Here is a 57,671-nt window from a genome sequence, read left to right as displayed (position 1 = left end):
ATCGTGCCCCACAACTGCGCGAGGACCACATGGTCGTACGCGCCGATCCACGCCCACAGCTCGACCCGCTCGCCCGGATGCGAACCGGTCTTCTTGCGCACCGGCGCGACCAGGAACTCGTAGAGCTCGTCGCGGATCGTGGTGCGGTCCTTCCACAGCGAACTGGCCGGGGGCGGCAGCTTGTCGAGGACGTTGCGCCGCACCCAATCTATGGCCCGGGACGGATCGAACTCGGTCGACACTGCGTAGTACTCGCGGCCGTGCTCGTCGACGACCGCGATCGAGACCAGGTCGATGGTGCGACCATCCTCGATGAACTCGCAATCGTAGAAGTATCGGTACGCCACGCATCGGCCTTTCGTATGATCACGGGCGGTCTTTTCGGTCCTTCTTGGCCCGCACCCGAATGTCGCCGGTATCGAGTCGACGCTACGCCATACGATCATGCAGCCGGAATCTGACCTAGCCATCCACGCCCGAGACCTGCGATACCGGACAATCAACGTGAAAGCACGTAGACTTGATCGTACACTCGGTCGAGCGACAAGTGCGCCGTCTGGACACACGGCCCAACGGAGCGTGAAGTTTCCGACACCGGGCTCTGTACAACGACGGAAAAGACAGCGATCATCGGAGGGAACCCGCGGACCCGGGACCCACCGAAGGGGGAGAACTATGGGTGTCAGCCCATCTGAAGACCCGCTTGCAGGCGTCGCCATGTTCGCCGGCCTCGACCCGCAGGCACGGCGACAGATCGCGGGGGTGGCCGTACAGCGCCACTACCGGCGCGGGCACCTGCTGTTCTTCGAGGGCGAGCCCGGCGAGTCGCTCATCATGATCCGGTCCGGGGCGGTGAGCGTCTTCCGCACCGCCGCGACCGGCGAGCGGGCCATGCTCCACGTCGCCCGCGCGCCCGAAGTGCTCGGCGAGGTCTCGCTGCTGGACGGCTCGCCCCGTTCGGCCAGCGCGGAGGCGCTCGAGGACACCTCGGCGCTGGCGCTGGCGCGGTCCTCGTTCCTGGAGCTGGTGCACGGCAACCCGAAGATGCTCGACGCGGTGCTGCGGTCGATGGGCATGATCGTGCGGCGCCTGACCGAGCAGTCCTCGGACCACGTGTTCCTGGACCTGCCGGGGCGGGTGGCGAAGACGCTGGTGCGCTTGGCGGAGCAGCACTCCTCGCCGATGACGACGATCGAGTTGAACCAGACGCAGCTCGCGGAGATGGCCGGCGGTTCGCGCCAGAGCGTGAACCAGGCGATCGGGATCTTCGCGAACCGGGGCTGGCTGCGGACCGAGGGCCGCAAGATCGTGGTGGTGGACCTGCCGGCGCTGCGGCGGAGGGCAGGCTTCGGCGGAGCCGAATAAGAAGCATGGCGGCGGAGCCGAGAACTTGACGGAAGCGCAGCGGCGGAGCCGAATGCCCAGTCGAGGTTCAGCGGCGGAGCCGAGAACCGGACCGAAAGGCAGCGGCGGAGCCGGACCGAAGCGGCAGTGCCTCATCGGAAGCGCATCGCCGGCGCCGAATAGTAATAAGGTGCGGCCGGTCTAGGCCTCCTGGCCGCGTTCCTTGAGCTTCGCGGCGTACTCGTCGACGTAGTCCTGGCCGGAGAGTTCGCGGAGGGCGTCCATGACCTCGTCGGTCACGGCCCGCTCGATGAACCGGTCCCCCACCAGCTCGCGGTAGCGGCTGAAGTCCAGCGACGGGCCGATCTTGATCTTCACGCGGCCGCGGCGCGGGATCCGCTTCCCGATCGGCTGGAGCTCACGGGTGTTGAGCATCGCGACGGGCACGACCGGCGCCCCCGTCTGGAGGGCGAGGCGGGCCACCCCGGTCTTGCCGCGGTACAGGCGCCCGTCCGGCGAGCGCGTCCCCTCCGGGTAGATCCCGAACAGGCGCCCCTCGGAGAGCACGCGCTTCCCGGTGTCGAGCGAGGCGTTGGCGGCCTCGCCGCCGGCCCGGTCGACCGGGATCACGCCGACGGCGCCCATGAACATGCGGACGAACCAGCCTTTGAGGCCGGTGCCGGTGAAGTACTCCTCTTTCGCGATGAACGTGACCCGCCGTTTGACCACCAGCGGCAGGAAGAACGAGTCGATGACGGCGAGGTGGTTCGAGGCGAGGATCGCCGGCCCCCCTTCGGGCACGTGTTCGAGCCCTTCGACCTGCGGGCGCCACACCGCCCACAGCAGCGAGCCCAATGTCGCCTTCAACACCCAGTAGATCACGGGTCCAAGCGTATCGGCACCAGTCAATCTCCGATATCGGGAACACCGCCGGGCCCCGCGCGGTTGCGCTCAGAGAGGTCGCGCGGCCCGCGCGACCGGGTACGGAACCCCTTCCCGCGCGGTGGCAGCGACCGGCGCACCCGTGCGAGAATGGGCAGGCAGCGCGAAAGGGGACCGGCAATGGCGAATCCCACGCCCCGTCAGTCAGCGACCCGGGAGGCGACGTGACGACCGATTCCGAGGAGTTCACGTTCGACCTCGGCTCCGAGGCGAAGGCGACGATGCTCCTGTGCCACGGGTTCACCTCTGACCCGGCGAGCATGCGCCCGTGGGGCGAGTACCTCAGAGACTCCGGCTTCAACGTGATCGCGCCGCTGCTGACCGGCCACGGGGACACCTGGCAGGTGCTCGCGAAGTCGACCTGGCAGCAGTGGTACGCGCGCCTGGACGCCGCGTTGGACGAGGCGCTCGCTCTGGGGCGGCCGGTGTTCGCCGGCGGCCTGTCGATGGGCGGTTCGCTGTCGCTGCGGCTCGCGGAGCTGCGCGGGGGCGACCTGGCGGGCCTGGTGCTGGTCAATCCGGCGATCTTCGACGACAAGCCGCACGGGTTCCTGGCCCCAGCGCTGCAGTACGTGATGCCGAGCGTGGCCGCGATCGGCTCCGACTTGAACAAGCCCGACGTGCGCGAGAAGACGACCAGCCGCACCCCGGTGGCGGCGTACGCGTCGCTGCGGCGGCTGTGGAAGGTGACGCGCCCGGAGCTGGCGCGCGTGACCGTGCCGCTGCGGATCTTCACGAGCGCTGAGGACCACGTGGTGAACCCGCGCAACAGCGCGGTGATCCGGGCGGGCGTGCGGTCGAAGGACGTCGAGTCGACGGTGCTGCAACGCAGCTACCACGTCGCGACGCTCGACTACGACGCCGAACTGATCTTCAGCGAGAGCGCCGCGTTCATGGACCGGCAGCTGGTGCGAACCCGAGGCGTCCATGACTGACCGCGGCGACGAACCCGAGAGCGGCGAGCGCGAGGACGGCGAGCTGCGTCCTGAGGACGTGGACCGGCGCTTCGAAGAACTCGTCAAGGCCTTCGGCGAGACCGAGTCGAAGCAGCCGACCGGCTACGAGGTGGAGGCCGAGAAGCCCGAGCCCGAGCCGGCCCCCGCACCGGAGCCGGACGAGGAGCCGACGCTGCTGGAGCTGTGGGACGCCGAGCTCCCAGAAGACGAAGAGGACCGGTACGAGCCGCCCGAGCCGCCGCCGCTGCCGTGGCCGAGCCTCCCGGCGATCGGCGGCCTGCTGCTCATCATCGGCGGGATCGCGATGGTGGTGAACCCGGGCCTCGCGCCGCTGGGCACGAACCCGGGGCGCCTGGTCGGCATCGTCGGGTTCCTCATCGGCGTGTGGCTGCTCATCAACCGGCTGCGGCCGGACCGGGACGCCGACGACACCGACGACGGTGCCGTGGTCTGAACCCGGCGCGGCCGGCCAAGCGCCGTGCCTAAGGCTTCGCTTCGCGAAGGGCCCGTTCAGTTCTTGGGGGCGAGCCAGGAGAGGATCGCGTCGAGCAGGCCGTCGGCCGCGGCGCCCTTGAACACGTCGTCGGGCCCGCCCGCGAAGGTCAGCGGGGCCACGCCGTAGGCGGCGGTGACCGACTGGACCTCCTTCGACTGCGACTCGGACTCGCTCACCACGAGCAGGACCGGCGGGCCGCCGACGGGCTTGGGCGGCTGCTTGGGGAACTGGCGCGGCGACACGAGCACGAGCCCCGCGGCCGGGTAGCGCCCGGCGGCCAGCGCCGCCCAGGCCGCGCCCTCGCGGTGTCCGATGAGGACGGCCTGGCGGGGGACGGTGACGGCCGCCTGGACCACGTCGTGCGCGCGGGCGTCGAGGCCGCCCTCCGCGGCGGGCGTGCCGCCCTGGCCGCGGACGCTCACGGCCCCGGCGTACCGGCCGGTGCTGGCGATCCGCTTGAGCCACGAGGCGTTGAAGGCCGCCGCGCCGGCGGGGTCGCCGGTGCAGCACAGGACCGGGCTGGCCTCCGGGTCGTCCTTGATGTCGGAGTCGAACAGGTCGGCGGGCTCGAGGTAGGCGATCTCGCGGGCGACGGGGGCCGGCTCGGGGGTGCGGGCGCGCCGGGCCCAGGCGGTGAGGCTCATTTGGCGGGCTCCTGTTCGAGGGTGTCGATGATGCGGCCGAGGCTGGCGAGGTACTCCTCGGCGTCGACGGCGAGCTGGTGGCGCGGGGAGGTCCCGTCCGGTTCGGCCGCGGACTGGGCGGACTCGGAGACGACCTGGGTCTTGAAGTTCACGGCGCGTTCGGGATCGCCGCGGCGCACCTCCAGCCAGTGGGCGATGGCGTGGGTCTGCCAGTGGACGATCGGCAGGACGCCGACGCCGGGTTCGACGAGCCCGACGACGGCGAGGGTCTCCTGCTTCGGGGAGAACATGCGGGCGAGGAGCCGAGGGAAGGGCGAGCCGTCCTCGACGCCGAGGAGCCTCGGGGAGACGCAGGTGATCTTGGGGCGGTAGCCGGTGGCGAAGACGACGAGGTCGGGGCGCATCTCGGTGCCGTCGGCGAAGGCCACGTCGAGCCCGTCGAAGCGGGCGACCTCGCCGCGGCGCCGGATCGAGCCGTCGCCGACGTGTTCGAGGTAGCGGCCGTTGCGCACCGGCTCCTCGACGGCGGGCCCGTGGTCGGGCACGTCGATGCCCATGCGGGCGGCGAGGCGGCGGGGGCCCTTGACGAGGCGGTCGGTGAGGAAGCGGCGCAGGAACTTCGGGCGCGCTCCGATGCGGGCCAGCGCGAAGTCGGCCGGTTCGCCGCCGAGGTACTTCGGCAGGTGCCAGGAGCCGCGGCGGACGGAGTGGACGCAGCCGGCGGCGTTCACGGCGGCCTCGCAGGCGATGTCGACCCCGGAGTTGCCGCCGCCGACGACCAGGACGTTCTTGCCGCGCAGGCGGGAGGCGTCCTTGAGCTGGGAGGAGTGGAGCACGGTGCCGCGGTACTGGTCCTGGCCCGGGTAGGACGGCAGGTTCGGCTCCCAGTGGTGGCCGGTGGCGATGACGACCGCGGCGTAGCGCAGGCGGCGGGCGGCGTTGCCGGCGGCGGGTTTGACGACGACCTCGAAGCGGGAGCCCTCGACCGGTTCGATGTGGGAGATCTCCGAGCCGTACCAGATGTGCTCCGACAGCCCGAAGTGCTTGGCGTAGGAGGTCAGGTAGGTGAGCATCTGGGCGGCGGAGGGGTAGTCCGGCCAGTCGTCGGGCATCGGGAAGTCGGGGATCTCGGTCTGGGAGCGGGAGGTGACCAGGTGCGTGTTGGGGTACAGGGGGCTGTGCTGGTTCTGCGGGTTCCACAGACCGCCGAGAACGGTGTCCCGCTCGTAGCAGTCGACTTCGAAGCCGTTCTCGCGGAGGTTCTTCACCGCGATGAGGCCGGAGGCTCCGGCGCCGATCACGCAGACGGCCTCGCCGCGGTCGTAAGCGGCTTGGGAGGAGTACTCCTGCAAGGGACGGTCTCCTTCTGTGGGCATTCGGTCTTGTGCCGGACGGCGCCTCCGCGGCGGGCGGGCGCGGCGCGCGCGATGGCGGGCCGGCCCTGGGGCGCCGAAGGACTGCAAGCAGATTACCGTGAGCGGGGCTCGTACTTTCGGGGGAGGTAGGCTGCGCGCGTGCTCTTCGAGCTGTGGAAACATCCCCGACCCGACGCCGCGGTCTTCCGCCGGGAGGGGCAGGTGGTGGTGGCCTCGCACCGTCTCGCCAGGCAGGTGCTGGCCGACCGGGAGCGGTTCTCGGCCGCGAACGCGCTCGACGCGGTCACCCCGATCCCGCCGGCGGCGCTGCGGGTCCTGGCGGGGCACCGGTTCCGGCTCCCGGCGACATTGGCCAACAACGACACCGAGACGCACGAGTGGATCAGGGCGGGGTTCGGCGAGGCGTTCGCGCCCGAGCGGGTCGAGGCGCTGCGGCCGTGGCTGACGGGCCTGGTCCGCCGGGCGGTCGCGCAGGTGGCGCGGCGGCTGCGTGAAGGGGAGCCGGTGGATCTGGACGCGGCGGTGTCCTCCGAGATCCCGCTGGCGGCGCTGGCGCGGCTCCTGGACCTGGAGGTCGCGGCGGCGGCGCAGGTCAAGCACTTCAGCAGGGCCGCACTGGAACTGTTCTGGGGCGAGCCGACGGCCGAGCGGCAGATGGAGCTGGCGCGGATCGTGGGCCCGTTCCACGCGACGCTGCGCGAACGGTCCCGCGAGGCGACCGGGATCAGGCGGGAGCTGCTGGAGGCGCACGGCGAGGACGCGGCCACCGCGGCCCTGTTCTTCCTGCTGGTGGCGGGCCAGGAGACCACCTCGCAGTTCCTGACGCTGCTACTGCACCGCCTCATGACGGAACCGGAACTGCTCGGCGCGGAGCCGACCGCGCTGGTGGAGGAGGGCCTGCGGCTGTTCCCGTCGATCACGTCATGGCGGCGGGTGGCGCTGCGGGACACCGAACTCGACGGCCTGCCGGTGAAGGAAGGCGAGTCGATCCTGGTGTGGCTCGCCGCGGCGGGCGTCGACGAGGGCGTGGCGGCGTGCCCGGCGAAGATGGTCCCGGGCCAGCGCGGTTCGCGCAGGCACCTGGCGTTCGGGGCCGGTGCCCACCGGTGCCTGGGAAGCCAGTTGTCAAGGCTGGAGGCCGAAGTGGTGGTGACCGAGCTGAAGCCGCTGCTCCCCCGCTGCGAAGTGGTCGCCGCCCCGGTGAGCGACCCGAACCTGTCCTTCCGGATGCCGAGCCCCTTGGTGATCCGACGCCGCGGATAGGCCCGCAGAAACGCGTTGCTCTGCGACGCGGGCGTTTGCGAGGCTGACCGGATGAGCGAACTCCTGGACTTTCGACAGCGGGCCTGCGCCTACGTGCTCCGGCACCGCCCCGGGCGAACGGCACCGGAGGTGCTGGTGATCGTGCATCCGGAGGCGCCGGAGGCCGGCGTGCAGGTCCCCGGCGGCGGGGCGCTGGCGCACGAGACGGCGGGCGAGGCGGCGATCCGAGAGGCGGTCGAGGAGACAGGTGTCGCCGACCCGCGTTTCGGCGAGGTGCTGGGATCGACGCTCATGCGGGCCACTCTTGGGGCCGTGGGCTTTCAGGTGACGACCTACAGCTGGCTGCACACCGTTGAGGAGCGCAAGGTCTGGGAGCACTCGGTGGTCAGCGGCGACGGGGACGACGGGCTGCGTCTGCGCTGCGAGTTCCGCCCGGTCGCGGAGGCCGCGATCGATTGGGGCATGGACCGGTTCCTGCCTTCGGCGGTGCGGCGATTCGAGGCGATGCGGGCACCGGGGGTAGGGGCGCCCGCATCGCGGTGATTCAGCCGTTATCAGGCCAATTCACAGCCAATGTAACCGAGCGCGGCCAACTCGGGCCGTCGCGTGCATCGCGCGGCCCGGTCGGTGTCCGAACCGCACCGGCCGATCACACGCGACTACATGGGGCCCAGGCGGGTCGGGAGGTCGAACCACTCGGCCGCCGCGAGGCGGAAGGCCTCCGGGTCGAGCGCAGCGGCGTTGTCCGGAATCCAGCCCAGGCGCGGCCCGGGCAGGTCCTTGAGGTTCTCGTACTCGGCGAGGCCGGGATTGACCGGCCAGGCGCCGATCACCACGGCCGCTTCGATGCCGCGGCGGGCCAGCGCTTCGAGCGTCAACGCCGTGTGGTTGAGGGTGCCGAGCCCGGCCCGGGCGACCACGACCGCCGGGCAGCCGAGCTCGACCGCGAGGTCGCGGGCGGTCCAACCGGACTCGCCCAGTTGGACCAGCAGGCCTCCGGCGCCTTCGAGGAGCACGACTTCCGCCCTGGAGTCCAGGACGGCGTCGGCGACGTCGGCGAGCCCGAGCAGCGGCAGGCCGCTGCGCCGCGCAGCGGCGAAGGGCGCCAGCGGATCGGGGTAGGCGGCGAGCGCGCGGGCCGGGGCGCCCGAGAGGCGGGTGACCTCGGCGGCGTCGTCATCGTCGCCGGTCTGGGCGATCTTGACGACTTCGACGCTGCGGCCCTGGCGCATGAGCCAGACCGCGAGCGCGGCGGTCGTGACGGTCTTGCCGACCCCGGTGTCGGTGCCGGTCACCAGGACCGGGCCTTCGAAGGTGATCACCGGCGGGACTCGCTTTCTTCAGAGGACGGGAGGACTGGCCGCAAGCGGCGGGCGGGCCTCGGCGACGACGGCCAGGGCCCGGTCGAAATCGGCGGTCGGGACGCCGGTGTTCACGGTGATGCGCAGCCGGGAGCGGTGGTCGGGGGTGGACGGCGGCCGGAAGCAGCCGACGGCCACGCCGCGTTCGGCGCAGCGCGCAGCCCAGCCGGTCGCGGCGCGGGCGTCGCCTGCGGCCGGTGCGAGCACGCCCGCGGCGGGCGCGGGAGCGCCGAGGGACGCTGCGGCGCGGGCGGCCCTGCGTGCCAGTTCGGTTCGGGCGGCGTCGGATTCGCGGGCGATGGCGAGCGCGGCGCTCGCCCCGGCGATCACGGCCGGAGGTGGGGCGGTGTCGTAGACGAAGGTGCGGCCGGTGTCGTGGAGGTGGCGGCGCAGCGTCGCGGGCCCGGCGACGATCCCGCCGGCCGCGCCGAGTGCCTTGGAGAGGGTCGCGGTGACGACGATGCCAGGGTCGCCGGCGAGCCCGGCGGCCGTGACGCCGCCGGCGCCGCGGGGGCCGATCGTGCCGATCGCGTGGGCCTCGTCCACGAGGAGCAGTGCGCCGTGGGCGCTGGTGAGCGCGTGGATCTCGCGCAGCGGCGCGGCGTCGCCGAGGACGGAGTAGACCGATTCGATCGCGACGATCGAGGGCCGGAGGGCGAGCAGTTGCCGCTGGAGGTCGTCGAGGTCGTTGTGCGCGAACGTGTCCGAGCGGCCTCCGGTGAGGCGCGCGGCGTCGTGGAGGGAGGCGTGGGCGTGGGCGTCGAGGAGGACCGGTCCGGTGAGGGCCGCTACCGCGCCGAGGTTCGCGAGGTAGCCCGAGGAGTACAGGACCGCGGTCTCGCTGCCGGTGTGGCGGGCGAACTCGGTCTCGAAGGCCTCGTGCAGGTCGGTGGTGCCGCGGACGAGCCGGGAGCCGCCAGCGCCGAGCCCGTGCTCGGCGAGCGCCGCCGAGGCGGCGCTCAGGACCGCAGGGTGGCGCGAGAGCCCGAGGTAGTCGTTGCCCGCCAGGTCGATGGCGGTGTCGCGGGGGCGGGCGGTGCGGGTGAGCCCGGCCTTGGCGCGGAGGTCGGCCTTGCGGCCCAACCGGTCCCAGACGGCCGCAATGCCGGGGGCCGAAGGAGGCACCGGGAGAACGGGCGGCGTCGCATCGGCCCGCTCGGACACCGAACGCGGGCCGCCGCCTTCATGAACGGCCGGCGCGGGTTGCGCGACCGCGGCCTCGTGGGCACGGCCGAGGTCGCGAGCGCGATCGGACCGTTCACTCGCCGAACCCGGGCCGCCGCCAGCGAGAGCGGAGGGCGCGACCACGGCCTCACGGCCTTGGACATCGCCAAGGTCAGAACCGCGATCGGACCGTTCACTCGCCGAACGCGAATCGCCGCCGACAGCAGCGGGCGCGGGTTCGTCTCCCGCCTCAGGCTCGCCTCCTGCCACGCCGTCGCCACCATGAGCACGCTCGGCCGCCGTCATGCCGCCGCCTCCGCTTCCGGCCCCCGCGCCACCGGCATCGCGGGCCTCACCGTTCCGTCACCTCGTCGATCGCCGCTTCCAGCGCGTTCACCAGCAGGTCGGTCTCGTCCTCCCCCAGGATCAGCGGCGGCATCAGGATCACCGTGTGGCCCAGCGGGCGGAGCCACACCCCTCGTTCCCTTGCGGCCCTGCACACCTCGAAGCCGGTCCGCTCCCCCATCGCCGCCATCTCCACCCCGATCATCGTGCCCAGGCGGCGGACCTCCACCACGCCTTCCTTCTCCCCGACCGGTTCGAGCAGCTTCCCGAGGCGCTCACCGAGCCGCGCGGCCTGGCCGATCACGTCCTGCTCCGCCATCACCCGCAGGTTCGCCAGCGCCGCCGCGCAGCACAGCGGGTTCGCTGTGTACGTGTGCCCGTGGAAGAACGTGCGCGGCGTGCGGTCGCCCGGGCGGGTCAGGAAGGCCTCGTAGACGTGCTCGGCCGCGAGCACCGCCGACAGCGGGAGGTACCCGCCGGTGATGCCCTTGCCGCAGGTCAGCAGATCGGGCACGACCCCGGCGTGGTCGGCGGCCCACATGCTGCCGGTGCGGCCGAAGCCGGTCGCGACCTCGTCGAAGACGAGCAGCGCGCCATGGGCGTCGGCGAGTTCGCGGGCCAGCCGCAGATAGCTCGCGTCGTAGTCGAGCATTCCGGCCGCGCCCTGGATCATCGGCTCCACGATGATCGCGCAGACCTGGTCGCCCGATTCGCTCATGGCCGCCCGGAGTTCGTCCGCGGCGAACGCGAGGCGCTCGCCGGGGCCTCGGTCGCGGCTGCCGGGCGTGGCCACGCCGATGGTGTCGAGCAGGAGCGGCTTGTAGGCCTGGTGGAAGAGGTCGTGGCCGCCGACGGCGACCGCGCCGAGGGTGTCGCCGTGGTAGGCCTGGTCGAGCCGGACGAACTTCGGCCGGGCATGGCCGGTCTGGGTCGAGTACTGGTAGGCGATCTTGAGGGCGGCCTCGACCGCGGAGGAGCCGTCGCCGGCGTAGAAGGCCTTGGTGAGCGCGGGACCGTCGCCTGTGGGGGCGAGGGCGACGAGGGTCTCGGAGAGTTCGATGCCGGGGGTGTGGGTGGTGCCGAGGAAGGTGGAGTGGTCGAGGCGGGCGAGCTGGGCGGTGATGGCGGCGTTGATGTCGGGGTGGCCGTGCCCGAGGGTGGTGGTCCACAGTGACGAGACGCCGTCGAGGTAGCGGCGGCCGTCGACGTCGATGAGCCAGGGGCCTTCGGCGCGGTCGACGACGGTGGGTTCGTCGTCGGTCCAGGTGGCGTGCTGGGTGAACGGGTGCCAGACGGCGGCGGCGTCGCGCGCGATCCAGGAGGCGCTGTCTCGATTCCGAGAGTCGTTGCCGCGCAGGGCGGGAGCCGCGCCGTCGCGGGTGCTCGGTCCGGTGGGGTGTGCCATCGCGCGACTCCTTAGATGGTTCCTACAAAGCTCTTTGGAGGGTATCGTGCCGGTTCGCGGGTCGCGGCCGGGCTCGGCGGTCGCGGCGCCGGGGCCCGGCTTCCGAGCTTAGGCGTTTGACCGTTATAGATCCGAGGCCGCCGCGACTCCAGTGCGGGCGCGGGCATAGTCTGAGGCGCGGTTCGCGGACGCCGTTTCGGGCGGTCGCGCCGGGCCCTGACGCGTCCGTCCTGGTTTTCGCACTTTGAACACTCTGGGACGCTTGACAACCAGTTGCGTCGGCGGCAGACTGGTGACACTTGTGGCAATCGCGGAGGATTGTCACTAACCGCCCTTTCAGGTATCGCACCCCGGTGACGCTTGCGGGCCGCGGGCCTGCACCCGCGGTCGATGTCCACGGCGCCGACCCGGTACCCGTGGTGGACGCACGCGGTACCGCACCCCGGATCCCGCGGCGGCGCCGCGGCGCCCGTGTCGGCCGCTGCGGCGAATGCGTGCGGAGCCGAGACTCGGCAAGGAAGGCCCCGTGTCGAACCAGAACCCCCAGCCGGCGGCGCCCGGTCCCGCCGACGGTGCGCCGCAAGCGGATCGCCGACCTCGGTTCTCCGAGGTCTTCGGCGACCGCGAGGCCGCCGGGTTCCTCGGCGCGTTCTGCCTCTCGAACGTGGGGGCGATGCTCAACCGCGTCGCGGTCACCTTCCTCGTGTGGGACCAGACGGGCTCCTCGGCCCTGGCCGCGGCCTCCTTCGCGATCAGCTTCGCGCCGTACCTCGGTCTGGCCCAGGTGCTGGGCGCGGTCGTGGACCGCTACGCCTACCGCAGCGTCATGGTCGCGTGCGACCTCCTGCGGGCCGCGCTCGTGGCTTTGATGCTCATCCCCGGCTTGCCGATCCCGGCGATGATCGCGATCGTGTTCGCCGTCGCCGCCGTCCAGCCCGCCTACCACGCCGCCCGCGTGGCGACCCTCGCCCAGATCCTCACCGGGGACCGGTTGTCGGTCGCGGTCGCGCTCACCTTCAGCGCCGGCGCGATGGCGCAGATCATCGGCTACCTCACCGGCGGCCTGCTCTCGGCGGTCGACCCGTACACGGCGCTCGCGGTGAACGCGTGCCTGTTCGTCGTCAGCGCCGTCACCATCGTGGGCCTGGTCGAGTACCGGCCCACGGTGAACCGGCGCGAGGAGCGCCGCCACGTCCTGGCCGAGACCGCCGACGGCCTGCGGATGCTGCGCGACAACAAGGTGCTGCGGACGGTCTCGCTCGGGATCTGGGGCCTGTTCGCGCTCACCGCCGTCCCCGAGGGCATCGCGGTCCTGTGGTCGGTCCACCTCGGCCGGGGCTCGGGGACGCAGGGCGCGATCATGGCCATCGACGCGGCGGGCATGGTCGTCGGGACGCTGCTGTTCGCGCGACTGGTGCGGCCCTCGCTGCGCGACAAGCTCATCCGGCCGCTCGCGTTCTTCGCCCCGGCGGTGCTGGCGACCGCGCTGTTCGACCCACCGCTGGCCGGGGTCCTGCTCCTGGCGTTCGCCGCGGGCGCGGCGGTGATGATCATGGCCCCGATGAACGCGACGCTGGCGCAGTGCATCCCCGACGGCTGGCGCGGTCGGGTCGTCGCGGCGGCGAACTCCGGGCTCCAGCTGTGCCAGGGCATCGCCGTCGCCGGCGTCGGCCTGGTCGTCGAGTTCGGGGTCCCGGTCCCGTACGTGGTCGGCGCGTGGGGCCTGATCGGCTTCGGCTTCCAGTACCTGGTGACCCGCAACTGGCCCAGCGCCGACGAGATCGAGGCGGCCAAGGCCGCCGCCCAGCCCCCGGCCGCCGAGCCCGCCTGACGCGGCGGGTCCTAAGCTCGACTCGGCGTCACTCGACCAACTCGCGGCTCCAGAGCAGTCGCGGCGACCGGGAGCAACAGGAGCACCAACGTGGAACACGCAAAGACCGTCGAGCTGCGCGGACACCTCATCGACCAGGGCGTCTTCGCCCGCGTCATGGACGACGTCCTGGAGTACTCGGGGGCCTACTCGATCGACCGGTTCGACGTGGGGCGGCACCACACCGACGAGTCCTACGTGCAGCTCACCGTCTCGGCCGAGAGCAACGAGCTGCTCGAACGCATCGTCATGCGCCTCCAGACGCACGGCGCGAACCCGCTCGAACCGGGCGTCGCCACGCTGAAGCCTGCCCCGCGCGACGGCGTCTTCCCCGAGGACTTCTACTCCACCACCAACTTCGACACCCAGATCCGCCTCAACGGCGGGTGGATGGACGTCGAGAACTCCGAGATGGACTGCGGCATCATCGTCGCCGAGGACCGCGCCTCGGCCAGGACCCTCCCGGTCTCCGACGTCAAGGAGGGCGAGCTGGTCGTCTGCGGCGGCGAGGGCGTCAAGGTCCTGCCGCTGCCCGAGCCCGAGCGCACGAGCCCGGAGTCCTCGAACTTCGAGTTCATGAGCGGCGGGGTCTCCTCCGAGCGGCCCCAGGCCCTCCAGGTCCGCCAGATCGCCGAGCGGATGCGGGAGGTCAAGGCCCGCGGCGAGAAGATCCTGTGGGTCGGCGGCCCCGCCATCGTCCACACCGGAGCCGGGAAGGCGCTCGAGGCGCTCATCAACGAGGGCTACGCGGACGTCATCTTCGCCGGGAACGCCCTCGCCGCGCACGACATCGAGTCGAACCTGTTCGGCACCTCGCTGGGCGTCGACCTCGACAAGGGCCACGGGGTCCCCCACGGCCACGAGCACCACATCCGCGCCATCAACAAGATCCGCACCTGCGGCTCCATCGCCGAGGCCGTCGAGCAGGGCGTGCTCAAGGGCGGCATCATGCACGCGATGGTCAAGAACGGCAAGGAGTTCGTGCTCGTCGGCTCCGTCCGCGACGACGGGCCGCTGCCGGACGTGCACACCGACGTCATCGAGGGCCAGCGGGCCATGCGAGAGGCCCTCCCCGGGGTCGGCTTCGCCATCATGGTCGCCACGATGCTCCACTCGATCGCGACCGGCAACCTCCTGCCCGCGAAGGTGCCGCTGGTCAGCGTCGACATCAACCCGGCCACGGTGACCAAGCTGGCCGACCGCGGCTCGGCCCAGGCCATCGGCGTCATCACCGACATCGGCCTGTTCTGCGAGCAGCTCGCCGGGGAACTCGTCACCGGATACCGGCGCGACCAGATCGTATAGGATATATCCGCTTTTGTTCGGACCTTCAGGGCGGTCGCCTCGGCGACCGCCCTTTCCCGTGCCTTCAGGACCACTGACATCGATTGACATCACATCGATGTGCCTTTATATTTGGTCGATAAACTAACTCCCGGCATCCCCCTCGGCCGCGCCGCTCCCGGCACGTCCCGGCGCGGCCAGCGCCCGGGACCGCCCCGCGCCCGCGGCGGCGCGCCTTCGATGCCGCCGAAGGAAAGCAGTCCCATGAACAGATCCAGAGCCGTCGGCATCCTGACGGTGGGAGCGGTGACACTGGCGACGGCGGCCGTCGCCACGCTCACCGCCCATTCGCAGGAGGCGCCGGCGCAGGCCGAGACCTACACCTGGAGCAACGCCGCCATCGCCGGCGGCGGCTTCGTCCCCGGCATCGTCTTCAACGAGACCGAGGCCGACCTCATCTACGCCCGCACCGACATCGGCGGCCTCTACCGCTGGCAGGAGGGCTCCCAGACCTGGAAGCCGCTGCTGGACTGGGTCGGCTGGGACGACTGGGGCTACACCGGCGTCGTCTCGGTCGCCACCGACCCGGTCGAGCCCGAGCGCGTCTACGCCGCGGTCGGCACCTACACCAACGACTGGGACCCCAACAACGGCGCGGTCCTGTACTCCGATGACTACGGCGAGAGCTGGGGCGTCGCCGAACTGCCGTTCAAGCAGGGCGGCAACATGCCCGGGCGCGGCATGGGCGAGCGCCTCGCCGTCGACCCCTCCGACAACGCCACGGTGTACCTCGGCACGCCGAGCGGCAACGGGTTGTGGAAGTCGACCGACTACGGGCACACCTGGGCCGAGGTCGCGAGCTTCCCGAACCCGGGGAACTTCGTGGTCGCCCCGGGCGACTCGTACCTGGGCGACAACCAGGGCGTGCTGTGGATCGAGTTCCACGACGGCGACACCTATGTGGGCGTCGCCGACGCCGACAACCCGGTCTACGTCTCCGGCGACGACGGCGCGACCTGGTCGCCGCTGGCCGGCGCCTCCCAGATCGGCACCGTCGACGGCTACGACAACCTGCCGAAGCAGGCCGCGATCGACGAGGTCAACGGCTACCTGTACATCATCACCTCGTGGGACCCGGGCCCCTACAACGGCAACCCGGCCGAAGGCGCGCGCGGCGGCTCGGTGTGGCGCCACGACCTCGCCGACGGCACCTGGACCGAGATCCACCCGGGCACGAACGGCTCCGACTACGACGGCTTCGGCTTCGGCGGCCTCACGCTCGACCGCCAGAACCCCGGCACGCTGATGGTCACGAGCGTCAACGCCTGGTGGCCCGACGAGACCACCTTCCGCTCCACCGACTCCGGGGAGACCTGGACGCGGTCGTGGACCTTCGAGGGCTGGCCCAACCGCGTCGACCGCTTCGACATCGACCACTCCTCGGTCGGCTGGCTCGACTGGGGCATCACCGATCCGCCCGAAGGCGAGAGCAGCCCGAAGTACGGCTGGATGGTCGACGCGATGGCGATCGACCCGCACGACTCCGACCGGGTCATGTGGGGCACCGGCGCGACCATCTACGGCTCGGTGAACCTCACGAACTGGGACGCCGACCAGGTCTTCGACGTCAAGCCGATGGTCCACGGCCTGGAGGAGACCGCGGTGCTCGACCTCGCGGCCCCGCCGACCGGGCCGGAGCTGTACAGCGCGCTGGGCGACATCGGCGGGTTCGCGCACACCGACCTCGACACCGTGCCCGACTCGTTCTTCACCACCCCGACGCAGACGAACGCGCAGTCGATCGACTTCGCCGAAGCCGACCCGTCCGTGGTCGTGCGCGTCGGCGAGCTCGACGGCGAGGTGAACATCGGGATCTCCTCCAACAGCGGCGGCAACTGGTGGGCCGGCCAGGTCCCGAGCGGGGCCACCGGCGGCGGGACCGTCGCGATCACCGCGGACGCGGGCGCGATCGTGTGGGCGCCCGAGGGGATCGCCCCGCAGCGGTCCACCACCTACGGGTCCTCGTGGGCGGCCGTGACCGGGCTGCCGGACGGCGCGCGGGTCGAGTCCGACCGGGCCGACGCGAACCGCGTCTACGGCTTCGCCGGCGGCACCTTCTACTACAGCGCCGACGGCGGCGCGAGCTTCACCGTCGCGTCCTATGCGGACTTCCCCGCCGAGGGGAACATCCGGTTCGGCGCCGTCCCCGGCGAGGCCGGGCACGTGTGGCTCGCCGGCGGCGTCACCGACGAGGTGTACGGCATGTGGCGCTCGACCGACGGCGGCGCGAGCTGGTCGGCGGTCGCCGGGTTCGACGAGGCCGACACGGTCGGCTTCGGCGCCCCGGCCCCCGGGCAGGACTACCCGGCGATCTACGCCAGCGCCTCCTTCGAGGGCGAGCGCGGCATCTGGCGCTCGGTCGACGAGGGCGCCTCGTGGGTCCGGATCAACGACGACCAGCACCAGTGGGGCTGGACCGGTTCGGCGATCACCGGCGACCCGAACGTGTTCGGGCGCGTCTACGTCGGCACGAACGGCCGCGGGGTCATCGTGGGCGAGTCGAGCGACTACGTGCCGGTCGACCCGACGACCTCGGCGTCCGAGTCCGAGCCGGTGACCGATCCGGAGACGCCGACCGACGAGCCCACCGAAGGCCCGACGGAGGAGCCGACCGACGATCCGACCACCGGCGGGCCCTCGGGCGCGTGCACGGCGACGTGGTCGTCGACGAACGCCTGGCCCGGCGGTTACCAGGGAAGCCTGGTGGTCGCCAACGACTCCGGCGCGACCAGCGGCGGGTGGACCGTGACGTGGACGCTCGCGCCCGGGGAGTCGATCGGCAGCCTGTGGGGCGGCCAGTGGAGCCAGAGCGGCTCGACGGTCACGGTGACCAACGAGAGCTGGAACGGCGCCCTGGCGGACGGGGCCTCGGTGACGGTGGGCTTCACCGCCTCCATATCGGGCGGCGCCCCGGTGGCGGCGACGCCGACGTGCGCGCTGCACTGATCCGGCGCTGAGCTGCGGGGCGGCGGGCCCGGGGGTGGGGATCCCCGGGCCCGCCGCCCCGCTTCGAATTCGACCGGGGTAGCGCTTTCCAATCCGGGCGCCGCCCGCTATGATCCCTTTAGATCGATTAATATCAATATCTCGATTGAATCGATTCACCGGTATCCACTCCGAAAGGAGCACGACCAATGACCCTCACACCGAGGCGACGACTGCGCCTCCTCATCGCCGCGCTCGCCGCCGCCGTCACCGGCATCGCCATCGCGTTCTTCGCGATTCCGCAGGCGAGCGCCGTGGAGACGGGCGTCTGGTACAAGATCGTCAACCGCCAGTCCGGACTGCCCATCGACGTCCTCAACCTCTCGACCGCCCCCGGCGCCGAGGTCATCCAGTGGAACGACACCGGGGCGGCGAACCAGCAGTTCCGGTTCATCGACTCCGGCGGCGGCTACTACCGCATCCAGGCCCGCCACTCGAACCTCGTGCTCGAGACCTACGAGTGGAGCGCCGCCAACGGCGCCACCATCGCGCAGTGGACCGACCTCAACGGCACCAACCAGCAGTGGCGGGTCCAGGAGAGCGGCGGCTACGCCACCTTCGTCAACCGCCACTCCGGCAAGGCCCTCGACGTCTGGGAGAACTCCACCGCCCCCGGCGCCCGGATCTCGCAGTACGACCCGACCGGCGGCTACAACCAGCAGTTCCAGCTCGTGAAGGTCGACGGCGGCGGCGGGACCCCGAGCCAGGGCTGCGGCGCGGGCTCGCCGGACGCGACCGTCACCGGCTCCAGCGGCAACTACACCACCACCAGGGGCGGCTCGAACGTCTACTCCGGCTCCGACTACCGCGCGGCGATCCAGGCCGGCGTCGACGCCATCTCCAGCGGCCAGCGCGTCGCGGTCATCGCCTCGGGCTCGATCGGCGCCAACACCATCACCATCCAGAGCGGCAAGACCTTCGAGGGCTGCGGCACCATCGACGTGGGCAACCGCTCCGGCCGGGGCGCGATCGAGTCGATCGACACCTCAAACGTGAGCATCCCGTACCTGACCATGACCGGCAACCCGTACTTCGGGCTGCGGTTCTCGGGGACCAACGGGCTGAACCTCGGCGACATCACCATGAACCTGAGCGGCGGCATGGGCATCCGCTTCGACCGGGACGCCAACTGGAACTACAACGTGACCATGGGCGACATCTACGTCTCGGGCGCGGGCAGCCACGCGGTGGAGACGTTCAAGATCGACGGGCTCAACATCAACAGCGTGACCGCCCGCAACGTCGGCGAGTCGGGCCTGCTCATCCAGGAGTCGCGCAACGTGTGGGTCGGCACCGTCGACGGCGACAACGTCGCCGCCGGGACCGGCTACGCGACGCTGCGGTTCGCGAACAACAACGGCCAGAACGCGAACGGCAACTACAACACCAACGTCCACATCGACAACGTCATCTCGCGCGGCGGCGGCCGGGGCATCTTCTGCGTCTCGCAGTCGGGCGGCACGGTGATCGAGAACGTGAACCTGTCGGGCAACGGCAACAACTCGATCCTCATCGAGAACTGCTACAACTTCTCGATCCGCGCGGGCACGGTCAACGGCGGCGGCGAGGTCCGCCTCGCGGCCCGCGACGAGTTCCCGAACAACCGGGACGTGTGGATCACGTTGACGGTCAACAACACCACGGTGCGCGAGTCGCCGTGCGGGACCAACATCAACTGGAACATCAGCGGCAACGCTTCGGTGAACGTGTGCTGAGCGGTGCATGAGCGAAGGGCCGGAGCTCGCGCTCCGGCCCTTTTCACGTGCGGTGGCCTAGGGGACGACCTCGCGGTGGCGGGCGAGGTCGGCCGCGCCGATGACGCCGGCCTTGGAGCCGAGCTCGGCGGCGCGGACCTCGGCGACGGGCACTTCGGCCCGGTTGGCCAGGGCCGCGAGGTAGTGCTTGCGGATGGGGTCCAGGAGCAGGTCGCCGGCGTCGACGACGCCGCCCGCGAAGAGGATGACGCCGGGGTCGATGAGGTTGACCATGTCGGCGGCGGAGTTGCCGAGGTAGAAGCCGATGGTGTCGAAGGCGGCGAGGGCGATCTCGTCGCCGTCGCGGGCGGCCTCGGTGACCTGGCGGCCGCTGATGGCGTCGGGGTCGCCGCCGGCGAGCTTGAGGAGGGTCGCGGCCTTGGCGGGGTCGGCCTTGGCGCCTTCGCGGGCCGACTGCGTCAGGGCGCGCCCGGAGGCGTACTGCTCCAGGCAGCCGATGCGCCCGCACCCGCATTTGCGGCCGTCGGGCATGACCGAGCGGATGTGGCCGATCTCGGCGGCGACGCCGTGGGTGCCGCGCAGGAGGTTGTCCTTGACGACGATGCCGCCGCCGACGCCGGTGCCGATCGTGTAGAGCACCGAGGAGCGGTGGTGCTTGGCGGCGCCGAAGCGGTGCTCGCCCCAGATGGCGACGTTGGCGTCGTTCTCGACGACCACGGGCAGGTCGATGACCGCGGCGACCTTGTCGCGCAGCGGCTCGTCCTTCCAGGACAGGTTGGGGGCCAGCATGACCGTGGAGCGGTCGGAGGAGATCCATCCGGCCGCGCCGATGCCGACCGCCTCGATCTCGCGGCCCTCGCGCAGCTCTTCGACGACCTCTTTGACCGCCTGGATGACGCCTGTGGTGTCGTCCGCCGGGGTGGGGCGCCGGGTGCTGGCGAGGACGTTGCCGTCCTCGTCCACGAGCCCGCCGCCGACCTTGGTGCCCCCGATGTCGACTCCGATAGTCAGACTCACTGCTGTCCCTCCAGCGGTTCACGGAATGAGGCGTTGGCTGCCACGCGACGCTGCGGGCCACCGACAGACTTTACGGCACGATTAACTCGCGAGGAAATCGGCTGATCCATCCCTCTTGGCGAAGGTACCACCGGGGGTGCGGGGCGCGACCGGCTCGGATCACGGAGCGTGCCGACGCCTATCGCCCTCGGCGGCCCTGCTCCGCTAGGCTGCCACTAACATCATGGTCCGCCTCACAGTCCCTCTTCCCTTGGAAGTTGACCCGCCGGTAACATGAATGTGAGCCACTTTACAAAGCCGTGAATATGGCGTCATGAAGGAGCATTCCATGCGCGAGTTCGCCGTCCCCCCCGTGGTGACAGTGCCCGACGAAGACAACACCCTCACCGCGCTGTGGGACGCGGCCGACAACCACCCCGAGTCCATTCTGTTCATGCGCAGCTTCGACGACGGCGCCACCTGGCACGACGTCTCGGCCCCCGCGTTCCGCGCCGAGGTGATCGCCGCGGCCAAGGGCCTGGCCGCCGCGGGCGTCCAGCCCGGCGACCGCGTCGCGATCATGTCCTCGACCCGCTACGAGTGGACCCTCCTCGACTACGCGATCTGGGCCGCCGGCGCGGTGACCGTGACGATCTACGAGACCTCCGCGCCCGAGCAGGCCCGGTGGATCCTGGAGGACTCCGGTTCGGTCGCCGTCATCACCGAGACCCCCGAGCTGACCGCCCTGGTCGAGGGCCTGAACACGGCCGTCAAGCACGTCTGGACCATCGACGACGGCGGCATCGAGGCGCTCGGCGCCCTCGGCGAGGGCGCCGAGGTCGACATCGAGGAGCGCCGCACCTCCCGCAAGGCCGAGGACCTGGCGACCATCGTCTACACCTCCGGGACGACCGGGCGCCCCAAGGGCTGCATGCTCACCCACCGCAACCTCCTCGCCGACATCCGCAACGTCATCCCCGAGGTCCCGACCGTGCTCTACGAGGGCGCGCGGATGCTGCTGTTCCTCTCCCTCGCGCACGTCCTCGCCCGCATCCTCCAGATCGCCGGGATCGAGTCGCGCACGACCATCGCCCACGCCGACCGCACCCGGCTGACCGCGGTCATGCCCGTGGTCAAGCCGACCACGCTGCTGGCGATCCCCCGCGTGTTCGAGAAGGTCTACGCCGGGGCGTACCAGAAGGCCGTCGACGGCGGCAAGGGCCATCTGTTCGAGAAGGCCGCGGCCACCGCCAAGGAGTACAGCCGCGCGCTCGACAAGCCCGGCGGGCCCGGCCTCGGCCTCAAGCTCCGCCGCAAGCTGTGGGACGTCCTGGTCTACTCCAAGATCCGCGCGGCCGTCGGCGGCGAGTGCACCACCGCCGTCTCCGGCGGCGCGGCCCTCGGCCCCGAGCTGGGCCACTTCTTCCGCGGCGTCGGCATCACCATCTTCGAGGGCTACGGCCTCACCGAGACCTCGCCGGTGCTGTCGCTGAACCTGCCCACGGCCACCAAGGTCGGCTCGATCGGGCGCCCGATCCCCGGCACCGCCCTGCGCGTGGCCGACGACGGCGAACTCGAGGCCAAGGGCCTCCAGGTCTTCCCCGGGTACTGGAACAACGACGCGGCCACCGCCGAGGTGCTCGACGAGGACGGCTGGTTCACCACCGGCGACATCGCCGAGATCGACGACGACGGCTACGTGACCATCACCGGCCGCAAGAAGGACATCATCGTCACCGCCGGCGGCAAGAACGTCGCCCCCGGCCCGCTGGAGAAGATCCTCGACGCCCACCCGCTCATCGCCTACGCGATGGTCGTCGGCGAGGGCCGCCCCTACATCGGCGCGCTCATCTCCATCGACGGCGACCTCCTGCCCGACTGGCTCAGCCGCCGCGACAAGGACCCGGCCACCGCGATCGCCGACCTCACCGACGACGCCGAGCTCCTCGCGGAGCTCCAGGCGAAGGTCGACGAGGCCAACGCGACGGTCTCCCGAGCGGAGCAGATCAAGCGTTTCCGGGTCATTCCGGTCGAACTGTCCGAGGACGCCGGGGAAATCACTCCGTCAGTCAAGGTCAAACGACACGTTGTCATGGAAAAATACTCAAGCGAGGTGAACGCGCTCTACGAAGAGGCGCACCACGTCGAGAAGAGCTGAGCAGCGAGGGGGCCCTGTGGGCGAGGAGGCGGCACTCGAACGCCAATGGCGACTGCCGGCCGTCGCGCTGCGGGGCGTGCTGTTCGCGCTCGTCGCGGTCTTCGGGTGGGCGTCGGTGGGCATCGCCGACGCCGCCACCTGGTGCGGCATCCTCGCCCTGGCCGCGCTCCCGGGCGTGGTCCTGCCGCGGCACCGGCTCCTGGCGCCCGCCGGGCGCCTCGCCGAGGTCGTCGTGGTCGTGCTCGGGACGCTCGCCACCGGCGGGCTCCCGGCCTGGATGCTCCCCTACCTCATCGCGCCGTTCGCGGCCGCCGCGTTCGACGCGGCCGGGCACGCCGCCGGGGACGAGGGGCACTACGGCCGGGTCCGCTCCTGGGGGCCGCCGGTGCTCGTCGCGGTCGCCGCCGCCGGGCTCGTGGCCCAGACCCCGCGCCTGCCGACCTACGACCGCGGCACCTACGTCACCACCGTCGCCGTCGCCCTCGCGTTCGGCCTCGCCTCCGCGGTCGGCGCCTGGTGGCTGCGCCGCTCGCGCTCCTCGGACCTGCACCACTCCCAGCTCCCCTACGCCGAGGCCGCGGCCCTGCTCACGCAGCTGCGGGTCGTCGCCAGGCAACTGCCCGGATCGACCCTCGACCCGGGCGGGATCGCCACCGAGATCGTCGACGCCGCCTCCCGCATCCCCGGGGTCGAACGCGCCGCAGTGCTCTCGGCGGCCTCGGGCCGGCGCCTGGTCGTGCTCGCCCAGCACGCCGACGAGCGCGTCGACTGGGAGACCTCCCCGCAGCTCAACTCGCTCCTGGCCGACGCCTGGGCCGGCCAGAAGCCCCAGGCCGGGCAGGTCCCGCTCTCGCGGTCCACGCAGGGGCCGGTCGCGTCCCTGGTCATCCCCCTCATCGCCGAGGGCCGCACCGTCGGGCTCATCGCGATCGAGTCCGACGACCCGGCCGCGTTCGGACCTGAGACGATCACCGCCGCCGAGGAGCACACCAAGGGCACCGCGCTGCGGCTGGAGACCGCGCTCCTGTTCGAGGACGTGCGGTCCATGGCGACCACCGAGGAGCGCCAGCGCCTCGCCCGCGAGATCCACGACGGCATCGCCCAGGAGCTGGCGATGCTCGGCTACGGCATCGACAACGCCATGGCGATCCTGCCGCCCGAGGCCGGGGAGGCCAAGGGCGAGCTCGAGGACCTGCGCTCGGAGGTGACCCGCCTCGTCACCGAGCTGCGGTTCTCCCTGTTCGAGCTGCGTTCGAACGTCGACCGTCAGGGGGGACTGGCCTCGGCGATCGCGGACTATGCTCGTACTGTGGGCGCTTCCGCCGGTCTGCGAGTGCATCTGTCGCTCGACGAGGGCGGGGCGCGCCTGCCCGCGAGCACCGAGGCCGAGCTGCTGCGGATCGCCCAGGAGGCGATCACGAACGCCCGCAAGCACGCCAGGGCCGAGAACCTGTGGGTGACGTGCGAGGTCGACCCGCCTTACACCCGCATCGAGGTGACCGACGACGGGCAGGGCCTTTCGGGGGAGGCCTCGGAGGGCCGCTACGGACTGGCGATCATGAGCGAGCGGGCCGAGCGCATCCGCGGTTCGCTGGAGATCCGCCCCCACCAGCCGCACGGGACGACGGTGGCGGTGGTGCTCAACGCGGGGGCGCGGCCCACCCCGCGGGCCGAGACCCCCCGGCCGGGGTCCGCGGCCTGGGCGGCGGCCGACCGCGCCGCCCGAACCGGACAACCGGCACGACGTCCCGACCACGGTGGTGGCCGTGGCAGCCAATGAGGAGAGAGACGCCATGAACGCTGACGCGCTGGAGACGACCGGTCAGAGCGGCGGTCAGACGACCGTCTTGATCGTCGACGACCACGACCTGATCCGCAAGGGCCTCCGGCATGCCTTCGACAGGGACCCCGAGTTCGAGGTGGTCGGCGAGGCCGACACGGCGGCCGACGCCCTGCGGCACGCCGCTTCGCTCATGCCGTCGGTGGTGATCATGGACCTGCGCCTGCCCGACGGGTCCGGTCTGGACGCGACGCGCAAGCTCCGCAAGGCCCACCCGAACATGGGGATCGTGGTGCTGACGATGTACGCCGGGGACGACCAGCTCTTCGGCGCGCTCGACGCGGGCGCCTCGGCGTTCGTGCCGAAGTCGGCCCCGGCGAACGACGTGGTGTCGGCGGCGCGGCACGCGGCGGCGAACCCGACGGCGTTCAGCGCCGCGGACCTGGCCGAGGCGATGCAGCGGCGCCTGACGCCGACCGGTCCGCAGTTGTCGCCGCGCGAGTCGCAGGTGCTCAAGCTGCTGGCGGACGGACTGTCGGTGGCCGGGATCGCGAAGCAGCTGTACGTGTCGGAGTCGACGGCGAAGACGCACATCTCGAAGCTGTACGAGAAGCTCGGGGCGGGCAACCGCGCGCAGGCGCTCATGACCGCTTTGAAGCTGGGCCTCCTGGAGGCCCCGGACCAGCCGAAGTTCTAGGCGGTCCACTCCCCCGCACGTCCCAGGGTCTGCCGGTCGCCTTCCGCGGCCGGGCAGGCCCTTTCCCTTTGCCGCCGCCGGCCGCTCAGACGGTCTCGCCGTAGAGCATGCCCTCGAGGCGCCCGGCCTGGCGCTCCCAGGTCCATTCGCTCAGGGCCCATTCGCGGCTGGCCGCGCCGAGCCGGCCCGCCAGTTCGGGGTCGCTGAGCACCTGGGTGAGCCGGTAGGTGAGTTCGCCGAGGTCGCGGCCGTCGACGACCCAGCCGGAGCGGTCGTGCAGGACCGTGTCGGGGGCCCCGCCGGAGTCCCCGGCGATGACCGGGAGGCCGCACGCGGCCGCTTCGAGGAAGACCGCGCCGAGCCCTTCGACGTCGAGGCCGGCGCGCCTGGTGCGGCAGGGCATCGCGAAGACGTCGCCGGCGGCGAAGTGCATGGCGAGCTCGTGCTCGGGGACGCCGCCGGTGAAGACCACGGCGTCCTCGACGCCGTGGCGGCGCGCGAGGTGGCGCAGGCGCGGCTCGTAGGGGCCCTGGCCGACGATGAGGAGGCGCACGTCCTCGCCGACCTGCGCGCGCACGTGCGGCAGGGCCGCGATGAGCTTGTCCTGGCCCTTGCGGGGCACGAGGCGCGAGACGCAGACGATCACCGGCAGGTCGCCCAGGCCGTGGCGCTCGCGCACGGGGGTGCCGTCGACGTCGGGGTGGAAGGTCTCGGCGTCGATGCCGAAGGTGAGCTGTTCGAGGCGGGTGAGCGGGGCGGCGACCGGCGCGATGCGCCGGTAGGTGTAGTCGCCGAGGTAGGTCATGACGTCCAGGCCCGCGGCGATGCGGCCGAGGAGGCGGCGCGTGCCGGGCATGGCGGCCCAGCCGACCTCGTGGCCGTGGGTGAGGGCGATGGCCCGCTCGATCCCGGTGTCGTGCTTGAGGCCCGCGGCGAGGAGGCCGAGCGGGGCGGCGGCGCCGAACCAGACGCGGTCGCAGCGGTGCTCGCGGGCGAGGTCGGTGACCGCGCGGGCGACGCGCGGGGTCGGCAGGAGCATGGCGGTGCGGTCGCGCACGACGTCGAAGGGCTGGGCGGCGTCGAACTCGGCCCATCCCGGGGAGGTCGAGGTGTAGACGACCAGGTCGTCCGAGGGCAGCCTGAGGGCCATACCGTGCACAAAGGTCTGAATGCCGCCCCGGCGGGGCGGGAAGTCGTTGGTCACCAGCAGCGTGCGGCTCATCATGACCCCCTTCATGATCGCTCCAGTCTGTCACGAAGAGGAGGCGAGGGAGGCGATCCGGGATGTCCGCGGGGTGAAGGGCAGCGGTCGCCAGTGCCGCGCTGTGACGGCGATGGCACACTGGTGCCTATGTTGAGCGGGGACGAGAGCGGCGACGAGGGCCCTGGCCTGGGGTCGGGCCCGGAGCGTGCGGGCGCCGCCGCGGAGGGCCGCGCCGAAGGGGGCGAGGCGGACCCCGCCGAACCCGAATCCGACACTCCGGGCCCTGCCGTAGAGGACCCCGCTGCTGAGGACGCTGCCCATGAGAATCTTCCCGCTGAGACTCCCGCGGCTGAGAACCTTCCCGCTGAGGGCTCTGCCCCTGAGAACCCTGACCCTGAGAATCTTCCCGCTGCGAACCCCGCGGCTGAGAGCACTGCCGCCGAGGAACCCGCCGACGAGGACCCCGCCGCCGGCGGTCCGGCCGACGCGGCGATGGTGGTGTTCCTGACCGAGCCGGTGCGGCGCAGGGCCGTGGAGATCGCCGCGGTCGCGATGCCGGGGCTGGCGCCCGGGCGCGTCCCGGCCCGGCTGCGCCGCTTCCTCAAGTTCAGCCCGGTCAAGCGCGCCAAGCTCGCCAGGGGCGACCTGGCCGCCGCGCTCGACGGGGACGCCGAGTTCCGCGCGGGCCTCGCCGAAGTGCTCGTCGCGACCGACTCGCCGCTGGTGCGGTCGGTCACCGGGCACGTCGCGGGCGAGACGGTCTCCCCCATGGCCGATCCGACCGAGGTCGCCGCGCTCACCTACCTGCTGCGCCCCGAAGGCTGGCGCGAACTGCTCGCCGCCGCGCTGGACGCGATCAGCGACCCGCCCGAGGCCCCGGCTTCCGAAGGGCCCGATCCTGCCAGCGCGAAGCGCCTGGCGGCCTTGGAGAAGGAGAACGGGAAGCTCCGGTCGGCGCTGGCCGACCAGCGCACCGCGGCCGCGACGCTCCAGGAGGAGGTGCGCCGGGTCCGCCGGGAGCTCAAGGAGGCCGAGGACCGTGCGGCGAAGGCCGTCGGGGACCTCGCGGCCGGGCGGGGGCGGCTCAAGCACCTCGACGCCGAGCGGCGCTCGGAGCGGCGCCGCCTCGAATCTGAGATGGAGTCGCTGCGGGCCGGGATCGAGCGGGCGCGCAAGGCCGACCGGGAGCACGAGCGGCTGGCGTCCTCGCGGCTGTGGCTGCTCATGGAGACGCTGTCGGGGACGGCCACGGGGCTGCGCCGCGAGCTGGGGCTCGAACCGGTCGACGAGCGTCCGGCCGACTATGTGGCCGAGCAGTACTGCGCCGAGCCCGAGGAGCGGCCCTTCGAGGGCTCGCGCGGTCTGGAGCAGACCGATCCGCAGCGACTCGATCATCTGCTGAAGCTGCCGAACCCGCATTTGATCGTGGACGGCTACAACGTGACGATCTCGGCGTGGGGCGAGACGCTCACGCTCGAGCAGCAGCGCAACCGGCTCGTGCAGGGCCTGGGCGCGGTCGCGGCGCAGACGAACGCGGAGATCACCGTGGTCTTCGACGGCGCCGACGCGGTGTTCGGGGCCAAGCCGTGGGCGCGGGGCGTGCGGGTGCTGTTCAGCGCCAAGGGGCAGATCGCCGACGACGTGGTGGTCGAGCTGGCCGAGGTCGAGCCGGAGGGCCGGCCGGTCATCGTGGTGTCCTCGGACCAGGAGGTGGCGATGCGGGTGCGCCGCGAGGGCGCCTACCCGGTGCCGTCGCCGCTGCTGGTGCGCTGGCTCCAGCGGTCCTAGGTCCTAGGACCGCTGGAGCATCACCGAGTCGGCCGCGAGGTCATGCAGGCCGCGGTGGTAGGGGTGGAACAGGGCGGTCAGGGCCGGGAGCACCAGCGAGAGCAGGACGGCACGCAGGATCGACCGCCACAGTCCGAGCGGGCCGCCGTGGGAGCCCGAGACGCAGGTGATGCGCATCAATCCCATGCCGAGGGTCTGGGTGCCGACGGCGAGGCTGAGGGCGTAGTAGAGCAGGAACAGGCCCAGGGGCACCTGGTTGACCTCTTGGAGGTCGGCGCGGAAGCCGGTGAGCCAGTCGAGGCCGTAGGACAGGAGCAGGCAGGCGGTCCAGTCGATGAGGAGGGCGACGAAGCGGGCGCTCAGGGGCGCGAGGTCCTGGCCGGATCCAGTGGTCTGGGGGGATTTCGCACCGCGTTCGCTCGTCATGGCGCGAGTCTACGACCCGCCTTCGGGGGCGGGTCCGGCCGCCGTAGGTGCGGGGGCCGTGTTCCGGTCGTGGTTCGTCCGTGATCGGATCGTGAACCGAACTTGCGTGCCCTCGCCCCGTTTGCACCTACCTGAGCTGTGGGTTCTGCGGTCGGTGAATCGGGACGCACTTTGCAAGTAACACGCACGAAACATTTGATTTACGATCAGGCAATTGATCACGGTTAGCGTTTCGCCTAATAAGCTTAGGCGTCGACAGCGAGGTCGGCCCGACTGGCAAGCGACTTTCGAGCCAGCCAGAGCCCGTCGGCGCGATCGCGCGGGCCGCGAGGTGGCACTCGCGGCGGCGTTCGCGCCCGACGGTCTGCCTAGTCGCCGGGGGCCGTATTCCGGAGTCCTCCTGGCACTCACCTACCGAGAGGAATCACTTCGTGTTCTCCAGCCCTGAAGAACTCCTCGGATACGTCCGCGACAACGACGTGAAGTTCATCGACGTCCGCTTCTGCGACCTGCCCGGCGTCATGCAGCACTTCAACATCCCGGCCGCGTCCTTCGACAACGACCTCCTCGAAGAGGGCCTCGCCTTCGACGGCTCGTCGATCCGCGGCTTCCAGCAGATCCACGAGTCGGACATGCTGCTGCTGCCCGACGTGGCGACCGCGTTCATCGACCCGTTCCGCGAGCAGAAGACCCTCGCGCTGAACTTCTTCATCCACGACCCGTTCACGCGCGAGGCCTACAGCCGCGACCCGCGCAACGTCGCGAAGAAGGCCGAGCAGTACCTCGCCGGCTCCGGCATCGCCGACACCGCCTACTTCGGGGCCGAGGCCGAGTTCTACATCTTCGACTCGATCCGCTTCGACCAGAACGCCCACGAGGGCTACTACCACATCGGGTCCGTCGAGGGCGCCTGGAACACCGGCGCCGAGGAAGAGGGCGGCAACCTCGGGTACAAGCCGCGCCACAAGGGCGGGTACTTCCCGGTCGGCCCGGTCGACCACTTCGCGGACCTGCGCGACCGCATGGTCACCAACCTCATCGACGGCGGCCTCACCATCGAGCGCGCCCACCACGAGGTCGGCACCGCGGGCCAGTCCGAGATCAACTACCGCTTCTCGACGCTGCTGCACTCGGGCGACGACGTCCAGAAGTTCAAGTACATCATCAAGAACACCGCGACCCAGGCCGGCAAGACGGTGACGTTCATGCCCAAGCCGCTGTTCGGCGACAACGGCTCCGGGATGCACACCCACCAGTCGCTGTGGGCGAACGGCGACCCGCTGTTCTACGACGAGACCGGTTACGCCGGCCTCTCGGACACCGCCCGCCACTACATCGGCGGCCTGCTCAAGCACGCCCCGAGCCTGCTGGCCTTCACCAACCCGTCGGTGAACTCCTACCGCCGCCTGGTGCCGGGCTTCGAGGCGCCGGTCAACCTGGTCTACTCCCAGCGCAACCGCTCCGCGTGCACCCGCATCCCGGTCACCGGTTCGAACGCGAAGGCCAAGCGCGTCGAGTTCCGCGTGCCGGACCCGTCGAGCAACCCGTACCTGGCGTTCTCGGCCATGCTCATGGCCGGCCTCGACGGCGTCAAGAACAAGATCGAGCCGCCGGCGCCGGTCGACAAGGACCTGTACGAGCTCGGCCCGGACGAGTACGGCGACATCCAGCAGGTCCCCGGCTCGCTCGACCAGGTCCTCGACCACCTGGAGACCGACCACGACTTCCTCACCGAGGGCGGCGTGTTCACCCCGGACCTCATCGAGACGTGGATCTCCTACAAGCGCGAGAACGAGATCGACCCGATCCGCCTGCGCCCGACCCCGCACGAGTTCGACCTCTACTACGAGGTCTAGACACGCCGCGCCGAGGGGCGCGTCCGGTGCTCTGCACCGGGCGCGCCCCTCGAACGTTTGGTCAGGCCCGCGAATCGGGGGCATACTCGCCCGGTGCCTCCCCGCTTCCTCCCCGAACGCGACCGCGACCTCTGGCGCGACGCGACCGCGATGTCGCTCGGCATCTGCATCGTCGGCGTCTCCTTCGGCGCCCTGGCCACCGCCGCAGGACTGCCGTGGTGGATCCCCGTCGGGATGTCCCTGCTGACCTACGCGGCCACCTCCCAGTTCGCGATGCTCGCCGTCGTCCTGGCCGGAGGCGGCCTCCTCGCCGGACTCGCCGCCGGCGTCCTCGTCCACCTGCGCCACATCCCCTACGGGCTGGCCGTGGGCGACCTCTACTGGAACAAGTGGTGGACGCGCCTCCTGGGCACCTTCATGCTCATCGACCAGTCCACCGCGTTCGCCCTCGCCGCGGGCGAGGACAAGCGGCGGGCCAAGGCCGCGTACTGGATCACCACCGCCGTCATGTTCGTCGCCTGGAACGCCGGCACCGTCATCGGCGTCCTCGCCGGCGGGTTCATCCCCGACCCGGACGTGTTCGGCCTCGACGCGGCCTTCCCGGCGCTCCTGCTCGCCCTCGTCATGCCCGCCCTGAAGGACCGCGCGACCCTCATCGCGGTCCTCGTCGGCGCGGGGATCGCCGCGGGCACCGCGCCGTTCCTGCCCACCGGCGTCCCGGTGCTGCTGGCGATCCTCGGCGTCCTCGCGGCCTGGCCGCGCGGCGGCAAGGAGGCCGCGGCATGACCATGGCAGCGGTGCTCGCCCTCGCCGTCGGCGTCTTCCTCGTCCGCCTCGCCGGCCCGGTCATGCGCAGCCGGATCAAGGTCACCGAGCGCAGCGAGACGCTGATGAAACGCGGCGCGACCGTGGTCCTCGCGGCCCTCGTCGTCACCGGCGCGCTCTTCACCGACGGCGCCTTCGCCGGCTGGGCACTCCCCGCCGGGGTCCTCGTCGGCGGGGTCCTCGCCTGGAGGCGGGCGCCGATCCTGGTCGTCGTCATCGCCGCCGCGGGCACGACCGCGCTGCTGCGCCTGGCCGGAATCGCCTAGCGGCGCAAGCAGTTCCGAGCACCGCCGGGCCCGGTGGGATTCGCCTTGCCCGCCGCCGGGCCGCGCGTCATACTTCGGCGATGCGCCACCTGATCCCCGACCGCCTCGGCAGCCTCGCCGCCCGCTTCGTCGACCGCGGCGTCCTGCGCGACAGCGCGGCCCTCATCGCCGGACTGTTCATCGTCGGCGTCTCCTTCGGCGCCGTCGCCACCGCCGAAGGCGTCCCCTGGTGGCAGGCCGCCGCGATGTCCCTGTTCGTGTTCGCCGGCGCCTCCCAGTTCGCGACCCTCGGCATCCTCGCCGGCGGCGGCGGACTGCTCGCCGGCGTCGCCGCCGGGCTCATCCTCAACCTGCGCCACGTCCCCTACGGCCTCGCCGTCGGCGACGTCTACTGGACCAGCCTGCGCGCCAAGCTCATCGGCACCCACCTCCTGGTCGACCACACCGCCGCGTTCGCCCTCGCCGCGGGAAGCGACCGCACGCGCGCCCGCAAGGCGTTCTGGACCGTCGGCATCGTCCTGTTCCTCATGTGGAACGCCGCCACCGTCATCGGGGCCTTCGCCGGGCAGCTCATAACCGACCCGAAGGCCTTCGGCCTCGACGCCACCCTCCCGGTCATCCTCCTCGCCCTCGTGCTGCCGAGCATGAGGGACGCCCGGACCCTCCTCGCCGCGCTCCTCGGCACCGCCGTCGCCCTCGCCACGAGCCTCTACCTGCCCGCCGGCATCCCCGTGCTGCTCGCGCTGATCGGCCTCGTCGTCATGTGGAGGGGCACCGGCCGGAACCGGACCGAACGGGCGGAGGCGACCGCGTGACCATGCTCGCCGCGATCCTCGCCCTGGCCGCCGGGACCTACCTCATCCGCCTCTCAGGGGCCGTCCTGCGCGACCGGATCACCCTCTCCCCGCGCGCCGAGGCGGTGATCCGCGCCGGAGCGGTCGTCGTGCTCCTCGCGCTGGCCGCGACCTCGACGCTCCTGGTCGACGGGGCCTGGGGCGGGTGGGCGCTCCCGGCGGGCGTCCTCGTCGGCGGGGTCCTCGCCTGGCGCAAGGCGCCGCTCGCCATAGTCGTCATCGCCGCCGCGGCCACGACCGCGGTCCTCAGACTGATCGGAGTCGCCTGAGCGGGTGCACCCCAGGGGAAGTGATGATTCGTGTCAAATGGTGTGAACGCGTAGTGCGGGGTAGTGGATCGACTCCGCTACCATGTTGATCATTGTCGGCATACCGCTTCCAATGCGGTGACCCCGTGCCGATCACACCCCTAACCCGCATATCGCCGCTCGCGTGACGCCGAGCGCAACGAGGACTCCCCTATGCCCCAAAGCAATGCGAGTAACAGTCGTCAACTCAACGTCAAAGGCCTCCTGGTCGCGGTCGGACTCCCCGTGGTGCTCGTGGGCGCCCTGGTCGCCACGCTGCTGGGGACGGGCGCGTTCAGCCGCGAGAACCAGGGCGAAGACGCGAGCCTGTGGCTGTGGACCACCCAGGCCGGCGAGATCGCCCGCGTCAACGGACTGACGGCCGCCACCGACGTGCGGTTCGAACTCACCGACGCGGCCGGGAACGCGGTGCAGATCGAGCAGACCGATTCCCATCTGCTGCTGCGCGAGATCGTCACCGGGAAGGTCTCCGCGATCGACCTGTCGACCCTGGAGCTGACCGGTTCGGCCGAGACCGCCCCGGGCGAAGGGGTGCGCATCGCGCTCTCAGACGAGGGCGCGTTCATCATCGACCAGACCCAGGGCCTGGTCAACCAGGTGCACCCGAGCACCCTCACCGCCATCGGCGAGCCGCTCCAGTTCCCCGCCGGACTCACCGGCGGCGCGTTCGACTCGGACGGGAAACTGTGGATCGGCGTGCCCCGCGAGGGCACCATCGTCCAGATCGAACCGAAGGACACCGGCGCCCAGACCCTCGCGACCGAGGTCGTCGCCGAACCGCGCCAGGAACTCGCCCTCACCGTCCTCGGCGACGGCGTGGCCGTGCTCAACTCGACGGCCAAGAAGATGACGACCATCCGCTCCGACGGGCGCCGCTCGGTCGCCGACATCGAACTGGCCGGCCCGGCGGAGACCGCCGACACCAGCCCCGGCACCATCGCCTCGGTGACGGTGACCGACCCGCCCTCGGTGCTGACGGTGAACGACGACCAGTCCAAGAGCTTCACCATCGGCGCGGCCACCTCGCCGCTGCTGGGCGCCTCGGTCGAGTTCCACCAGCGCATCTACGTGCCGGACGGGGCCGCGGGGATCGTGTGGGTCTACGACCTCGACGGGAAGGAGCTCGACCAGATCGAACTGGACTCGGGCAACGGCCCGATCGAGTTGTACCACACCGGGAACACGCTGTTCGCCAACGCGGTGAACTCGAACCAGGCGGTCGTGGTCTCCTCGGACGGCAACGCGCGCATCGCCGAGAAGAACCGCGACGACATCCTGGGCGGCAACGTGCCTCCCACCGAAGCGGGCAACGAAGGCGACGAAGGCGACGAATCGGGAAGGGACGAGGGCGACCTCGGCGGCGACACCCCGGTCGAACCCGAGGCGCCCGGCCGCGTCACCGACCTGACCGGAGTCGGCGGCGACGGCGTCGTCAACCTGTCCTGGAGCGCCGCACCGAACAACGGGTCCAACCTGTCCAAGTACGTGATCGAAGGTGCGGGCCGGACCTGGGAGATCGCGCCGAGCCAGCGCGTGCTGGAGATCGAAGGGCTGACCAACGGCGACGAGTACTCGTTCACGGTGACCGCCCACAACGCGATCGGCTCGGGACCGGCGGTCGCCTCCTCCCCCATCGTTCCCACTGCGTCCCTTCCGGAAGCGGTGACCTCGGTGACCGCGGTGGCGAACGCCGACGGCACCGTGGACCTGTCGTGGCCCGCGGCCGAGACCTTCGGTCCGGCGATCACGGGCTATCGGATCGAATCGGTGGACAGCGATGGCGGCAGCCAGGCACTCGCCGATGCCAGCGGGAACTCCCACACCTTCGCCGCCGGTGAACTGGGGTACGGAAGCAATTACGTCTTCACGGTGCGAACGCTCGCGGGCACGGCAGCGGCCGAGCCCTCGCCGCAGTCGGACACGGTGGTTCCGTTCACGAAAGCCGATGCGCCGGGCGGGTTGAGCGTCACCACGGTCACGACCGAGGCGGGAACCGTTCGGGCGTCATGGAACCAGCCGGCCTCCAACGGCAGGGTCGTCCAGAAGTACGTCGTGACGGCGAACGGAAGGTCGCAGGAGGTCACCGGGACCAGCGTGGTTCTGGACGGCTTCGGAAACGGCACCGAGGTGAACGTGTCGGTCACCGCGGTGAACGAGGCGGGTGAATCGGAGGCTGCGGCCGGTTCGGCGACCACGGTGGCGGTCCCGACGGTCACGGTCGAATTGGGCGGTATCGACGGTCTGAATGCGGACATCGTGGTCGCTCACACGAACGGCGGTGGTGACATCACCTGCGAGTACGTCGTCGAGAACAACGCCAGCGGTGGGGGGGTGAACTATCAGATCGCCAAGATGGACCCTTGTTCCATCAGCAACTTCAAGGGGAAAGAGGACACGACGTACACCGTCACGATGACGATCGAGAACCCCGCCGGGACCGATTCGGACAGCGTGACGTTCACGCTCTGAGCGCACGAAACGGGGGCCGCGCGATTGCGCGGCCCCCGTTCTTGTCCCGACTGCCTAAAGCGGCGGTCGTGGGCGGGTTCTTACCAGTCCTGCGCGGCGCGGCGGCGACGCATGAGCAGGAAGATGACCGCGGCGGCCAGGATCAGCGCGGCGGCCGAGCTGACCATGATCGTCAGCGAGCTACCGGTGGTCGGCAGCTGCGGCGTGGCGGACGGGGTCTCGGACTCGCTCGGCGCAGGCGACTCGCAGTCCTCGGGGGTCCACGGGATCTGGCCGGGGTAGGACTCCTTGCCCTGCTCGATCACGTAGTAGACGACCAGGTCCACGGCGCCTTCGAAGAACACGGGCACCTCGTCGCCGGGGGCGAGGACGTGGACGATGGGCTCGTCGGACTCGCTCGTGGTGAAGGTGAAGGTGGTCTCGACACCGTCTGCGGGGATGGCCAGGTTGAACTGGACGCCTTCACAGGTCTGCTCGTAGGTGCCCCAGTTGCAGTTGTTCTCCGGGGTCCACTCGATGGTCTCGACCAGCTCGCCGTCGATGGCGACTTCGACCGTCAGGCCGCCTTCCTCTGGGGCTTCGAAGTAGCCCTGGTAGCCGTTGCTGTCGGCCTCCGGGGTCTCCTCGACAGCATCGCCGAAGCTCGGAGTCAGCGTGAAGGTGGCGAGCTTGTCCGGGTTGCCGTTGCCGACCCACACGTACAGGGCGACACAGTCGCTCCAGGCCTCGATGTACGGCTCAGGCTTCGGCTCCTCAGGCTTCTCGCAGCCGCCAGCCGGCGGGTACGCGGTCTGCAGGTGCCCCTTGTTGTTGCCGGTCTCGTTGTCCGACCACTTGTTCTTCCACTTGGCGTCGATGATCAGGGTCGCCGATTCGACGGAGGCGTCGAACGTCTGCGTGGAGGTAAGCGGGGTGTCGTTGCTGCCCGGGTAGGGCAGCTTCTTGCCAACCTCGATGCCGCCTACGAGCGGCACATCGACGCTCGGGGTGACACCGGTGATCTCACCGGCCTCCTTGATATTGAAGTGGGGGTAGTTCTTCCACTCCCAGTCGGTGACCGACCATGTCACCTCCCAGCCGCCGTCGTCGAGGCACCTGGTCGTAGGGGTGGCCTCAGTGTGGTGGGCTTGGGCTGCGGAGGCGAAGGTGACCGCTCCGACGAGGCCGATGGCGACACTTGCGGTCAGACCCAGCACCCGCTTGAGGGTACGGTTCATAACTCTCCTAAGTAGATTAACGATGGTTTGGGGGGATTGGATGCCGGCGATCAGTGGCGAGGAATTCTGATCGGCTCCGGCACCGTACCAAACATGACACGTTCCAATGCGAAGAAGGGTCGCATAACAATTATGTAACGTAGCAGGTGAACACGCTTGTGGCCCATGAGGTGACGGAGCGTGTTCCGAAATGCGAAACGGCCGGGCAAATGCCCGGCCGTCGCTGTTGGACCCGACTTCAGTCGTCCTCGGGAGCGTCGTCGATCGTCCCCTGGGAGACGTATCCGGAGTCGACGACCTCCTCGACGTAGTTCTCCACGGTCACGTCGATCGGCGGGAGCAGGTAGGCGGGGACGAACTTGAAGCCGTTGTCGTAGCTGCCCAAGTCGTTCACGTCCGGCGTGCCGCCGTCGACGATCGACTTCACCATGTTCGCCGCGACCTCCGCGAGCTGGCGCGTGTCCTTGAAGACCGTCTCGGACTGGCCCGTGCCCTCCTGGATCGCCTTGAGCGACAGGGGTTCGGCGTCCTGACCGGTCACCACCGGGAAGTCGTCCGATCCCGGTTCGTAACCGGCGTCCGCCAGCGCCTCGACCACGCCGCGGCTGATGCCGTCGTACGGCGAGAGCACCGCGTGGAGCCGCCGCTCGCCGTAGTGCTCGTCCAGCAGCTCGGCCATGCGCTCGCGCGCGACCTCGCGGTCCCACCGCGCGGTCGCGGTCGGCACCTGCTCGGTCTGACCGGACGGGACCGCGACCGCGCCGGAGTAGAGGTAGCTCTCCAAGGTGTCGAGGCCGCCCATGAAGAAGTACTGGGAGTTGTTGTCGTCCAAGGCGCCCGAGAACAGTTCGACGTTGAACGGGCCGGAGCGCTCCTCGAGGCCGAGCCGGTCGATGATGTGCCGGGCCTGGAGCACGCCGACCTCGTAGTTGTCGAAGGAGGCGTAGTAGTCGACGTCGGGGGTCTCCAGGATCAGCCGGTCGTAGGCGATGACCGTGATCCCCGCGTTCTTGGCGTTCGCCAGGACCGGGCCGAGACTCGTGTTGTCGATGGCGCCGACGATGAGGAACTCCACTCCCTCGTCGACCATCGACTGGATCTGCTCGGTCTGCTGCTCGACGTCGTCCTCGCCGTAGGCCAGGATCGTCTTGTAGCCGAAGCCCTTCAGGCGGTCCTCGAGTTCCGCGCCCTCGGAGACCCAGCGGTCGGAGGTCGTGGTGGGCATGGCGATGCCGGTGAAGCCGGTGAGTTCTTCCGACCCCTCGCCCAAACCGCACCCGGCCAGGGTGGTGGCGGCGATGCCCGCCGATCCGTAGAGCAGGCGGCGGCGACTGACGTGCATGGGAGAGGACTCCTTCGTTCGCGATCGAGGTGCGTTGCATCCCGAAATGTACACGAGCCAAAATCACATAAAATAGGGCATTTCATGATCTATCCGCGTCCTGGAAGGGGCGTGCGACCGGAGCCGCTCGGCGGCTCGCGCTCGTGTCTGGGCTCGGCGCGGCATCGTCGGACCTGAACATAGGTCGTGTCGCGACCACGTTCCGACGCGGGCCCTCCGAGAGCGACCGAAATCGCTCACGATGCGTCACCGGCGTCCGTGGCGAGGGGCCTTCGCGCAGGCCGCATACCATTGCCGACATGAGTGACCGCTGGATCGAAGTCGCCGACAGAGTGTGGGTGCGCCGCCTCGAGGAGCTGGACCAGTCGCTGGGACTGGTCGTCGGCGACGACTGCTGCCTGGTCGTCGACACCGGGATCAGCGCCGACGCGGGCTTCGCGTTCGCCACGGCGATCCGCGAGCTGACCGACCTGCCCTGGCAGGTCGCCTACACGCACGACCACTTCGACCACTGGTTCGGGACCTCCGCCTTCGGCGAGTCCGCCATCTGGGCCGTGGCCGACGGCGCCCACTACATCAGCTTCGGCGACGAGCAGCGCCAGCGCCGCGTCGCCCAGTACCGGCGTGAGAACCGCGAGGACGAGGCCCGGAGCATCGCGCGGTCGCGGCTCATCCCGCCGAACTGCCGCGTCAGCGGCGCGGTCGGGTTGAACCTCGGCGGGCGCACCGTGGTCCTGCGCCAGGTCGGCCTGGCCCACAGCGACAACGACATGGTCATCGAGGTGCCCGACGCCGGGGTGCTGTTCGCCGGGGACCTGCTGGAGAACGGCGCGCCGCCCTCCTACAGCGCGGCGTTCCCGCTCGAGTGGCCCCAGGCCGTGGAGTACCTCCTCGGCTGGAAACCGAAGGTGGTCGTCCCCGGGCACGGCGAGCCGGCCGACTACTGGTGGGCGCGCGGCCAGGCGAGGGACCTCGCCGAGGTGGCGCGGCTGTGCGGCGAGGTCGCGCAGGGGTTCCTCACCGAGGAGGAGGCGGCCGCGCACAATCCCTTCGGTCCCGAGACGATGCGGGAGGCCCTGGGGCGCTGGCGGGAGCTGGCCCCTCCCCCGCCCGAGCCCGCGCCGGAGGCGTCGGGCGAGCCGGCCGTGCAGGGTCCGCCGCCGCCGGTGATCATCTACGACATCATCGACTACAACATCGACATGACCCAGAACTGAGGGTCAGTCGAAGGGCTCGTCCTCGAAGCCGCGGTGGAGTTTGCGCAGCAGCTCGCCGAGCTGGCGCCGTTCGTCCTCGCTGAGCACGTCCAGGGCCTCCTCCTGGACGTCGAGGCCGGTGCGCACGGCGGTCTCGATGACCTCGCGGCCGAGGTCGGTCATGCGGACCTTGAGGCCCCGCCGGTCGGCCGGGTCGGGGAGGCGTTCGATGTAGCCGGCGGCTTCGAGCTTGTCGAGCCGGCCGGTGAGGCCGCCGGAGCTGAGCATGAGGGTCGCGCTGATCTCCTTGGGCGAGAGGATGAACGGCGGGCCTGAGCGGCGGATCGAGGCGAGCACGTCGAATTCGTTGCGGCCCAGGCCCTGCTGGGAGCGCAGGCGGTGCAGGCGGGCGCCGAGTTTCCGGGAGACGCGGTGGAGGCGCCCGAAGAGCGCCATCGAGTCGAGTTCGAGATCGGGCAGCTCGCGGTGCCACTGCGCGATGATCCGGTCCACGGCGTCTTCGTCCATGGGTGACATTGTGCCAACCGCCTTTCCCGCGGGACGCGGCTCGTGGTGATACAGCTCAAGCCGAAGTATCTTGACAAAAAGTATCTTGAGTATAAGCTACTTCTATACAAGATACTTCTAGGAGTCGTCATGAACCGCAGTACCAAGGACCTCCTCCTGACCGCGCTCGCCCCGGTCATGTGGGGCACCACCTACATCGTGACCACCGAGTTCCTCCCGGCGGACCGGCCGTTCCTCACCGCCATGCTCCGGGCGCTCCCGGCGGGCCTCCTGCTGATACTCCTGTCACGAAGGCTCCCGAGGGGGTCGTGGTGGTGGAAGTCGGCGGTGATCGGGACCTTGAACATCGCCGCGTTCTTCGCGCTCCTGTTCATCGCGACCTACCGCCTGCCCGGAGGCGTCGCGGCCGTGGCCGCCGCCGTCGGGCCCCTCGCGACGGCCGGGGCGACGCTGCTGATCCTGCACCAGAAGGTGCGGCTGCGGACCTGGCTCCTGGGACTGACCGGGGTCGCGGGCGTGGCGATGGTGGTCCTCTCCGCCGAGGCGCGGCTCGACCCCGTAGGGGCCCTGGCGGGCATCGGCGGCGCGGTCTCGATGGCGATCGCGGTGGTCCTGACCAAGCGCTGGGGCATGCCGGACGGCGCGGGCCCGGCCGCATTGGCGGGCTGGCAGCTCACCGCGGGCGGACTCCTGCTCATCCCCCTCGCGTTCGCGGTCGAAGGCGCATTGCCCGCCTTCACCACCGGGAACCTCCTCGGCTACGTCTACCTGGGCCTGGTGAACACGGCGCTGGGCTACTGGCTGTGGTTCCGCGGCATCGGCCGGCTCTCGGTGGTCCCGTTGAGCTTCCTGGGCCTGCTCTCCCCGCTCACGGCGGCGACGGTCGGCTGGATCGTCCTCGGCGAGACCTTCACGCTCTGGCAGACCGCGGGCTTCGCAGTCGCCCTCGGCGCGACGGTCACGGCCCAACTCCAGAATCGCCCCAAGCCGCAGATCCCGACCGCCCCGAAGCAATCCGAACTCGCCCATGCCTGAAGCCCGAAGGAAACCCATGCGCATCATCGTCTTCGGAGCGGCCGGAAGCGTCGGCTCCCGCACCACCGCAGAGGCCCTGAGCCGCGGACACCAGGTGACCGCCGTAGTCCGAGGTCCCAACCACCGTGTCCCCGAGGGAGCCCGAGCAACGATCGGCGACGCCTCGGACACATCGCAAGTGGCAGCCCTGTCCCAGGGACACGACGCGGCAGTGAGCGCGATCCGCGCCCCGAACGGGCGAGAACAGGAACAGGTCGAAGCCACCGACGCCCTGCTCAAAGGCGTTGCGGCCAGCGGCGTCCGGCTGCTGATCGTAGGAGGCGCGGCCACACTGCGAGTCCCGGACAGTGGCGTCATGGTCCTGGAAGACCCGCGCTACATAGCCGAAGAATGGCGAACGGTAGCGAAAGCCAGCGCGGCCCAACACCACCGCTGCATAGAGGAGAAGGAAGCGGACTGGACCTACCTCAGCCCACCGGCGGTTTTGAAACCCGGTACTCGCACAGGGCAGTACCGCTCGGGAACCGATGACCTGCTGGTGGACAGAGAAGGACGATCGGCGATCTCGGTCGAGGATCTGGCAGTGGCGATCCTCGACGAGCTGGAAAACCCGAAGCACCACAACAGAAGATTCACCGTGGCGGCTGCCTGACGGCAACATCGGTCGATCGATACATAGTTCAAGCAGGCGACGACTGCGAGCAAGGTAGAAAACAGAGTGATCATCGGGCTGTCCGACCCGTGGATGGTCACAGTTCAAACAGGCAGCGACAACGAGGTGGGCAAGTGGCAGGGCGGTCATGGGACTTCCCGGTCCGCAGATGATCGCGGTTCAACCGGGCAGCGACAACGAGGTAGGCGCGAAGCAGGGCGGTCGTCGTGCTTCCCTGTTTCTCAATGGCCACGGTCCAAAGCGAGCAGCGACAACGGGGCTCGCTTATCGCAGGGCGGGAGTGCGGCCTTCTGGTCGGCGCTGGTCGCGGTTACTGCGGCAGCGACGAGAACGGAAGTAGTCAGAGCGAGGCGGGTTCATCGGCTGACCGGCGGCATCTGGGTCTCGGGCCCTCCGCATGGATGGCGCGGACCCCTGAACCGGCCCTGGGCATGACGGTGGGCCCGAACCCCTTGGGATTCAGGCTGGAAGGCTCTTATTGCCATTCCTCCCCCGCCCCAGCTGCCACCGGAACGGGCCTCCTAAAAATGGTGGGTCGCCCAGTTCGGTTGCGACCCTAACAGGTTCGGAGACCTTCACCGCATCAATGGCAGGCTCGACAGGTACCTCAGGCTTGCTGAACTTCTCTCGGCATTTGGCCCTGGCCGCCCGGATCTGCTCCAGGCACCTGGCCTGCTCTACCGCTTCGGCCCTGGCATCCAATTCAAGCTTCATGTTCTCGGCCCACTCCGACCGGTAGAGCCCGGTGGGAAAGACATCCCAGTCGCTGCCCCGGTTCTCGGCGTCCATGTCAGCGTCAGTGCGCCAATCGGAGCACCCGCACTCGCCTCTGGCCTCGGCAGAGGATTCATGATCGTGGTGGGTGATGAGCGCCTGCCCGGGACCGGTCTTCTCAACGGACCACCCACTGGTGTGGATGCGGCCGTGGTGGAACCGGCAAAGGAGGATCAGGTTCTCAGCGACCGTAGGCCCGCCATCGGCCCAATGGGTGATGTGGTGCGCCTCGGTCCAAGCGACAGGTCGGTCGCAGCCCTGCCAAGCGCAGCCTTCGGGCTGTTCGAGTTCCAGTTTGCGGCGGAGGGCCGTGTTGGGGAGTCGGAGGGCCCTGCCGAGTTCGATCGCTTCGCCGCTCTTGTAGTTGAAGACTGAGGGGATGACTCCGGCTTCGCAGGCGAGGAGGCGGGCCCTGGCGACTGAGATGGGGTCGCCTTCGAGGAGGGGCAGGCGTCCGGTGTCCTTGCCCTGCAAGGTCTCGATGTCCACTACGAGGTCGAGGGTGGCGGTGTGGCCGTGGCGGGTGACCGCTTCGGGGGAAGTGCCGTATCCGGCCAGCAGTTGGTGCATCGCCTCGGCATTGCGGTTCGCCTGGGCGGGGAGCGCCCCGTCGGTGTCCGTCTCGTCCTGGCGAGGAGGAGGGCAGGCGGTCTTCAGGTACTTGTCGAGCAGACGCCCGGTCTCCTCCGAGAGCTCTCCGGTGAGCGACCACAGGCCGTTGCTCTGCGCGGCCAGTTCGATCCACTGCAAGGAGTGCTCGCCCAGGCCTTCAAGCAGCTCCGATTCCTCGGCCAGGTCGGCGGCGAGTTCATCGAGGTGTCGCCGGAGGTCGGTGAAGGAGGCATGGGCGCAGTGCTCGGCGATCAGCGCTTCAGGAGTGGCGCATTCGACCGAGTCATCGAAGGGCGAGGGAACAGGAGTCCTGAAGGGAGTGCGGACGAACAGGCGCATCGCAGGGGTGCGGTCGAGCTGGCGGACGGCATAGGCGACCTGATCGATCCGGGCCTTCCCCGTCGTGGCCGCCTGCGCCAGAAGCCGGAACGTGCCGGAACGGCGGGCGATGGCCGCGATCGAACCGGCCGTGTTGAAAGTGAAGTCGAACTGCGAGAGCAACAGGTCCCTGAGAGCGGAGAAGCCGAACTCGGAGCGGTGGAGCCCGGACTCCTTCATCTCGATCATCGAGGCGAGGACCCGGGCGTGCTGGGCATTGATCAGGGAGGCGGCTTCATCGAGAGCGGAGCGGATGGCCTGGGCTTGGGTGCGGCGGTCGGACTGAGTCAGGTTCTCAGTGGTGGTGCTCATCGGGTTCACCTCCGTTCTCGAATGCTCTGTTGAATTTCGCTTTGTTGTTCGTAAGTCAATAGTGACATGTGGGGGTGGGGATGTCATCACTCAAAGGGGTGAATGTTCCATTGAGGATCATCGATGAGCGCCACCGGATACGTTGCAGCCCAAGGCGAACCCGAGCGACGCCATCCGCCCAGGGCCTAACTAGACCTCTTCGTCGCTGCCCGCTCTGACTCCGACCGAATCAAAGTGGAAAGCCAGAGGCGGGCCCCATCCGAAGAAGACCTCTTCGTCGCTGCCCGCCTTAACACCGATCAAGCGAAGCCTGAAGTCGCCAGCGCCCCTAGACCATCTTCTTCCGGTACGCGTGCATCGCCAGCGGCGCCGTCACCACCAGGATCGCAGCGGCCCACACGGCCGTCCACATCAGCGGCTGGGCGATCGGGCCCGCCGACAGCAATCCCCGCATCGCGTCCGCCAGGTGCGTCACCGGGTTCACGTTCGCCCAGTGGCGCAGCACGCCCGGCATCGTGTTCACGTTGACGAACGCGCTGGAGGTGAACGTCAGCGGCATGATCACCACGAAGGCGTAGATCTGGACCTTCTCCTCGGAGTCGGCCAGCACGCCCATCAGCACCGAGACCCACGAGATCGCCAGCGCGAACACCACGACCACCACCGTCGCCAGCAGCGCCCCGGCCACGTTCCGCAGCTCGAAGCCCATGAGCAGGCCGAGTCCGAGCATGATCGCGATCGACCAGACCTGCTTGAACAGGTCGGCGAAGATCTTCCCGGCGAGGGGCGCCGATCGGGCGATCGGCAGGGACCGGAACCGGTCGTAGACGCCTTTGCGCAGGTCTGCGTTGATGCCGGTGCCGGTGTACATGGTCAGGAAGATGGCGTTCTGGGCGATGAGGCCGCCGAGCACGTACTGGAGGTATTCGGAGGTGGATCCGGCCATCTGCCCGCCGAAGACGTAGACGAACAGCAGCAGGAACATGATCGGGCTCAGCGAGAGGTCGACAAGTTCGAACGGGTTGTGCTTGATGCGGACCATCTGGCGCCAGGCCATGGAGAGGGTCTGGCGGACGGTCTCGCCGGGGCCGGGTCGGCCGGCGGCGGGCGCTTCGATCGTCGCGGCGGTCATGTCGCGGGCTCCTCGGTGGCGTTCTCGGGTTCGTCGGTCTCGGTGCGGCGCCCGGTGAGGGTCAGGAAGACCTCGTCGAGGCTGGAGAGTCCGAGGTGGAATTCGGTGAGGGCGATGCCGCGGTCGCGCAGGTCGGCGGCGAGGGCGGGCATGACGTTGTCGTCGTTGACGCCGATGGTGATCGCTCCGGCCTCGACCATGGGTTCGAGGCCGGGGTGGCGCTGGGCGACGAGGTCGCGGAGGTCGTCGAGCCGGTCGTGGTCTTCGGGTTGGATGCGGAGGGTCTGGCCGCCGATCTTGGCTTTGAGCTGGGTGGGGGTGCCGGTGGCGATGACCTTGCCACGGTCGATGACGACGATCTCGTGGGCGAGCTGGTCGGCTTCTTCGAGGTACTGGGTGGTGAGGAGGACGGTGGTGCCGTCGGCGACGAGGTCGCGGACGAGTCCCCAGAGTTCGCCGCGGGCGCGCGGGTCGAGTCCGGTGGTGGGTTCGTCGAGGAAGAGGATGCGGGGGCGTCCGACGAGGCTGGCGGCGAGGTCGAGGCGGCGGCGCATGCCGCCGGAGTAGGCCTTGGCGGGTTTGTCGGCGGCGTCGGAGAGGTTGAACTGGGCGAGCAGTTCGTTCGCTCGGGCGCGGGCGTCCTTGGTGGGCATGCCGAGGAGGCGGCCGATGAAGCGGAGGTTCTCTTCTCCGGTGAGCAGTTCGTCGATGCCGGCGAACTGGCCGGTGAGGCCGATGAGGGATCGGACCTGGGGGGCGTGGCGGACGATGTCGTAGCCGCCGACGCGGGCGGTGCCGGCGGTGGGTTCGGAGAGGGTGGCGAGCATGCGGACGACGGTGGTCTTGCCGGCGCCGTTGGGGCCGAGGAGGCCGAGGACGGTGCCGGTGCGGGCGGTGAGGTCCACGTCGTCGACGGCCACGAGGTCGCCGAAGCGTTTGGTGAGGCCTTCGATTTCTATGGCGTTGCCGTTCGGATCGTGATGCGACACGTGGTCCTCCTTAGAGTGCGTTCGCGGGACCCTCTTCATGATGTCATAGGGACGCCAGAATGGCATCACCTTGATGCCGGGTTTTTCCGGCTCAGGGAATGATCATGCACCCGGGGTCCGACATGCGCGAACGATTTCGCCGGGGAGGCCGCGAAAGGGCGCGTCAGAGCGACTGGAGGAGTTTGCGGATGCGCTTCTCGCTGACCTGGTAGCGGGTCCCGAGCTGCTGGGCGAAGAAGCTGACGCGCAGTTCCTCGAGCATCCAGCGCACCTCGCGGCCCTCGCCGCTGCGCAGCGCGGCGGGGCGGGTGCGCGCGAGGGCGTCGCGTTCGGCTTCGAGGGCCTGGACGACGTCCATCTTGCCCTTGTCGCCGGCGACGTCGGCGCCGACGCGCGAGGCGCGGTAGGCGACGGCCTTGACGTAGCGGAGCACGTCGTCCAGGCGCCACCAGCCGGTGGCGCCGACGAACCCGTCGGCGCCGATGAGCGCTTCGAGCTGGCGGCGCATGTCGCTCATGGCCGGGAGCATCGCGAAGTCGAACTTGCCTTCGAGGCGGCGGGCGGCCTCGCGGCCCTCGGTGAGGATCGCCGCGGCCTTGCGGGCGACGGCCGGCGACTCGCCGGCGACCTCGGGCCGGGCGCGTTTGAGCAGGGCGTCGAAGCCCTCGCGGTCCCAGGCGGGGCCGCCGCCTTCGATGAGGACCTTGTCGAGGACGGTCCGCACGCAGTCGGCCAAGAGCGCGTCCACATTGGTGTAGGGGCCGGTCGCGAGAGCGAGTTGCTCGTTGCGCGTGAGCGCTTCCTTCAGGTGCGGGTCGGGGGTGTTCAGGCGCAGGAGGCGGCGAGTGCCGGCCCACATGTTCGCGGCCTGCGTCCCGAGGTCGGGGAAGGCCTTGACGCCGACCGAGCCGCCCTCGTCGACCAGGGCCGGGTAGGCCTTGGCGGTGTAGCCCTTGCGGGGGGTCTCGTGGAGCTTGGGGATCGCGTCGAAGTCCCAGGTCTTGAGGCCGGTGCGTTCGAGCTCGAAGGCCTCGGCGGCGGCCTCCTCGGTCTTGGGGGCGAGCTGGCGCTGGAGCGCGCCGAGTTCCTTGCCCTGGGCGAGGATCGTGCCGTCCTCGTCCTTCACCTGGAAGGTGACGAGGAGGTGCCCGGGGATCTTGGTGAGGTCGTAGGCGTCCTCGGGCACGTGCACGCCGGTCATGGCCTTGAGGGTGTCGGCCAGCGCGGCCATCATCGGGCGTCCGGCGACCGGCTCCATGCGGGCGACGGCGGCCCTGGCGAAGTCGGGGGCGGGCACGAAGCTGCGGCGAAGCGACTTGGGGAGGCTCTTGATGAGCGCTTCGGTGAACTCGGCGCGCAGGCCCGGGACCTGCCAGGTGAAGGCGTCCTGGTCGAGCTGCTGGAGCGCGGGGAGGGGGACGGCGACGGTCACGCCGTCGTTGGCCGAGCCGGGTTCGAACTCGTAGTCGAGGTCGAGGTCGACGCCTTCGGAGGTCCACACCTCGGGGTAGGCCTCGGCCTGGACGTCCTCGGCGCGGTCGCCCAGCAGGAGCGACTCGTCGAAGTCGAGGAGGGTCTTGTCGCGTTCCTTCTTCCACCAGGAGTCGAAGTGGCGGGAGGAGACGATGTCGGCGGGGAGGCGCTCGTCGTAGAAGTCGAAGAGGGTCTGCTCGTCGGCGAGGAGGCCGCGGCGGCGCACCCGGTTCTCCAGGTCCTCGACCTCGCTGATCTTCGCGAGGTTGCGGGAGAAGAACCGGTGGTGGGTCTCCCATTCGCCTTGGACGAGGGCGTGGCGGATGAACAGCTCGCGGCTGGTCTCGGCGTCGATGCGTCCGAAGTTGACCTTGCGGCGGGCCACGATCGGCACGCCGTAGAGCGTGATGCGCTCGTAGGCGAGGACCGCGCCGGACTTCTTGGACCAGTGCGGCTCGGAGTAGGTGCGCTTGCTGAGGTGCTCGGCGAGCGGTTCGACCCACTCGGGTTCGATCTTGGCGCACACGCGCCCCCACAGGCGGCTGGTCTCGACCAGTTCGCCGGCAACGACCCAGCGGGGCTGCTTCTTGTACAGGCCCGATCCGGGGAAGATCGCGAACTTGGCGCCGCGGCCGCCGAGGTACTCGCGGGTGTCGGCCTCTTTGACGCCGATGTGCGACAGGAGCCCGGCCAGGAGCGCGGTGTGGACCTTCTTGGGGTCGGCCGTGGCCTCGGGCGCCTCGACGGGGATCTTCAGGCTCTTGAGGACGCTGAGGATCTGGCGCACCAGGTCCTGCCACTCGCGGATGCGCAGGTAGTGCAGGTATTCCTGTTTGCACATGCGCCGGAACGCGCTCGATGAGCGCGAGCGCCGCTCGTCTTCGAGGTAGCGCCACAGGTTCAGGTAGGCCGAGAAGTCGGAGTCGGGGTCGTTGAAGCGCGCGTGCGACTGGTCGGCCTGGGCCCGCTTGTCGGAAGGGCGCTCCTTCGGGTCCTGGATGGACAGCGCGGCGGTGATGACGGCGACCGACCGGACGCAGCCCTCCTCGCGGGCCTGGAGGATCATCCGGGCCAGGCGCGGGTCGATCGGCAGCCGCGCGATGTCCCTCCCGGCCTTCGTCAAGCGCCGCTCACCGCTGCGGACGTCCTCGAGCGCGCCGAGCTCCACCAGGAGGTCCAGGCCGTCCTTGATGTTGCGCGAGTCGGGCGCGTCGACGAACGGGAACGTCTCGACCCGCCCGAGCTTCGCGGCGGTCATCTGGAGGATGACGCTGGCGAGGTTGGTGCGCAGGATCTCCGCGTCGGTGAACTCCGGGCGCGCGTTGAAGTCGTCCTCGGAGTACAGGCGGATGCAGATGCCCTCGGCGACGCGGCCGCAGCGCCCGGCCCGCTGGTTGGCGCTGGCCTGGCTGATCGCCTCGATCGGGAGGCGCTGGACCTTCGTGCGGGCCGAGTAGCGGGAGATGCGCGCGTACCCGGCGTCGACGACGTAGCGGATGCCCGGCACCGTCAAGGAGGTCTCGGCGACGTTGGTGGAGAGGATGATCCGCCGGCCGGTGTGGGAGGAGAAGACCCGGTGCTGCTCCTGGGCCGAGAGCCGCGCGTACAGCGGGACGACCTCGGTGTGGCGCAGCTTCGCCTTCTCCAGGGCCTCGGCGGTGTCGCGGATCTCCTGCTCGCCGGAGAGGAAGACGAGGATGTCGCCGTCGCCGACGCGGCCCAGTTCGTCGACCGCGTCGAGGATGCCGTCGATCTGGTCGCGGTCCCGCTCGCCGTCCTCGTCGCGCAGCGGCCGGTAGCGGACCTCGACCGGGTAGGTGCGCCCGGAGACCTCCAGGATCGGGGCGGGCCTGCCGTTGGCGGCGAAGTGGGTCGCGAACCGCTCGGGGTCGATGGTCGCGGAGGTGACGATGACCTTGAGGTCGGGGCGCTTGGGGAGGATCTGGCGCAGGCACCCGAGGATGAAGTCGATGTTGAGGCTGCGCTCGTGGGCCTCGTCGATGATGATCGTGTCGTAGGCGCTCAGGAGCCGGTCGTGCTGGATCTCGGTGAGCAGGATCCCGTCGGTCATGAGCTTGACGTGGCTGGCGTCGGAGACCTGGTCGGTGAAGCGGACCTTCCAGCCGACCGCCTCCCCGAGCGGGGACTGCAACTCCTCGGCGATGCGCTCGGCCACCGCGCGGGCGGCGATCCGGCGCGGCTGGGTGTGGCCGATCATGCCGCGCACCCCGCGGCCCAGTTCGAGGCAGATCTTCGGGATCTGCGTGGTCTTGCCCGAACCGGTCTCGCCGGCGATGATGACGACCTGGTTGTCGCGGATCGCCTCGAGGATGTCGTCCTTGCGCTGCGAGACCGGCAGTTCTTCGGGGTAGACGATCCTCGGCACCGACGCGGCCCGGGCCGCCAGCGCGGCCTCCTTGCGTTCGACCTCGGCTTCGAGCTTCGCGAAGGCCTCGGCGCGGGCGGGGCCCTCGCAGTCGCGGGCCTCGCGCAGGCGGCGCCGGAGCGCACGCTGATCGGCCGTGCGCAGCGCGAACACGCGCTCGTGCAGGCTGGGACGGGGTCTCGGGACGCTGTTGGGCATGACGATCGTCAAGGATACGCGGGCGGTCGCGGAGGGCGCCATGCATTAACGGCGGCAGTGACCGCGGCCGAGCGCTTCGGGAGCGTCTCCGCAAATCGGACACCTGGGGACCCCCCACTGCAATCCTGCCCGGAGGGTCCGACAGGACCGGTTGGAACGGGAGGCGAGTCCCCTTCAGGGTCAGCCTTCGGTGAGGTCGCCGCACAGGACGCGGTCGGAGTCGAGCCCCGCGTCTTCGACCGCCGCCTCCGGCGCGTGGACCACGACCGACTCGGAGCGGTCGTCGAGCATGAACGGGGCCGAGGCCGTGGACGAGGCGGTGCCGTCCTCGTCGGTCGTGAAGTGCAGCTCGACGATGTTCCCGGCGGCGTCCTCGCCGTCGGGGTCGGCGAGCCAGTGGCCGCCGCCGGGCGGGTCCTCGTCGCACGCGCCGTCGTGGACGTGCGCCATGTACTCGGTGGAGGGTTCGAGACCGACCAGCGAGAGCTGCACGGTGGTGCCGTCGGCCGAGGAGACCGCGGCGGTCCCGGACGCGTCCGGGTCGGCCTCGGCCCAGGCGTCGGTGACGGCGAGCTGCGCCGTCCAGGCCCCGCCGAGGTCGAGGGCGTCTTCGGCGTCACTGCCGCACGCGGCCAGCGCCCCGGTCAGCAGCAGTGCCGCGGCGGCGGCTCGGATCGGCGGCATCGGCGCTCCTCGGTCGATCGGTGCGTGAACGTCCAGTATCGTCGCGCCGACGCCGCCTGTCAGGGATTGCCCGACCGTGTCCGCGGGCCTCAGGCGGCGACGGGCTCGTCGACGGCGATCCCCTCCCCGCGGACCAGCTCGACGCGGCGGGTCAGGCCGAGCCCGTCGAGGAAGGCCTCGTCGTGGCTGACGACGACCAGGGCGCCTTCGAACGCGGTGAGCGCCTGCTGGAGCCGGCGGATCGAGGACATGTCGAGGTTGTTCGTCGGCTCGTCGAGCAGCAGCAGTTGCGGCGCGGGCTGGGCCGACAGGACCGTGGCGAGGGCCGCCCGCAGGCGCTGGCCGCCCGAGAGCGTGCCGATGGTCTGGAACACCGCTCGGCCGCGCATCCCGAAGCGGGCCAGGCGGGTCCGCAGGACCGACTGTTCGGCTTCGGGCGCTGCGGCGCGGACGCTGTCGAGCACGGTCGCGTCGTCGTCGAGCAGTTCGAGCCGCTGCGTGAGGAACCCGTGGGGGACGCGGGCGGCCTCGGCGATCGCGCGCAGGAGCGTGGTCTTGCCCGAGCCGTTGTCGCCGGTCACGGCGATGCGCTCGGGGCCGCGCACGTGCAGGCCGAGGCCTTCGCCGTAGAGGTCGCCGACGGTGAGGCCCTTGACGATGGCGATCTCGCGGTGCGAGGAGACGTTCGTCTCGGGGAGGTCGACGCTGATCGCCCCGTCGTCGCGCAGGGACTCCTCGGCGGCGTCGAGGCGCTCGCGGGCCTCGGCCACGTCCTCCTGCTTGGCGAGGAGGATCTTCGCCGAGGAGACCTCGCCGGCGTTCTTCTTGCCGTTGAGGAGGATCTTCGGGGTCCCGCCGCGGTCCCGTTCGCGCCGCCAGGCGGCGGCGCCCTTGTCGTTCTGCATGCGGGTGGCGATGAGCTCCTTCTTCTGCCGGGTGAGGTCCTGCTTCGCGTCGCGCACGGCGCGGGCGGCGGCCTCCTGCTCGGCCTCGACGGCCTGCTCGTAGGCGGTGTAGTCGCCTTCGAAGATGCGGATGCGGCCTTGGTAGAGCTCGGCGACGGCGTCGACGTGGTCGAGGAGCGCCCGGTCGTGGCTGACGACCACGAGGGTGCCGTTGAACCGCCGGATGGCCTGGTAGAGGCGTTTGCGGGCCGAGCCGTCGAGGTTGTTGGACGGTTCGTCGAGCAGCAGCACGTCGGGGCGGCGGGCGAGGCGCCCGGCGAGGCCGACGAGCATGGACTCCCCGCCCGAGAGGGTGCCGACGGTGCGGTCGAAGCCGACGTGGTCGAGGCCGAGTTCGTCGAGTGCGACCCGCGACCGGTCGATGAAGTCCCAGTCGTCGCCGATCACGGCGAAGTGGGCCTCGCTCGCGTCGCCCGCTTCGATCGCGGCCAGCGCGCGCCGTTTATCGGCGATGCCGAGCAGGTCCGCGACGGTGTCGCCCAGGCGCAGCGGGAGTTCCTGCGGCAGGTACTCGATGAGCCCGGAGGCGGTGATCGAGCCCGATTCGGGCCGCAGGAGTCCGGCGACGAGGCGCAGGAGCGTGGACTTGCCGGTGCCGTTGTCGCCGACGAGGGCGGTGCGGCCGTCGGAGAAGACGGCGTCGACGCCGTCGAAGACGCGGTCGCCTTCGGGCCAGGCGAAACGCAGTTGCTGGACGTTGATGTAGGTGGTCATGTGACCTCTCTCAGGGTCGATGCGGTGCGGGATCGAATGAGAGACATCGCGCCGGCCTGAAGGCGGCGGGACCTGGATGGTGGCCTTTGGGACGGTTCCCGGAAGCGGCACCCTCGGATCGCAGAGGCACCTCACGTGCGCAGAGACGTGATGGCGCGATGTCTACGACCTAGAGCTTCAAGTGAGTGCCTGACGTCGGGAACAAGGACGGGGACAACGGTAGCCGGGGCCGGGAGGGGGTGTCAAGCGAGTTGGGGCAGGGGCCGCCCGGCGTGCGCCGGGCGGCCCGTCACGGCGAGTGCGCGCCGTGGTTTCGATGGTTGGTGCGTCAGCAGGTGGTGACGGCGCGCCAGACGCCCCATTCGCCGGTGGTGCCGGGCTCTTCGCCGGTGGTCCACCAGGAGGCGCGGTAGGAGGTGCCGTTGTGGGTGACCTCGTCGCCGCCGTTGTAGACGGCCGAGGCGCTCCAGGCTCCGGCGTCGCAGGCCTCGCCGCCGCCACCGCCGGGGGTGGTGGGCGGGTCGGTCGGTTCGGGGCCGGGGCCGCTGCCTCCGCCGCCGAAGTCGACGTCGATGCACGAGTAGAAGGCGTTGGCGGTGTCGGCGATGACCCACACGCCGAAGATGAGCTGCTGGCCGCTGCGCTGGGGCAGAGTCACGGTGTGGGTCATGGAGTGGTCGGGCTGGGCCCCGCCCATCGCGAAGGACGCGAAGGGGGTGAGGTCGAGCTGGTCGCGGGTGAGCGGTCTGGTCGGGTCGTAGTTCGCGTTGGTGATGTAGTAGTCGAAGGTCGCCGTGGAGTGGGCGACGGTCATCGTCCAGGTGAAGGTGCGGGGGCCGGCGCTCACCGAGGTGGTGGGCCAGTTGCCGCCGCGCGGGTCGTCGAGTTCGGCGAAGGGGGCGTTGCCGCCGGCGCACAGTTCGCCATCGGCGGGTCCCGCGGCCGGGAAGCCCTTGGGGCCTTCGACGCTCTGGGGCTCATAGGAGATGGCCCCGCAGTCGGCGACCGCTCCGCTCGCGCACAGCGCGGAGCGGGAGGGCGGGTCGGAGTTGTAGCCGTGGCCCCAGGCGATGGCCGCCATGGTGCCCGAGACCGCGAGGACCGCGGCGCCGGCGATGGACAGGATGATCTTGCGCGTTCGGCGCATGGTCGTCTCCTATCGAGAGGGTGAGTCAGCTCGTCTTCGGTGCACCTAGGGGTGATGACCAGGTGCGACATCGAATTAGAAAGTAACCTAACAGTTAAGTGAGGGGTGACACAAGGGGAAGGGCGGGAGAAATCCGGCGCTCTTGTGAATTCCTTGTAAAGCGGGGCCGATCCACCGCGTCCGCACACGGAAGCGTCGCAAAATCGATCAATAATCTTCGATATATGAATCGATGGGAGGCGGACGGCGGTCACGTCCGGCTCGGGGACGAGACGAAGCGCCCTCGCGAGCGCTACGATTCTTCAGTTGCACCGCTTCTCGGCCGCAGCGACGCCCGGGTGCCTCGCACCGGCGCCTGCGGCACTCCGCGCAACGTCCGCGACTTCCAGAGCTTCCGTACCCGAGGAGAGCCGTGTCCGCCGCCACCACTCCGGCCGCCGCCCAGGCGGTCGCGCAAACGACCCGCGCCGAGCAGGCCCGCCTCGACGACCTCTACGCCCACCTCGACCGCCTCCGCGACGAGGCCGCCGCCCGGCTCGGCGAGTCCCGGCTCCGGCACGTCGAGAACGAGCAGGAGCGCTCGCAGCGCGACGCCGAAGCGCACCTGCACCGCCGCCGCATCGCCCAGCTCGACGCCGTCGAGGAGGGCCTGTGCTTCGGGCGGCTCGACTACACCGACGACGAGGCCCCGATGTACCTGGGCCGCATCGGGATGCACGCCGAAGGCGGCGAGCAGCTCCTGGTGGACTGGCGCTCGGAGGCCGGGCGCCGGTTCTACCTGGCCACGGCCGCCTCCCCCGCCGGGGTGCGCCGCCGCCGCCACCTGCACACCAAGGGCCGGCACCTGCGCTCGATCAACGACGAGGTGCTCGACCTCGACGCCGCCGCCGAGACCGGCTCGACGATCGGCTCCGAAGGCGCGCTCATGGCCGCCCTCGACGCGGCCCGCACCGGCGCGATGAAGGACATCGTCGCGACCATCCAGGCCGAGCAGGACCGCATCATCAGGGCGCCCCTGGAAGGGGTCATGATCGTCGACGGCGCGCCCGGCACCGGCAAGACCGCCGTGGCCCTCCACCGCGCCGCCTACCTGCTCTACGAGCACCGCGAGCGCCTCAAGCGCCGCGGCGTGCTCATCATCGGCCCCGGCAAGCAGTTCCTGCGCTACATCTCCGAGGTCCTGCCGGGCCTGGCCGAGACCGACGTGCTCCTGCGCACCCCCGCGCAGCTGTTCCCCGGCGTCGTCGCCGACCGGCCCGAGACCGAGGCCGTCGCCGCCGTCAAGGGCCGCGCCGTCATGGCCGGGGTCATCGCCAGCGCCGTGGCCGACCGCCAGGTCGTCCCGCGCGAGCCGGTCCTGGTCGACTACGAGGGCCACGAGCTGTACCTGCGGCCCGAGAAGATCACCGCGGCCAGGGACGCCGCGCGCGAGACGGGCCTGGCGCACAACGAGGCCCGTGAGACCTTCCACAAGCGGGTGATCGCCGACCTCGCGACGCAGTACGCCGACGTCATCGGCGAGGACCCGCTCGGCGGGGAGAACCTGCTGGGCCTCGACGACCGGGCGAAGCTCGCCGTCGAGATCGCCGCCGACCCGGTGATCCGGGGCCAGATCGAGGCGCTGTGGCCCGAGCTCAACGCGAAAGCACTGCTGGAGGACCTGTTCGCCTCGCCCGAGCGCATCGCCTCGGCGGCGGCGGTGCTCGGCAAGGCCGAGCGGGCGCTGCTGGTGCGCCGGCCCGGCGGCTGGAGCGAGGCCGACGTGGCGCTGCTGGACGAGGCGGCCGAGCACCTCGGCGAGATCGAGGCGCCCCGGCGCGCCGGCGGCTTGACGGCCGAGCAGATCGCCTACGCGCAGGACGTGCTGACGATCGCCGAGGGGTCGGCCTCGTTCGACTTCGAGGACGAGGAGTCGGAGATCCTCCAGGCCACCGACGTCATCGACGAGTTCTGGCTCGGCGAGCGGCAGGTGGACGAGGTGTTCGTCTCGGTCGCCGAGCGCGCCGCGGCCGACCGGCGCTGGATCTTCGGGCACGTCATCGTCGACGAAGCGCAGGAGCTGTCGCCCATGGAGTGGCGGGCGCTGCTGCGCCGGTGCGTGACGCGCTCGTTCACCGTGGCCGGGGACCTCGCGCAGGCCGCCGGACCGGCCGCGCAGGTCGGCGAGGCGCCGCGGAGCTGGGCCGAGGTCTTCGGCGACGCGGACCTGTCATGGCGGGCCGAGCAGTTGACGGTGTCGTACCGGACCCCGGCCGAGATCATGGAGGTCGCCACGCGGGTGCTCGACGCGATCGGCGTCGAGGCCGCCCGGCCGCGCCCGGTGCGCGAGTCGGGCCACCGGCCGTGGCTGGAGATCGGCGACGGCGACGGCGACGCCCGGATCGCCGAACTCGTCGCCGCCGAGCGGCGGATCGTCGGCGAGGGCAGCGTCGCGGTGGTCACGACGCCGGAGCGGGCCGCGGGGCTCGCGGGGGTCGACGGCGCCTCGGTGCTGACGGTCAAGCAGGCCAAGGGGCTCGAGTTCGACTCGGTCATCGTGGTCGACCCCGACGCGATCGCGGCCACGGGACTGCGGAACCTCTATGTGGCGCTGACGCGCGCGACCAAGCGCCTCGGCGTGGTCGCCCCCGACAAGCCGGGCTTCCCCGGCGCGGAGTTGCTGTAAGCGACGCCCCCTGTCGGCAAGCTGGCAAGCCGGAGTCGTACCGAACTCCTATGATCACAGGTGTAGGAGGTGCGGGTTGACAACGACGACTGGGGACCTTACGGGTGCGCGCGTCGACGGACGCTACCGTCTGGAGCGGCTCATCGCCCGGGGCGGCATGGCCGACGTCTACGAGGCCCGCGACGAGCGGCTCGACCGGACCGTCGCGGTGAAGATGATCACCGCCGCCGGAGCCGAGGGCTTCGACCTCAAGGCCTTCACGCACGAGGCGCGCACCATCGCCCGGCTCTCGCACCCCAATGTGGTCGCCGTGTTCGACCAAGGCGTCCACCAGGGACTGCCGTACGTCGTCATGGAATACGTGCCCGGCACGACCCTGCGCGACCTGCTCAACCGGCGCCGCCGCCTGCGGATCGAGGAGGCCGTGGAACTGTGCGGGCAGATCCTCGACGGGCTCCAGGCCGCCCACGACGCCGGGCTCGTCCACCGCGACGTCAAGCCCGAGAACATCCTGCTCAAGAACGGCGGGCGCGGCGACCGGGTCAAGGTCGTCGACTTCGGCCTGGCCGAGGCCGTCCACGGCGACCGCGACACCGGCGGGCCGCTCGTGGCCACCGCCGCGTACGTGGCCCCCGAGCTCGTCAGCGGCGAGCCCGCTCAAGCGGCCAGCGACGTGTACTCGACGGCGATCCTGCTGTACGAGCTGCTGACCGGGGAGGTGCCCTTCGACGGGCCCGACTCGGGCGCGGTCGCGCGGCGCCACGTCGAGGAGGACGTGCCCTCGCCGCGGATCAAGGCCCCCGACGTGCCCGAGAGCCTCGCCGAGCTGGTCACGGCCGCCGCCTCGCGCAGGCCCGGGGCGCGGCCGGTCGACGCCGGGGCGTTCCTGCGCCGGCTCCAGGCGATCGACGTCAAGCCCGTGCCGGGCACCACCGGCCAGGTGCCGCGCCCGACCAGGGCCGTGCGGACCACCATGGTCGTCGGCGGGCCGGACGCGAAGCGGTCGTGGAAGGCGCTGATTACGCTCGGGCTCATCGCGGCCCTGCTGGTCGGCGTCGCCGCCGCGGGCTGGTGGATCGGCATCGGCCGCTACACCTCCGCGCCGTCCCTGCTCGGCCAGACCGGCGATACCGTCGCGGCCTACGCCGAAGAGCAGGGCTTCGACGTGCGGATCGACGAGGTCTTCAGCGAGAGCGCGCCCGCCGGGAAGGTCATCTCGCAGGACCCTGAAGTGGGCGACCGCATCAGGCAGGGCGCGACCATCACCGTGGTCGTCTCGCTCGGCCCCGAGCGGTACACGGTGCCCGAACTCGCCGGGGAGAGCGAGGAGGCGGCCCGCGAGGCGCTGGCGCGGTTCACCGACCAGGTCACCGTCGAGCGCGACTACAGCACCGAGCACGACGAGGGCGCGGTCATCGGGACCCAGCCGCCCTCCGGCGAGGAGGTCAAGGCCGGGGCGCCGGTGACCCTGATCGTCTCCGAGGGGTTCCCGCCGCTCGAAGTGCCCGATCTGGTCGGCATGGACGAGGGCGACGCGGTGGCCGCACTGGAGGCCGAGGGCCTCGAAGTCGGCGAGGTCACCGAGCGCACCAGCGACACCATCGACAAGGGACGGGTCGTCGAGCAGAGCCCCGCGCCCGACGCGCACGCCGGACCGGGCGACGAGGTCGACCTCGTCATCAGCGCCGGGCCCGAGCTGATCGCGGTGCCCGACGTGGTCGGCGAGGACATCGCCGACGCCCGGAAGACCCTCGAAGACCTCGGCTTCACCGTCAAGACCGCGCAGATCTGGTTCACCGGCACCGTCTTCGACCAGTCCGTGGACGCCGGCGAGGAGGCCGAGAAGGGCTCCGAGATCTGGCTCTGGGCCAGGTAGGACACGCGGAAAGGGGGCCGGACGCATCCGCGTCCGGCCCCCTTGTCGATGTCGCTAGCGCGCTCCCGCGGCCTTGAGTTCGGTCATCGTGAACAGGGCCTCCAGTTCGATCCCCGCGTCGGCCAGGTGCTTGGCACCGCCCGACTCGCGGTCGATGACGCACACCGCCCGCTCCACGACCGCGCCGCGCTCGCGCAGCTCGGCCACCGAGTCCAGGATCGCGCCGCCCGAGGTCACCACGTCCTCGACGATGAACAGGCGCCGACCTTCGACCTCGCCGCCCTCGGCGAGGCGGCACGTGCCGTAGGTCTTGGCCTCCTTGCGCACGAACAGCGTCGGCAGACCCGTCAACTGCGACAGGACGGTCGCGATGGGGATGCCGCCGGTCTCCAGGCCCGCCAGGGCGTCGACCCCGTGCGCGGGCACCAGCGGCGCGAGCGCCTCGCCGATGCGCCGCAGCAGGACCGGATCGGACTCGAACAGGTACTTGTCGAAGTACTCGTGCGCCACCACACCCGAGCGGAGCGTGAACTCCCCC

At 70.6% G+C, this 57,671-nt stretch carries 45 protein-coding genes (2 of these 45 running past the window's edge); 24 read left to right on the top strand and 21 right to left on the bottom strand.

Going from position 1 to position 57,671, the window contains the following annotated elements:
• Positions 1-347 carry the 5' portion of a polyadenylate-specific 3'-exoribonuclease AS gene (locus IF12_RS0112065; protein WP_051704289.1) on the bottom strand. It extends 208 nt beyond the left edge of the window, so only the first 347 of its 555 coding nucleotides appear in the window; its start codon is at positions 345-347; its stop codon lies off the left edge, out of view.
• Between the two features lie 328 nt (positions 348-675).
• On the opposite strand from IF12_RS0112065, the gene IF12_RS0112060 reads away from it, so the two are divergent.
• Positions 676-1,365: a Crp/Fnr family transcriptional regulator gene (locus tag IF12_RS0112060; RefSeq protein WP_030158415.1), complete on the top strand. Its 690-nt coding sequence runs from the start codon at positions 676-678 to the stop codon at positions 1,363-1,365.
• Between the two features lie 180 nt (positions 1,366-1,545).
• Here the strand turns inward: IF12_RS0112060 and IF12_RS0112055 are convergent, their stop codons facing one another.
• Positions 1,546-2,226, bottom strand: a complete 681-nt coding sequence (locus tag IF12_RS0112055) for a 1-acyl-sn-glycerol-3-phosphate acyltransferase (protein ID WP_030158414.1) — start codon at positions 2,224-2,226, stop codon at positions 1,546-1,548.
• Positions 2,227-2,450: 224 nt separating this feature from the next.
• On the opposite strand from IF12_RS0112055, the gene IF12_RS0112050 reads away from it, so the two are divergent.
• Together IF12_RS0112050 and IF12_RS25630 are read left to right on the top strand one after the other, a co-directional pair.
• Entirely contained in the window at positions 2,451-3,221 is a 771-nt protein-coding gene (locus IF12_RS0112050; protein ID WP_035748851.1) for a carboxylesterase, read from the top strand.
• On the top strand, positions 3,214-3,696 hold the full coding sequence (locus IF12_RS25630) for a hypothetical protein (protein ID WP_051704288.1): 483 nt from the start codon (positions 3,214-3,216) through the stop codon (positions 3,694-3,696). Before IF12_RS0112050 ends, IF12_RS25630 begins: the two co-directional genes overlap by 8 nt.
• 56 nt (positions 3,697-3,752) lie before the next feature.
• Here IF12_RS25630 and IF12_RS24120 read toward each other — a convergent pair whose 3' ends face one another.
• Entirely contained in the window at positions 3,753-4,382 is a 630-nt protein-coding gene (locus IF12_RS24120; RefSeq protein WP_051704287.1) for a hypothetical protein, read from the bottom strand.
• A complete protein-coding gene (locus IF12_RS0112035) occupies positions 4,379-5,734 on the bottom strand; it encodes an NAD(P)/FAD-dependent oxidoreductase (protein ID WP_035748849.1) in 1,356 nt (451 codons plus the stop codon). Before IF12_RS0112035 ends, IF12_RS24120 begins: the two co-directional genes overlap by 4 nt.
• Before the next feature lie 162 nt (positions 5,735-5,896).
• On the opposite strand from IF12_RS0112035, the gene IF12_RS0112030 reads away from it, so the two are divergent.
• Positions 5,897-7,021, top strand: coding sequence for a cytochrome P450 (locus IF12_RS0112030; protein WP_035748848.1), 1,125 nt, complete (start codon positions 5,897-5,899; stop codon positions 7,019-7,021).
• A gap of 51 nt (positions 7,022-7,072) precedes the next feature.
• On the top strand, positions 7,073-7,564 hold the full coding sequence (locus IF12_RS0112025; RefSeq protein WP_133884364.1) for an NUDIX domain-containing protein: 492 nt from the start codon (positions 7,073-7,075) through the stop codon (positions 7,562-7,564).
• Between the two features lie 116 nt (positions 7,565-7,680).
• Here IF12_RS0112025 and bioD read toward each other — a convergent pair whose 3' ends face one another.
• The 3 genes from bioD to bioA form a co-directional block, all read right to left on the bottom strand.
• A complete protein-coding gene (gene bioD, locus IF12_RS0112020) occupies positions 7,681-8,343 on the bottom strand; it encodes a dethiobiotin synthase (RefSeq protein WP_030158402.1) in 663 nt (220 codons plus the stop codon).
• 18 nt (positions 8,344-8,361) lie between these two features.
• The gene (locus IF12_RS0112015; RefSeq protein ID WP_231492547.1) at positions 8,362-9,507 is read right to left on the bottom strand and encodes an aminotransferase class I/II-fold pyridoxal phosphate-dependent enzyme; all 1,146 of its coding nucleotides are present in this window, start codon (positions 9,505-9,507) and stop codon (positions 8,362-8,364) included.
• Between the two features lie 391 nt (positions 9,508-9,898).
• Complete coding sequence (gene bioA / locus IF12_RS0112010) at positions 9,899-11,296, bottom strand: adenosylmethionine--8-amino-7-oxononanoate transaminase (RefSeq protein ID WP_081913518.1); 1,398 nt, start codon at positions 11,294-11,296, stop codon at positions 9,899-9,901.
• A gap of 526 nt (positions 11,297-11,822) precedes the next feature.
• On the opposite strand from bioA, the gene IF12_RS0112005 reads away from it, so the two are divergent.
• From IF12_RS0112005 to IF12_RS0111990, 4 genes are all read left to right on the top strand, one after another.
• Positions 11,823-13,127 (top strand): MFS transporter, encoded by a 1,305-nt coding sequence (locus IF12_RS0112005; RefSeq protein WP_051704285.1) that lies wholly within the window; start codon positions 11,823-11,825, stop codon positions 13,125-13,127.
• Between the two features lie 90 nt (positions 13,128-13,217).
• Positions 13,218-14,471 carry a TIGR00300 family protein gene (locus IF12_RS0112000; RefSeq protein ID WP_030158388.1) on the top strand — a complete coding sequence of 418 codons (1,254 nt, stop codon included), beginning with the start codon at positions 13,218-13,220 and terminating at the stop codon, positions 14,469-14,471.
• Between the two features lie 243 nt (positions 14,472-14,714).
• Entirely contained in the window at positions 14,715-17,456 is a 2,742-nt protein-coding gene (locus IF12_RS27025; protein ID WP_035748845.1) for a cellulose binding domain-containing protein, read from the top strand.
• Positions 17,457-17,644: 188 nt separating this feature from the next.
• A complete protein-coding gene (locus IF12_RS0111990; RefSeq protein WP_030158384.1) occupies positions 17,645-19,210 on the top strand; it encodes an RICIN domain-containing protein in 1,566 nt (521 codons plus the stop codon).
• Between the two features lie 57 nt (positions 19,211-19,267).
• Here IF12_RS0111990 and IF12_RS0111985 read toward each other — a convergent pair whose 3' ends face one another.
• A complete protein-coding gene (locus IF12_RS0111985) occupies positions 19,268-20,227 on the bottom strand; it encodes an ROK family glucokinase (RefSeq protein ID WP_030158382.1) in 960 nt (319 codons plus the stop codon).
• 328 nt (positions 20,228-20,555) lie between these two features.
• On the opposite strand from IF12_RS0111985, the gene IF12_RS0111980 reads away from it, so the two are divergent.
• From IF12_RS0111980 to IF12_RS0111970, 3 genes are read left to right on the top strand one after another with little or no spacing between them, the layout of a single operon-like run.
• Positions 20,556-22,364, top strand: coding sequence for a long-chain fatty acid--CoA ligase (locus IF12_RS0111980; protein WP_030158381.1), 1,809 nt, complete (start codon positions 20,556-20,558; stop codon positions 22,362-22,364).
• Positions 22,365-22,380: 16 nt separating this feature from the next.
• Positions 22,381-24,144 (top strand): GAF domain-containing sensor histidine kinase, encoded by a 1,764-nt coding sequence (locus IF12_RS0111975; RefSeq protein WP_081913516.1) that lies wholly within the window; start codon positions 22,381-22,383, stop codon positions 24,142-24,144.
• A gap of 13 nt (positions 24,145-24,157) precedes the next feature.
• Positions 24,158-24,841, top strand: coding sequence for a response regulator transcription factor (locus IF12_RS0111970; RefSeq protein WP_051704283.1), 684 nt, complete (start codon positions 24,158-24,160; stop codon positions 24,839-24,841).
• An 85-nt stretch (positions 24,842-24,926) separates the two neighbouring features.
• On the opposite strand, the gene IF12_RS0111965 is transcribed toward IF12_RS0111970, so the two are convergent.
• Complete coding sequence (locus IF12_RS0111965; RefSeq protein ID WP_030158375.1) at positions 24,927-26,063, bottom strand: glycosyltransferase family 4 protein; 1,137 nt, start codon at positions 26,061-26,063, stop codon at positions 24,927-24,929.
• Between the two features lie 474 nt (positions 26,064-26,537).
• Between IF12_RS0111965 and IF12_RS0111960 the strand changes: the two genes are divergently transcribed.
• Complete coding sequence (locus tag IF12_RS0111960; RefSeq protein ID WP_051704281.1) at positions 26,538-27,833, top strand: NYN domain-containing protein; 1,296 nt, start codon at positions 26,538-26,540, stop codon at positions 27,831-27,833.
• Between the two features lie 3 nt (positions 27,834-27,836).
• On the opposite strand, the gene IF12_RS0111955 is transcribed toward IF12_RS0111960, so the two are convergent.
• Positions 27,837-28,259, bottom strand: coding sequence for an RDD family protein (locus tag IF12_RS0111955; RefSeq protein WP_030158371.1), 423 nt, complete (start codon positions 28,257-28,259; stop codon positions 27,837-27,839).
• 431 nt (positions 28,260-28,690) lie between these two features.
• Here IF12_RS0111955 and glnA point away from each other — a divergent pair, with 431 nt between their 5' ends.
• From glnA to IF12_RS0111925, 6 genes are all read left to right on the top strand, one after another.
• The gene (gene glnA / locus IF12_RS0111950) at positions 28,691-30,115 is read left to right on the top strand and encodes a type I glutamate--ammonia ligase (RefSeq protein ID WP_030158370.1); all 1,425 of its coding nucleotides are present in this window, start codon (positions 28,691-28,693) and stop codon (positions 30,113-30,115) included.
• A gap of 93 nt (positions 30,116-30,208) precedes the next feature.
• On the top strand, positions 30,209-30,901 hold the full coding sequence (locus tag IF12_RS0111945; RefSeq protein WP_030158368.1) for an AzlC family ABC transporter permease: 693 nt from the start codon (positions 30,209-30,211) through the stop codon (positions 30,899-30,901).
• Entirely contained in the window at positions 30,898-31,206 is a 309-nt protein-coding gene (locus tag IF12_RS0111940) for an AzlD domain-containing protein (protein WP_030158366.1), read from the top strand. The genes IF12_RS0111945 and IF12_RS0111940 overlap by 4 nt, the downstream gene beginning before the upstream one ends.
• An 80-nt stretch (positions 31,207-31,286) precedes the next feature.
• Positions 31,287-32,021, top strand: a complete 735-nt coding sequence (locus IF12_RS0111935; protein WP_051704280.1) for an AzlC family ABC transporter permease — start codon at positions 31,287-31,289, stop codon at positions 32,019-32,021.
• Between the two features lie 2 nt (positions 32,022-32,023).
• A complete protein-coding gene (locus tag IF12_RS0111930) occupies positions 32,024-32,329 on the top strand; it encodes an AzlD domain-containing protein (protein ID WP_030158358.1) in 306 nt (101 codons plus the stop codon).
• Between the two features lie 192 nt (positions 32,330-32,521).
• A complete protein-coding gene (locus tag IF12_RS0111925) occupies positions 32,522-34,837 on the top strand; it encodes a hypothetical protein (protein ID WP_133884365.1) in 2,316 nt (771 codons plus the stop codon).
• Positions 34,838-34,917: 80 nt separating this feature from the next.
• On the opposite strand, the gene IF12_RS0111920 is transcribed toward IF12_RS0111925, so the two are convergent.
• Both IF12_RS0111920 and IF12_RS0111915 read right to left on the bottom strand, forming a co-directional pair.
• Entirely contained in the window at positions 34,918-36,054 is a 1,137-nt protein-coding gene (locus IF12_RS0111920) for an LPXTG cell wall anchor domain-containing protein (RefSeq protein ID WP_030158354.1), read from the bottom strand.
• Between the two features lie 238 nt (positions 36,055-36,292).
• The gene (locus IF12_RS0111915) at positions 36,293-37,396 is read right to left on the bottom strand and encodes a sugar-binding protein (RefSeq protein ID WP_030158352.1); all 1,104 of its coding nucleotides are present in this window, start codon (positions 37,394-37,396) and stop codon (positions 36,293-36,295) included.
• Positions 37,397-37,695: 299 nt separating this feature from the next.
• On the opposite strand from IF12_RS0111915, the gene IF12_RS0111910 reads away from it, so the two are divergent.
• Complete coding sequence (locus IF12_RS0111910) at positions 37,696-38,613, top strand: MBL fold metallo-hydrolase (RefSeq protein WP_081913514.1); 918 nt, start codon at positions 37,696-37,698, stop codon at positions 38,611-38,613.
• Positions 38,614-38,616: 3 nt separating this feature from the next.
• Here IF12_RS0111910 and IF12_RS0111905 read toward each other — a convergent pair whose 3' ends face one another.
• Positions 38,617-39,120 carry a MarR family winged helix-turn-helix transcriptional regulator gene (locus tag IF12_RS0111905; RefSeq protein ID WP_133884366.1) on the bottom strand — a complete coding sequence of 168 codons (504 nt, stop codon included), beginning with the start codon at positions 39,118-39,120 and terminating at the stop codon, positions 38,617-38,619.
• A gap of 129 nt (positions 39,121-39,249) precedes the next feature.
• Between IF12_RS0111905 and IF12_RS0111900 the strand changes: the two genes are divergently transcribed.
• Both IF12_RS0111900 and IF12_RS0111895 read left to right on the top strand, forming a co-directional pair.
• Positions 39,250-40,155 carry an EamA family transporter gene (locus IF12_RS0111900; protein ID WP_030158346.1) on the top strand — a complete coding sequence of 302 codons (906 nt, stop codon included), beginning with the start codon at positions 39,250-39,252 and terminating at the stop codon, positions 40,153-40,155.
• A gap of 16 nt (positions 40,156-40,171) precedes the next feature.
• Entirely contained in the window at positions 40,172-40,807 is a 636-nt protein-coding gene (locus IF12_RS0111895; RefSeq protein WP_030158344.1) for an NAD(P)-dependent oxidoreductase, read from the top strand.
• Between the two features lie 480 nt (positions 40,808-41,287).
• On the opposite strand, the gene IF12_RS24110 is transcribed toward IF12_RS0111895, so the two are convergent.
• The 7 genes from IF12_RS24110 to IF12_RS0111860 all read right to left on the bottom strand — a co-directional run bounded on the left by IF12_RS24110 (position 41,288) and on the right by IF12_RS0111860 (position 52,592).
• Complete coding sequence (locus IF12_RS24110) at positions 41,288-42,904, bottom strand: HNH endonuclease signature motif containing protein (protein ID WP_030158342.1); 1,617 nt, start codon at positions 42,902-42,904, stop codon at positions 41,288-41,290.
• 328 nt (positions 42,905-43,232) lie between these two features.
• Complete coding sequence (locus tag IF12_RS0111885; RefSeq protein ID WP_030158340.1) at positions 43,233-44,036, bottom strand: ABC transporter permease; 804 nt, start codon at positions 44,034-44,036, stop codon at positions 43,233-43,235.
• Positions 44,033-45,025 carry a daunorubicin resistance protein DrrA family ABC transporter ATP-binding protein gene (locus IF12_RS0111880; protein WP_030158337.1) on the bottom strand — a complete coding sequence of 331 codons (993 nt, stop codon included), beginning with the start codon at positions 45,023-45,025 and terminating at the stop codon, positions 44,033-44,035. The genes IF12_RS0111885 and IF12_RS0111880 overlap by 4 nt, the downstream gene beginning before the upstream one ends.
• A 163-nt stretch (positions 45,026-45,188) precedes the next feature.
• Positions 45,189-49,124: an ATP-dependent RNA helicase HrpA gene (hrpA, locus tag IF12_RS0111875; protein WP_197034689.1), complete on the bottom strand. Its 3,936-nt coding sequence runs from the start codon at positions 49,122-49,124 to the stop codon at positions 45,189-45,191.
• A 138-nt stretch (positions 49,125-49,262) separates the two neighbouring features.
• On the bottom strand, positions 49,263-49,766 hold the full coding sequence (locus tag IF12_RS24105; protein WP_030158333.1) for a superoxide dismutase family protein: 504 nt from the start codon (positions 49,764-49,766) through the stop codon (positions 49,263-49,265).
• A gap of 89 nt (positions 49,767-49,855) precedes the next feature.
• On the bottom strand, positions 49,856-51,445 hold the full coding sequence (locus tag IF12_RS0111865) for an ABC-F family ATP-binding cassette domain-containing protein (RefSeq protein WP_030158331.1): 1,590 nt from the start codon (positions 51,443-51,445) through the stop codon (positions 49,856-49,858).
• Positions 51,446-51,773: 328 nt separating this feature from the next.
• The gene (locus IF12_RS0111860; RefSeq protein WP_030158330.1) at positions 51,774-52,592 is read right to left on the bottom strand and encodes a lytic polysaccharide monooxygenase; all 819 of its coding nucleotides are present in this window, start codon (positions 52,590-52,592) and stop codon (positions 51,774-51,776) included.
• A 412-nt stretch (positions 52,593-53,004) separates the two neighbouring features.
• Between IF12_RS0111860 and IF12_RS0111855 the strand changes: the two genes are divergently transcribed.
• Positions 53,005-55,257 carry an ATP-binding domain-containing protein gene (locus IF12_RS0111855; RefSeq protein WP_051704278.1) on the top strand — a complete coding sequence of 751 codons (2,253 nt, stop codon included), beginning with the start codon at positions 53,005-53,007 and terminating at the stop codon, positions 55,255-55,257.
• A 76-nt stretch (positions 55,258-55,333) separates the two neighbouring features.
• Complete coding sequence (locus IF12_RS0111850) at positions 55,334-57,133, top strand: Stk1 family PASTA domain-containing Ser/Thr kinase (protein WP_030158320.1); 1,800 nt, start codon at positions 55,334-55,336, stop codon at positions 57,131-57,133.
• A 54-nt stretch (positions 57,134-57,187) separates the two neighbouring features.
• On the opposite strand, the gene pyrE is transcribed toward IF12_RS0111850, so the two are convergent.
• A protein-coding gene (gene pyrE / locus IF12_RS0111845; RefSeq protein WP_030158318.1) for an orotate phosphoribosyltransferase crosses the window boundary here: on the bottom strand, positions 57,188-57,671 show its 3' portion. 53 nt of this gene lie beyond the right edge of the window; only the last 484 of its 537 coding nucleotides appear in the window; its start codon lies beyond the right edge, outside the window; it ends in the stop codon at positions 57,188-57,190.

This window comes from Glycomyces sp. NRRL B-16210 (assembly GCF_000719515.1).
Lineage (GTDB): Bacteria > Actinomycetota > Actinomycetes > Mycobacteriales > Micromonosporaceae > Glycomyces.
Note: the sequence above shows the minus strand (reverse complement) of the source record. Positions and strands in the feature narration are given on the sequence as shown.

Coding starts and splice junctions, on each gene's coding strand:
- IF12_RS0111970 (WP_051704283.1), top strand. CDS start 24,158: ATGAACGCTGACGCGCTGGAGACGACCGGTCAGAGCGGCGGTCAGACG.
- IF12_RS0111955 (WP_030158371.1), bottom strand. CDS start 28,259: ATGACGAGCGAACGCGGTGCGAAATCCCCCCAGACCACTGGATCCGGC.
- IF12_RS0111905 (WP_133884366.1), bottom strand. CDS start 39,120: ATGGACGAAGACGCCGTGGACCGGATCATCGCGCAGTGGCACCGCGAG.
- IF12_RS0111925 (WP_133884365.1), top strand. CDS start 32,522: ATGCCCCAAAGCAATGCGAGTAACAGTCGTCAACTCAACGTCAAAGGC.
- bioA (WP_081913518.1), bottom strand. CDS start 11,296: ATGGCACACCCCACCGGACCGAGCACCCGCGACGGCGCGGCTCCCGCC.
- IF12_RS0111980 (WP_030158381.1), top strand. CDS start 20,556: ATGCGCGAGTTCGCCGTCCCCCCCGTGGTGACAGTGCCCGACGAAGAC.
- IF12_RS0111900 (WP_030158346.1), top strand. CDS start 39,250: ATGAACCGCAGTACCAAGGACCTCCTCCTGACCGCGCTCGCCCCGGTC.
- IF12_RS0111885 (WP_030158340.1), bottom strand. CDS start 44,036: ATGACCGCCGCGACGATCGAAGCGCCCGCCGCCGGCCGACCCGGCCCC.
- IF12_RS0111910 (WP_081913514.1), top strand. CDS start 37,696: ATGAGTGACCGCTGGATCGAAGTCGCCGACAGAGTGTGGGTGCGCCGC.
- IF12_RS0111895 (WP_030158344.1), top strand. CDS start 40,172: ATGCGCATCATCGTCTTCGGAGCGGCCGGAAGCGTCGGCTCCCGCACC.
- IF12_RS0111990 (WP_030158384.1), top strand. CDS start 17,645: ATGACCCTCACACCGAGGCGACGACTGCGCCTCCTCATCGCCGCGCTC.
- IF12_RS0111920 (WP_030158354.1), bottom strand. CDS start 36,054: ATGAACCGTACCCTCAAGCGGGTGCTGGGTCTGACCGCAAGTGTCGCC.
- IF12_RS27025 (WP_035748845.1), top strand. CDS start 14,715: ATGAACAGATCCAGAGCCGTCGGCATCCTGACGGTGGGAGCGGTGACA.
- IF12_RS24110 (WP_030158342.1), bottom strand. CDS start 42,904: ATGAGCACCACCACTGAGAACCTGACTCAGTCCGACCGCCGCACCCAA.
- IF12_RS0111940 (WP_030158366.1), top strand. CDS start 30,898: ATGACCATGGCAGCGGTGCTCGCCCTCGCCGTCGGCGTCTTCCTCGTC.
- IF12_RS0111930 (WP_030158358.1), top strand. CDS start 32,024: ATGCTCGCCGCGATCCTCGCCCTGGCCGCCGGGACCTACCTCATCCGC.
- IF12_RS0111965 (WP_030158375.1), bottom strand. CDS start 26,063: ATGAGCCGCACGCTGCTGGTGACCAACGACTTCCCGCCCCGCCGGGGC.
- IF12_RS25630 (WP_051704288.1), top strand. CDS start 3,214: ATGACTGACCGCGGCGACGAACCCGAGAGCGGCGAGCGCGAGGACGGC.
- IF12_RS0112060 (WP_030158415.1), top strand. CDS start 676: ATGGGTGTCAGCCCATCTGAAGACCCGCTTGCAGGCGTCGCCATGTTC.
- IF12_RS0111865 (WP_030158331.1), bottom strand. CDS start 51,445: ATGACCACCTACATCAACGTCCAGCAACTGCGTTTCGCCTGGCCCGAA.
- IF12_RS0111915 (WP_030158352.1), bottom strand. CDS start 37,396: ATGCACGTCAGTCGCCGCCGCCTGCTCTACGGATCGGCGGGCATCGCC.
- IF12_RS24120 (WP_051704287.1), bottom strand. CDS start 4,382: ATGAGCCTCACCGCCTGGGCCCGGCGCGCCCGCACCCCCGAGCCGGCC.
- IF12_RS0111935 (WP_051704280.1), top strand. CDS start 31,287: ATGCGCCACCTGATCCCCGACCGCCTCGGCAGCCTCGCCGCCCGCTTC.
- IF12_RS24105 (WP_030158333.1), bottom strand. CDS start 49,766: ATGCCGCCGATCCGAGCCGCCGCCGCGGCACTGCTGCTGACCGGGGCG.
- IF12_RS0111960 (WP_051704281.1), top strand. CDS start 26,538: ATGGTGGTGTTCCTGACCGAGCCGGTGCGGCGCAGGGCCGTGGAGATC.
- hrpA (WP_197034689.1), bottom strand. CDS start 49,124: ATGGCGCCCTCCGCGACCGCCCGCGTATCCTTGACGATCGTCATGCCC.
- IF12_RS0111860 (WP_030158330.1), bottom strand. CDS start 52,592: ATGCGCCGAACGCGCAAGATCATCCTGTCCATCGCCGGCGCCGCGGTC.
- IF12_RS0112025 (WP_133884364.1), top strand. CDS start 7,073: ATGAGCGAACTCCTGGACTTTCGACAGCGGGCCTGCGCCTACGTGCTC.